Here is a 55,965-nt window from a genome sequence, read left to right on the forward strand (position 1 = left end):
CCTGGAGGTCATCGAGTTCTCGGTCGGCATCCCCCACCTGCTCAAGGGCGAGTACACCGAGGGCGCAGGCACCGGCATCGACGTGTACTCGATCCGCCAGCCACTGGGCGTGGTCGCGGGCATCACCCCGTTCAACTTCCCGGCAATGATCCCGCTGTGGAAGGCGGGCCCCGCGCTGGCGTGCGGAAATGCGTTCGTGCTCAAACCTTCCGAGCGTGACCCCTCGGTTCCGCTGCGGCTGGCCGAGCTGTTCATCGAGGCCGGTCTGCCCGCCGGCGTGTTCCAGGTGGTGCAGGGCGACAAGGAAGCCGTCGACGCGATCCTCGCGCACCCCGAGATCAAGGCCGTCGGCTTCGTCGGCAGCTCCGATATCGCGCAGTACATCTACTCGGGCGCAGCCGCGCACGGTAAGCGCGCGCAGTGCTTCGGCGGCGCCAAGAACCACATGATCGTGATGCCCGACGCCGACCTGGACCAGGCCGTCGACGCGTTGATCGGCGCCGGCTACGGCAGCGCGGGCGAGCGTTGCATGGCCATCAGCGTCGCGGTCCCGGTCGGTAAGGACACTGCGGATCGCCTCCGCAACCGGCTCGTCGAGCGGATCAATCAGCTGCGGGTCGGACACAGCCTCGATCCCAAGGCCGATTACGGGCCTCTGGTGACGGGCGCGGCCCTGGAGCGGGTGCGCGACTACATCGGGCAGGGCGTCGAGGCCGGAGCCGAACTCGTGGTCGACGGTCGCGAACGGGCAAGCAACGAGCTGACTTTCGGCGACGCGAGCCTCGAGAGCGGCTACTTCATCGGCCCCACCCTGTTCGACAACGTCACCACCGACATGTCGATCTACACCGACGAGATCTTCGGTCCGGTGCTGTGCATCGTCCGTGCCCACGACTACGAGGAGGCGTTGAAGCTTCCCTCGGAGCACGAGTACGGCAACGGCGTGGCGATCTTCACCCGCGACGGCGATGCCGCGCGCGACTTCGTCTCGCGCGTGCAAGTCGGCATGGTCGGCGTCAACGTGCCGATCCCGGTTCCGGTGGCCTACCACACCTTCGGCGGCTGGAAGCGTTCCGGTTTCGGCGATCTCAACCAGCACGGGCCGCATTCGATCCTGTTCTACACCAAGACCAAGACCGTCACCGAGCGCTGGCCGTCAGGCATCAAGGATGGCGCCGAGTTCGTCATCCCCACGATGAAGTAGCAACCGGTGAATCTGAACGACCCGTACAGCCTGAGCGAGGACGACCGTGTCATCACCGACACGGCGGCCGCGTTCGCCGAAAAGCGCATCGCGCCATACGCGTTGGAATGGGATGAGTCCCATCACTTCCCCACCGACGTGTTGCGTGAGGCGGCCGAACTCGGCATGGGCGCCATCTACTGCGGCGAGGACGCCGGTGGCAGCGGGCTGCGCCGCCTGGATGCGGTGCGCATCTTCGAGCAGCTCGCGGCCGCCGACCCCACCCTGGCGGCGTTCCTGTCCATCCACAACATGTGTGCGTGGATGGTGGACAGCTTCGGCACCGAGGAGCAGCGCAAGGCCTGGGTGCCCAGGCTGGCCTCGATGGACGCCATCGCCAGCTACTGCCTTACCGAACCGGGTGCCGGTTCGGACGCGGCGGCGCTGCGGACCAGAGCCGTTCGGGACGGTAGTGATTACGTGCTCGACGGGGTCAAGCAATTCATCTCCGGGGCGGGCAGCTCCGATGTGTATGTGGTGATGGCCCGGACCGGGTCCCAAGAAGGCGAGCCGGGCCACCGAGGAATTTCCGCGTTCGTCGTCGAAAAGGATGCACCTGGGCTGAGTTTCGGTGCGCAGGAGCAGAAGATGGGCTGGAACGCCCAGCCCACCGCCCAGGTGGTCTTCGAGGGGGTTCGGGTTCCGGCCGAGGCCCTGCTCGGTGGCACCGAGGGCACCGGGTTCGGGATCGCGATGAACGGTCTGAACGGCGGGCGGATCAATATCGCCGCCTGCTCGTTGGGTGGCGCGCAGGCCGCCTACGACAAGACGCTGAGCTACCTGGCCGACCGCAAAGCGTTCGGCGGCGCCCTGCTCGATGAGCCGACCATCCGGTTCACTCTCGCCGACATGGCCACGGGCCTGGAGACCTCCCGAAACATGTTGTGGCGGGCGGCGTCTGCGCTGGATGCCGACCACCCCGACAAGGTGATGTTGTGCGCGATGGCCAAGCGGTATATCACCGACACCTGCTACGAGGTGGCCGATCAGGCGCTGCAGTTGCACGGCGGCTACGGCTATCTGCGCGAGTACGGTCTGGAGAAAATCGTCCGGGATCTGCGGGTGCACCGCATCCTTGAGGGAACCAACGAAATCATGCGCGTGGTGATCGGACGTTCCGAATCGTCGCGCGCCCGCAACTCTGCATAGGAGACGTACGTGAGCACGATCGCGTTCTTGGGGCTGGGCCACATGGGCGGGCCGATGGCCGCCAACCTGGTCACGGCCGGGCACACCGTGCGTGGCTTCGACCCGGTGCCCGCTGCGCAGGAGGCGGCAAAGGCCAACGCCGTCAACGTGTTCGATACCGGCGCCGAGGCGGTCACCGGCGCGGACGTGGTGATCACCATGCTGCCCAACGGCGCGTTGGTGAAGAGCTGCTACGCCGAGGTGCTGCCCGCGGCCGCCGAGGGAGCCCTGTTCATCGACAGCTCGACGATCTCGGTCGACGACGCCCGTGAGGTGCACAAGGTCGCGCTCGGGCACGGCTTCGCCCAGCTCGACGCCCCGGTGTCGGGCGGGGTCAAGGGCGCGGTGGCCGGCACGTTGGCCTTCATGGTCGGCGGCGAGGATGACGCGGTCGAGCGTGGCCGTGCCGTGCTGGAACCCATGGCGGGCAAGATCATTCACTGCGGCGCCACCGGCGCCGGCCAGGCCGCCAAGGTGTGCAACAACATGGTGCTGGCCGTGCAACAGATCGCCGTCGGTGAGGCGTTCGTGCTGGCCGAGCATCTCGGCCTGGACAAGCAGGCACTGTTCGACGTGATCACCGGCGCGACCGGCAACTGCTGGGCCGTTCACACGAATTGCCCGGTGCCCGGGCCGGTTCCGACCTCCCCGGCCAACAACGATTTCAAGCCGGGATTCGCCACGGCGCTGATGAACAAGGACCTCGGCCTGGCGATGGCCGCGGTGGAGTCCACCGGGTCATCGGCCCCGCTGGGCAGCCATGCGGCCGAGATCTATGCCAAATTCGCTGCCGACCACGCCGACAAGGATTTCAGCGCGGTCATCGAGACGCTGCGCAGCTGATTCGTCCTCACGTTCGTAACGTGGTGGCGGGCAAAGTCGAGTTTCACCGCCACCCGGTTACAAACGTGAAGCCCACGCCTTGGCGAGCCTGCCGAGAACGTTGGCCTCCCCGTCGCGACAGGTGACCCGAATGATGGTCCAGCCCATTTCGATCATTTCGTCGATACGGGCGATGTCGTTTCGGAGGACATCGGGATCGGTGTGGTGCTGCCCTTCGTACTCCATCGCGATCTTCAGCTCAGGCCAGGCAATGTCGACGTGCCCGATCAACACGCCGTACTCGTTGGATACCGGGTGCTGTGTCTGTGGTGGCGGATAGCCCGCGCGGACAACCAGCAGTCGCAACCAGGTTTCCCGCGGCGACTCGGCTCCGGGATCGACCAGGGCGACGCTCGCCCGCGCCTGTTTCATGCCCTTGCGGCCAGCGTGCCGTTGCGCGGCAAGTTCGATGTCGGCGACTTTCAGGCGTGCGGCGCGGGCCAGTGCATCGATTGCCGCCACCGCGGTGTCCTCAGGCAGTCGGCGGGCCAGATCCACTGCGGTACGGGCCGGGGTGGTCAGCCGGACTTCGCCGATCTGACAGATTTCGTCGTCGTCGACCACGTCAGCCCACGTAACGATGCCCGGGGCCGGTCGCCGGTTGATGTTGAGGATGTTGGCGGGTAACGCCGGATCGATCCAGCGGGCCCCGTGCAGCGCCGCCGCGGAGTATCCGGCCAGCACGCCCCGCCGCCGTGACCGCAGCCAACAGGCTTTGGCGCGCAGCACGGCGGTGGGTCGGGTTCCACGCGGGACATAGATGTCCTTGTGTACCGCGACGAACCGGGCGCGCAGATCGTGGCGTGTCAACCTGCCGGCCGCAACGGCCTCACTGCCGATGAACGGCTCCACCATGCGGGAGAAGTGTGCCCGCGCCCACCGACACCCTCACGTTCGTAACGTGGTGGCGGAGAAATTCGAGTTTCGCCGCCACCTGGCTACAAACGCGGCCCGCCGCCTGGCTACAAACGCGGCCCGCCGCGGTGTCACAAACGCGGCATGACCACCTGACCTACGCGGCCGACGGGCTGCGCTGCGCCCACCACTGAGTGTGCAGGCGCTGGCATGCCGGCAGACGCAGTGCATCGGCGCCGGCGAAGTCGGGCCGCACCGCGACCGCACCGGGTGAAACCACACCGGCGTCGGGATCGATCAACACTCCGGCCATCCCGGCTGTGTTGGCGGCGCGCAGGCCCATTGCCGAGCCCACCATGGCCAATGCGTCGTGGCCTGCCACGCCCAGTTCGGCCAAGGCGTGCCGGTACAGCTCGGCGCCGGGTGCGCTCACGTCATCGGTGGTGACGACGGTCTCCACCAGGCCTTCCCCGACCAGTTGGCGCACCAGGGGTTCGGCCCAGCGCCGACGGCCGGCCGCGACCACCCCGACCGGCAACCCGGCCAGGAACGCGTCGTTCATGAGATCCTCCAGGCCCGGCCGCGGCGTCAGGCCGGCGTCGAGGATCATCTCGTCGAACATCATGTCCTTGGTCATGCAGATCTCATCGGCGAGCACTTCGGTGAGCACATCGCAGTCGGGCCCGACGCACCGCTTGCGCAGCTCCGCGGTGACCCGCTGATGCTCGTCGGGCAGCGCGAGCAGCTGCTGATAGCGCGCAACGCCCCATTCGATGGGCAGACCGTGCGCGGCGAAGGCGGCGTTGAAGACGACGCGATGCCCGTCGACATCGAGATCCGACAGCGCATCGAGGTCCAGGATCACCGCACGCAGCGGATGGGCGCTCGTTTCAGGCTGCGAACAGTCCCACCAGAACCGCCCGGCCCGCCATGACTTCTCTTGTGTTGACGACACCCCATGAGAGTGGCCCACGTCACAGATGTCGCGCGTCCCCCGTATGGGGGATTGGGCCGGTCAAGTTCATCTACCGACGCCGGTACCACCCTTAGGGTGATGCCATGGCGCCCTCCAATCCAGTGCGCCTTGTGCTGGTCGACGACCACGAGATGGTCATCGAGGGTCTCAAGGCCATGCTTGCTGCGTTCAACGACCGGGTCGAGGTGGTCGGCCAGGCCGTCGGCGCCGAGCGGGCGCTGAGCGTCATCGAGACATTGGACCCCGACATCGTGCTGTGCGACGTGCGCATGGAGGGCTCCAGCGGGCTGGATCTGTGCCGGGTGCTGCGCGAACGCGATCCGAACCGCAAGGTGGTCATGTTGTCGGTCTACGACGATGAGCAGTACCTGTTCCAGGCGCTGCGGGTGGGTGCGTCCGGGTATCTGCTCAAGAGCATCAGCAGCGACGAGCTGGTACGTCAGCTCGAATTCGCCCACAGCGGCCAGACGGCGATCGATCCCGGGATGGCGGCACGGGCGGCCGGTACCGCGGCCCGCCTGCAACGCGACGAGTTCTGGCCCGGTGTCCGGCAGGGCCTGACCCAACGCGAGAGCGAGATCTTGTCCTTCGTGGTCGCGGGTCTGTCCAACCGCGGGGTCGCCAACAAGCTGGTGATCGGCGAGGAAACCGTGAAGACCCACCTGCGTTCCATCTACCGCAAGCTCGGGGTCAGCGACCGGGCGGGCGCGGTGGCCACCGCACTGCGGGAAGGCATCTACCAGTGAGTGCCAAGCCAGAGAAGCCGGGACGCGACTTGACCTCCGAACCGGGCCCCATCGAGCTGACCGCCGAGGGGGAGCTGGCGCTGCTGCGCGAGCTCATCCGTGCCGCGTCGAGTGGCCCGGGAGTGGAGCCGTTGGCCGCTGCGGCGGCCCGGATGATCACGGCATCGACCGCCACCGACGTGTGCTTCGTGCACGTGCTCGACGATTCTGAGCGTGCCCTGACGCTGGCCGGGGCCACGCCACCTTTCGACGCCGAGATCGGCAAGATCCGGCTCCCGCTCGGGCAGGGCATCTCGGGTTGGGTGGCCAGCCACCGTCAGCCCGTGGTGATCAGCCACAACAAGGAATCCGATCCCCGCTACATGCCCTTCGAGTCTCTGCGCGGGCGTGACTTCACCTCGATGGTGTCGGTCCCGATGGAGACCGGGCCGGGCGGGCTGGTCGGGGTGCTCAACGTGCATACCGTCGACCGCCGTGAGTTCACACCGCGTGACGTGGAGTTGCTGTTGGTGATCGGCCGGCTCATCGCCGGGGCGTTGCACCAGGCCCGCCTGCACCGCCAGCTGGTGGCGCGCGAGCGGGCGCACGAGAATTTCGTCGAGCAGGTGATCCAGGCACAGGAGATCGAGCGGCGCCGGTTGGCCGGCGACATTCACGACGGCATCTCCCAGCGGTTGGTGACGCTGTCGTACCGGCTCGACGCCGCGGCCCGCGCGGTCGACCCGGAGGCGGTGGCCGAACAGCTGGTGGCCGCACGCGAACTGGTCGCGCTGACGCTGCAGGAGGCCAGGGCCGCGATCAGCGGGTTGCGCCCGCCGGTGCTCGACGATCTCGGCCTGTCGGGCGGGCTGGCCAGCCTGGCCCGCTCGATCCCACGGATCCCGATCGACGTCGACCTGGCCGAGACCCGGGTGCCCGACCATATCGAGCTGGCGCTGTACCGCATCGCGCAGGAATGCCTGCAGAACGTGGTCAAACACGCCGAGGCGGAGCGGGCCCGGCTCACCTTCTCGGTCGACGACGGTGTCGCCCGGCTCGAAATCGTCGATGACGGAAAGGGATTCGACACCTTCGAGCATCCGTTGGGCAGTGACGAGATGGGCGGCTACGGGTTGTTGTCGATGGCCGAACGGGCCGAGATCGTCGGCGGCCGGCTGCACATCCGGTCGAGGCCGGGCGCCGGCACCACGGTGACGGCATCCATCCCGCTGCCTTCCGCGATCACGTAGGAGATCGAGCCCTCACCCGTCCTGGAGATGTGCCCGAACCGCGGGCACCGCGCGGGCGATCAGCTCCTCGGTCGATTGCGATGCGATCGGCTCGATCCGCAGGATGTGGCGTAGATAGGCGATACCCAGCAGTTGCCCCATGGCCAGGTCCACCCGTAGTTCGGCGTCGGCACCGGGCAGGGCCGTGGCGATCTGCGGGTAGAGCCGTTGCTCGATGAACTGACGGACCAGGGCCGCCGATTCCTCGTGGGTGGCCGCGCCGCGCAGGATCGCCAACAGGGGCGCGCGGGTGTCGGGATGCTCCCAGAGCTCGAAGAAGGCCTCGGTCAGGCGTTCGGCCAGGCCGGCGGGTCCGTCGTCGAGGATCCGTCCGCTGAATTGTTCGGGGTCGAACGGCCAGCCGACGGTGGCCCGGAACAGGTCGGCCTTACTGCCGAAGTAGTGCCGGATCAGGGCCGGGTCCACCCGCGCTGCCGTCGCGATGTCGCGCAGTGAGGTCTTGTCGTAGCCACCTTCGGCGAACATCCGCCGGGCGGTGGCCACCAGCTCGTCGCGGGTCCCGGGGTGTCCCGGTCGTCGTCCACGTGGCGGCATAGTTCCGAAATTCTACAGTCGTTGACTTCTTACCAGGGCCAGGATTACGCTCGGAGTCATTAATTCCACAAATGAGGAGTTATCTGATGCCCGCACCGCGATGGGTCGCACACGCCAACAAGGTCGGCTTGAACAAGCTCACCCGGTTCATCGCCCCGTGGGCCCCGGGGTGGGCGGTCGTCATCCACCGTGGACGTAAGTCCGGCCGCACCTTCCGCACGCCGCTGTGGGCGTTCCGACGACAGCACGGCTACGTCATCGCCCTGACCTACGGTTCACAGGCCGACTGGGTGCGCAATGTCCTGGCCGCCGGCGGGTGCGAACTGGAGGCGCGGCGTCGTACGTACCGGCTGACCGCACCCGAGGTGTACCGCGACGACCACGCCACGGACATGCCCGCGTTCATCCGCTTCATGCTGCGCCGGGTGATCAAGGCCCCCGAGTTCCTCAGCCTGCAATTCGCGGACTAGCCGCCGAGCTTCCCGGCGAGTTCGGGGCACTCGTACTTGAGGGCCACATTCACGATCGTCACGAGCGCGTCGGGTGGGAGCTTGCTGCCCATCTGGACCAGCACGTTGACGACATCCTGCTTGGTCTTGTTGAAGCTGCCGCCGGCCATGATGCAGGCCATCATCAGCTGATCCCCGATGGCATTGTCGGAACCCTGGATGCCCGCGGCGCGGACCTCGGCGAACGCTTCCGGCGGCAATCCCGCCGAACCGCGCGGTGACCCGGTGGTCGGTTTGGGGCTCTTTGTGGGAGTTCGCTTGGGCGCCTTGGATGTCGCCGTGAACGGCGTGACGTCATCGGTGGCGGTGGCCACCCCGGTGGTCGTGGTACTGCACGCTGCCATCAACACGACAGCGACGGCGCCGAGCGCCGCACCCACCCGCTTGGCGTTCATCCGCACTCCCCTCAACTGCGTTCAACGGTAGTGGGGGTCGGGCGGGTGGACCAGAAACCGGCCTCAGAAATCACCGGAGTGTCGGCGCAGGGTCTCGATCGACGCGACCAGCGCGCGTGACTGCTCCTCCGACATCCCGACGTCGGCGAAAACCTGCTCGTTCAAGGTCACCGTGGCGTCCTCGACCGTGGACCGCCCGAGTTCGGTGATGCGTACCAGCGTGGTGCGCCCATCGGTGGGGTGCGGGACGCGTTCCACCAGGCCGTTGGCTTCCAGACGCCGGATCGCGTGCGTGACGCTGGTGACGTGTACCTGAAGGCGATCCGAAGCCTTGGTGATCGGCAGTGCACCGGCACGGCTGAAGGCCAGCAGGCGCAGCAGTTCGAACCGCGAGAAGCTCAGATCGTATGGCCGCAGCGCGGTCTCCACCCGGGCCAGCAGGATCTGGTGGGCCCGCATCACCGACGTCACCGCGACCATGCCGCCGGCCACCTCACCCCACCCTGCGGCCTCCCAGTTCGCCCGGGCCTGCGCAATCGGGTCACGCTTGTCTGGTGGCGAGGTCACGCCTCTTCTTACCGCATCGCCCCGCGGCGCCGGGCAGCGATGCGTGCACCGGGTTCAGCCGGCCGAGCCTCAACCGGCGGCGGTCACCGCGCTCAGCACGGCCCGGGTGGATTGCCGCGATCCGACGGTGATCCGCACTCCGCCGTCGTTGTAGTGACGCAATTGCAGTCCGGTGCCGTCGAACACCTCCGGCCACGGCGTGGGCCGGCCCGGCAGGAACAGGAAGTTGGCCTGCCCGTCGGTGCTGTAGACGCCGAGCGCGCGCAACCGCATCTGCAGATAGCGCCGTTCCGCGGCGATCATCCGGATACGCTGGCGCAGTTGGTTTTCCGCGGAATAGGAAGCCGCGACCGCCACCCGGGCGCTGAGCCCGATCCCGAACGGCAACTGCATCCGCCACAGCTCGCGAGCGAGATCGGGCGCGCAGAACCCGTAGCCGATCCGCAGCCCGGCCAGACCGTAGGCCTTCGAAAACGTGCGCACCACCACGACATTGCCGAACCGGGCGACCAGGCTCGGCCCGTCGATGCGTTGCTCGGCGGCCAGGAACTCCACGTACGCCTCGTCCAGCAGGACGACGGTGTCCGCAGGTAACCGGGTCAGGAATCGCTCGATCTCGGCGGCCGGTTCGATGGTGCCCGTCGGGTTGTGCGGCCGGCAGACCGCCACCACCCTGGCCTGGCTCGCGGCCTCGGCCATCGCGTCGAGGTTGTGCCGGCCGTGTTCGTCGAGCGGAACGGTGACCGTCCGCAACCGCGCCATCTGCGCAAAGATCGGATAGCCGTCGAAGGTGGGCGTCGCCATCACCATGGTGTCGCCGGGACTGGTCACCGCATGCAGCACCTGCATGATGACCCCGGTCGCACCGGCACCGACGATCACCTGTTGCTCGGCTATCCCGTCGTGATCGGCGATCAGCGAACGCAACCGCTGCGGCAGGAATTCCGGATACCGGTTGGCGGCCTCATCGCACGCCCGCAATGCCGAACGCACTGCGGGCAATGGTGGAAAAGGGCATTCATTGAGCGACAGTGCCAACGGGTTGACCGCCTGGGGCAGCGCGCCGACAGCGTCGCTCAGGGCCGTGCGGGGAGCCACCATCAGACGTTCCTCGAGTCGTCGCGGCCGCCCCACCGCACTGCGGCGGCCCCGGCGAAGTCACCGGCGTGGGCGAAGGCGGCCATCAGCACGGTGTCGCCGGCCTTCACCCGCCCGTCGGTGACGGCCCGGTCGAAGTTGACGGGTATGCCTGCGGCGAACAGGTTTCCACATTCTTCAAACGTGTCGACGTGGCGTTCGGGCGGCAACTCCAGGGCCTCGCGCCAGTTGCGCAGAAACACGCGGTTGGGCTGATTGGTCACGAACAGATCGATGTCCTTGGGCTGCACGCCGATTCGGTCGCAAACGGAATAGGACACCTCGGGAACCTGCCGGTTGCCCCGGGCCAGCACCTTGGTGATCTTGCTCTCGGTGAAGCCGATGCTGGCCTCCCCCGGGCCGGCCTGCCACCATTTGCGCGGCGGGTCCATGACGACTGTCATATCCCCGGCGTACTCCCCGTAGGTGCGGCATTCGATGTCGAGGATCGGTGACTGGTCGGACAGCGTCACCAGCCCGACCGCGGCCCCGTCGCCGGGAACCGCCGCCTGCGCCTTGCGCCGGATGGTCTTCTGATCGAACACCTGGCCTGCCGAGTTCTGGGCGATCGCGATCACCGCGGTCCGGCCCTCCCCCGAACTCAACAGAGTGCGGGCCACTTTGAGCGCCAGCACGAACGCGGCACAGCCGCCGTTGTGCAGGTCGATCACCCAGTTGGGCTTCATGCCCAGCCGGTGCGCCATGCCGCCACCGCCACCGTAGAACGGCATGTCGGGCATTTGGGTGTGGGTGATCAACACATCGGCACCGGTGATGACGTCGGCACCGTGCCGCTCGATCAACCCGGCGGCGGCCCGCTCGACCATGTCGATCGCCGTTTCGTCGGGCCCGACGTGATGACGGAACCGCGGCGCCCGGAACATCACATTCTCGGCCAGCTCGTCGGTTTCGGCGAACCCGGCGTAGTAGTCCGCACTGATCGGGTCACCGGGCAGGTACGTCGACACATCGATGAGGCTGATAGGTGTCTTCTCAGTCATGACCGGACCTCACTTCATCCAGGCCGGGGTGACCGGCAGGCCGTTGCGGTGCCGGTATTCGGCGATTGCCTTGAGGTTTCGCAATTCCAACAGGTGGCCGGGACCGAACATGTCCCAGAAGTCCCCCACCCAGACCGGTCGCGCCGGGGGCGCGGTCTCCGGGTAGGGGTTCTCGTCGTAGAACGGATGATGGCAATTCGTCCAAAGCACAACCGAACCCGGCTTGTCGAATACCACCTGTGCGTCGACGATGCGCATCAGATAGATCATCCACAGGTGCTTGCCCTGGTCCCACGCGCAGTGGTAGTCGACGGTCAGCGCGTCGCGGTTCGCCACGGTGCGGGTGTAGATCGCGCTTCCCGGCCCCGACGGCCCGGCACCCAGCCGGTCATGGGCCAGCCACAGCCCGGGCTCCTCCGTCGGGGTGAAACCACGCAGGCTGTAGGTCCACTCCTCCAGGCAACGGGTGTCCGACAGGTAGTCGAACAACTCGTCGGGTGGACACTCGATGTAGTCGTTGACCGTGCAGTACTGACCGAACACCTGGTCGTGCGGGTAGACCGACCGCATCATGTCCATGATGATCGGAGTGGCCTGCTCCTTGGGCGAGGTCTCGATCCGGATGAGGCCGTCCATCGGGGCACGGGTACCCCGATGGACCGTGATGTCTTCAAGCGCGGGTAGTGACATGAGACCTGTTCTCCTCTGTATTGGAAGTGGCACCATCGGTGGCGAGAAATGCTGCGAAGGGCGGGATTTCGTCGGCTGAACATTCGATGCTGAGGACCGAAGGCCCGTCGTTGTCCAGGGCCATGCCCAGCGCTTGGGGCAGTTGACGGACGTCGGCGACGTCGTAGGCGGGTAGGCCGGGGAACATCGCGGCCAGCCCGGCACCCAGCCGGCTCGGGCCGAACCTGTTGTATGAGTATCGATCCTCGTAGAACAGCTGCTCGCGGGTGACGCACATGGCGTGCGCGTGATTGTCGAAAAGTACGAAGGTGATCGGCAGCCGGTACTGCACCGCGGTATGAATCTCCATGCCGTGCATGAAGAATGAGCCGTCACCGGCGATCACCACGGTGCGCCGGGCGGCGCCGGCCGCGGCCCGGTGAAATGTCATCCCGATCCCGGCGCCGAAGCTGTAGCCCATGCCACCCATTCCGAGCGCCACCATGAAGCGCCCGTCACGCCGAGCGGGCAGGTAGTGGATCGCCGAGGCCCCCACGTTGCCGGCGTCGACGACGATGTCGGTGCCGTCGGTCATGACCGCGTCGAGCGCCGCCATCGCATCGCGATACCGGATACCCGGACCGTGATGTGCCGGCGGCCGCAGCTCAGTGCGCGGCAGGTGGTCCGGCACCCGAACCTGGGTCGGCCGGCCTGCCCCGGACAATGCGCGAGCCAGATGCGTCAACGATTCCCGTAGGTTCTCGGAGTGGATGTGGGTGCACGACGGATAGGGCACCTGGGCGCCGATCGAATAGGTCGCCACCTTGCCCAGCACCCCGTCGAGGCCGGCCCGGGCGGTCACCGTCATGCGGGTTCCGACCAGCAGGCACAACGCGCTCTGACTTGCGGCGGCAGACACCCCGGGATGCCCCATCACACCGGCCACCCCCAGTGCGGAGGATGAGCCTAATCCCGGGGTGCCGGCCACGTCTTTGGCATCGGGCACCGTGGCCACTCGCGCACGCAGCGTGGCCCGAAGTCTTTCCAGTTCAGCGCGGGCGTCGTCGCGGGCCACCTGCTCACCGGCGATGATCGTGATCGGGCCATCGGCGAGGCGCAACGCCTGCTCGAGCACCCGTGGATCGGAATAGCGCGTGCCCGCCCCGGTCCTGTCGACGGTCCCGTTGGCGCGCCCGTTGCCCCTGCCACCGGTCGCGGCGGGCTCCCCCACGTCGGCCTGCTGGATATCCTTGGGCAGCAACAGGACCGCTGGCCCGCCGCGGTGCGCGGCCGCCAGCGCTTCGGGCAGAGCGGTGAGGATGTCGGCGGGCGTGAGCACCCTGCGGCAGTACACCGCGACCGCCGAGAAAAGGGCATGTGCGTCCAGGCTCCCGTTGTCCCCGCTGGTGTCCTGGAAGGCGCCCCGGCCGTCGAGCGTTGTCGGTGCCTGCCCGATCAGGGCCAGCACCGGAACGCGACTGGCCAGCGATTCAGCCAGGCCGGGCACGGTGTTCAGGCAGCCGCCGCCGGAGGTCGCCGCCACCACGCCGATCCCGGCGCCACTGCGGCTGTACCCGTCCGCCATTGTCGCAGCGGAGAATTCGTGCTTGGCCAGCACCGCGGTGATGTCGTCACGAAAGTACGCCGCATCGTAGAGATCCTCGATGTTGGCGCCGTCCACACCGAAGATGTGCGAGACCCCGTTCGCGGCCAGATAACCGACGATGTGGTCCACCACCCTGTGTGCCTCGACCATGTGTCACCTACTTCCGTGCTCTGCCAAGTGACACGACCCGTGGGCGGCAGCGGTTCACCGTGGGAACGGATTGGTGCAACCTCACTGCCATACCGCAGGAAATGCCCAGGCACGATCAAGATCAACCCGAACTCGGCATAGTGGAGGAAGAGGTCGTTGTCACCAGTGACCTCAGGACTCTGTGATCGGAGGCATCAGATGACACAGCCGGGTATCGACTGGGACGACGCGTATCGGCAGGAAGCCCCGCCGCCGTGGAGCATCGGCGCCCCGCAGCCCGAGCTTGCCCGACTCATCGAGCAGGGCAAGGTGCACGGCGAGGTTCTCGACTCCGGGTGCGGGCATGCAGCACTCTCGCTGGCACTGGCGGAGCAGGGCTACACCGTTGTCGGGCTGGATGCCAGCCCGACGGCAGTCGCAGCGGCGGCCGCCAGCGCAGCCGAACGTGGTTTGACCACAGTCAGTTTCGCGCAGGCCGACATGACCGCCTTCACCGGTTACGACGGCAGGTTCAACACCGTGCTCGACAGCGGTCTGCTGCACGCGTTACCGATCGACGGCCGCCAGGCCTACATACAGGCCATCCACCGGGCCTCGGCCCCGGAGGCACGGCTGTACATCCTGGCCTTTGCGACCAGGCCATTCGGCAATGACGCGCCCGGCCCCAACGGCTTCACCGCCGAGGAGCTGCGTGACACCGTCGCCACCCATTGGACCGTGGACGAGGTGCGCCCGGCCAAGCTCTACGGCAACGACGGTCCCGCGGGCGGGCCGGCATCAGCGCCCGGTGTCGAGCGCGACGGTGCCGGCCACATCACGATGGCCGGCTTCCTGCTCAGCGCCCACAAGGGCGGCTGACGCGGCGGTGCTCAGAGCTGCTTCTCGAGCAGCACCTTGCCTTCGGGGGACGTAACCAGTTGCACCGCAGCGATATCCTCCTTCGGCATCTGGGTGTTGCCGCTGGGCAGCGCGGTGGCGCCGGACAACCCGAGCCACGTCGCGACCTCGTTGCGGCTGCCGTCGCGGCCGATCACCACCATGCCGAGGTTCTGCGGGGGCGCGTCCTGCTTGCCCCAGCTCCCGTAACTGCAGGCCATGTCGATGCGGGTACCCCAGGAGTAACCGGTCATCGCGATGCTGGCGTTGATGGGGGTATCGGAGACCTTGCTCATCGCCAGCATCTCCGCGGTCTGCTGCTCGGAGCCGCTGTGCAGGCCGAACACCTCGGGACGAACGCCGACCACCACACCCAGAGCCAGCAGGGCAGCGGCCACGCCCACGGCGGCCGTGGTCACCCAGCGCGAACGGCGCCGACCCCAGCTGACCTTGGCCAGCACGGACTGCAGCACCTCGGGCCGCAGCGGCGGATCGGGCTGTTCGGATTCGAGGGCAAGTACATCGTCGAGCTCCAGCATGGCGAGCAGAGCGGGCATGCCGGTCAGCTCGGACACCGCGGAACGGCACCGCACGCAGCCCTCCAGATGAGCCTCGTACTCGCGTCGCTCGCTGCTTTCCAGCGAGCCCAGCACATAGGCCGCATCCCAGGTCCGGTACTTGTCGAGCTCCACCGGATCAGGAATGTGGGGAACACCGAACTGTGTCATCGTGTCACCCCCATCTCCTGCAAATTCAATCTCAGCGCGCGTACCGCGTAGTGCAACCGCGACTTCACGGTGCCCTCGGGTATCTGCAGATCGTTGGCAATCTGCCCGGTGGTCCAGCCCTGGTAGTACGCCCGGCGGACCACTGCCCGGTGTTCGTCGGAAAGTTGGCTCAGTGCCGTGCTCAGCAGGATTCGGTCCAACGCGTTGTCCACTTGGTCGGGGGTGGCGGCGGCAGCCTTGGAATGATCTGCCACCTGTTCGGGGTCGGATACCCCGGTCTCGTTCCGAAAACGGGCACTCCGACGTTCATCAATGATCATGTTTCTCGCCACCGTAAACAACCACGCCCGCGCCGAACGGTCCGTGTCGGCGGTGACGTCAGGGTGACGCCATGCGCGCAGCAGCGTTTCCTGCACCACGTCCTCGGCCCGGGCACGGTCACCCGTGAGTCGCAGGGCATAGCGCCAGAGCGCGGCAGCATGCTCGTCGTAGAGCACCCGCATCATGGCGGCCTCCGGATCATCCACTTCCATACCTCCGTCTGTGATACGACGTTGGAGGCGATCCGGTTCAATTACTACCTTTGCGCGCGGGCTGGCACCAGCGATGGCGCGCGATTCGAGTAGTGATTGCTGGCGTTAATTACTGAGTGAGGATTCGGGGCCCGTCTTCGGTGACGGCGACGGTGTGTTCCCAATGCGCCGCGCGGGTCCCGTCGGCGGTGACGACGGTCCACTCGTCGTCGAGGATCACGGTCTCGGTGGTGCCCAGGGTCAGCATGGGTTCGATTGCCAGTACCGAGCCCGGCTCCAGGTACGGACCGCGCCCGGGCGAGCCCTCGTTGGGCAGGAACGGGTCCATGTGCATCTGGCGGCCGATGCCGTGGCCGCCGTAGCCGTCGACGATCCCGTACTTGCGGTCGTGGCGCGCCTCGGCGGCATGGGTCTCGACCTCGATCGCGTGCGAGACGTCGGTGAGGCGGTTTCCGGGCAGCATCGCTGCGATCCCGGCCTCCATGGCGGATTTGGTTGCCGCAGAAAGGGCTTCGTCGGCGGCGATGAGCGCGCCGACGCCGAAGGTGACGGCCGAGTCGCCGTGCCAGCCGTCGACGATCGCGCCGCAGTCGATGGACACCAGATCGCCGGCGGCCAACACTTCGTCTGCGGTCGGAATGCCGTGCACCACACGGTCATTGACCGACGCGCAGATGCTCGCCGGGAATCCGTGGTAGCCGAGGAACGACGGAGTACCGCCACCGTCACGGATGACGGATTCGGCGATCTGATCCAGTTCGAGCGTGGACACCCCCGGGGCGGCAGCTGCCCGTACGGCCCGCAGCGCCGAGGCAACGAGCGCCCCGGCCACGGCCATCGCGTCCAACTCTCCGGCGCTGCGCTGCGCAACGACCTTGCGCTTGCGCAACCCCGGCAACCTGATCACTTACCCAGTGCGTGCAATGCGCGGGCGAACACCTCGTCGAGGGCGCCCACCGCATCCACGGTCTTCAGGTCGTCGCGGTAGTACTCCAGCAGCGGCTCGGTCTCGTCGCGGTAGACCTTCATGCGATTGCGGATGACCTCGTCGGTGTCGTCGGCGCGGCCACGGCCCTTGAGCCGGGTCAGCAGCTCGTCCTCGGACACCTGGAACTCCACCACCGCGTCGAGCTTGTGGTTACGTGCGGCGAGCATGTCCTTGAGCGCACCGGCCTGCTCGACCGAGCGCGGATACCCGTCGAGGATAAATCCGTCGGCAGCGTCTGCCTGATCGATACGGTCCTCGACGAGGCGGTTCGTCAGCTCGGCCGGCACCAGATCGCCGGCGTCCAGGTAGCGCTTGGCCTCCAGCCCGAGCGGAGTGCCATCACCGATGTTCTTGCGGAAAAGGTCCCCGGTGGAGATTTGCGGGATGCCGAGCTTCTCGGACAGCTTCTCTGCCTGCGTGCCTTTGCCCGCGCCGGGCGGTCCGAGTAGAACGACTCTCACTTCAGGAACCCTTCGTAGTTGCGTTGCATGAGCTGGCTCTCGATCTGTTTGACGGTATCCAAACCGACACCGATCATGATCAGAACCGCGGTACCGCCGAACGGCAGATTCTGTACCGAGCCCGTGTTTCCGATCTGCAGGAACAAGTTGGGCAGAACGGCAATCACACCGAGGTAGATCGAGCCGGGCAGGGTGATCCGGCTGAGCACGTACCTCAGGTAGTCCGCGGTCGGCTTGCCTGGCCGGATGCCCGGGATGAATCCGCCGAACTTCTTCATCTCATCGGCGCGCTCGTCGGGGTTGAAGGTGATCGACACGTAGAAGTACGTGAAGAAGATGATCAGGCCGAAGTAGAGGGCGATGTACACCGGATCCGCCGGGTTGGTCAGATAGTCGGCGACGAACTTGTCCCACCATCCGGTGCCCGGGTTGGAGCTGCCGCTCTGGATCAGCTGCGTGATCAGGTGCGGGATGTAGATCAGCGATGACGCGAAGATCACCGGGATGACACCGGCCTGGTTGACCTTGAGCGGCAGATAGGTGGAGGTGCCGCCGTACATCTTGCGGCCCACCATGCGCTTGGCGTACTGGACCGGGATGCGGCGCTGGCCCTGCTCGACGAACACCACGCCCACGATGATGGCCAGGGTCGCGGCAACCACGGCGGTGAACACCAGGCCGCCGCGGCCCTCCAGGATGGTCTGGCCTTCGGACGGGATCCGGGCTGCGATGCCGGCGAAGATCAGCAGGGACATGCCGTTGCCGATGCCGCGTTCGGTGATCAGCTCGCCCATCCACATCACCAGCGCCGCGCCTGCCGTCAGCACGAGCACGATGACGATCAGACCGAAGATGGAGGTGTCCTGGATGATGTCGAGGCTGCAGCCCTGCAGCAGCCCGCCGTTGGCGGCGAGCGCCACGATGCTGGTGGCCTGCAGGATGGCCAGCGCGATCGACAGATAACGCGTGTACTGCGTCATCTTGGCCTGACCGGCCTGGCCCTCCTTCTGCAGCTGCTCGAATCGCGGGATCACCACGACCAACAGCTGCACGATGATGCTGGCGGTGATGTAGGGCATGACGCCCACTGCGAAGACCGTCAGCTGCAGCAGCGCGCCACCTGAGAACAGGTTGATCAACGAGTAGATCTGCGCCGAATCTCCGCCGCTGACCTGCTCGATGCACTTCTGGACGTTCGGGTAGTTAACCCCCGGAGACGGGATCGACGCGCCGGCCCGGTACAGGATCACCAGGCCCAACGTGAACAGGATCTTGCGTCTGAGGTCGGCCGTCCGCAGCGATGAGATGAAAGCCGAAAGCACTCTTCCTCCTGCGCAGCCGACCTTTAAGCGCGGCGTGCCAAATGGGGCTGGTGGAGCCAGCGTCAATGGTCAAGTCGTGTACGACCGCCCTGCAGGCGCGCAGCCTGCGGACTCAGTCGTCAAATCAGACTACGAGAGTAACAGTTGCGTCGGATAGGACCCCTGCGTGCACCCGCGCTCGCCCTCCCCGATCCGTCCGAGATACGGCCCAGCTGCGGAGCAGAGCTTCTCTTCAGAATCGGAGCGTACAGTCGGCCACAGCTCATTACATCACCTAACTAACACGTTGATTTTCACTGAACAAAGGGGAATTCATGGCTCGGACTGCTGACGACTCGTGGGATCTCGCATCCAGCGTGGGTGCCACGGCGACGATGGTCGCGGCAGCGCGCGCGATGGCCACCAACTCCGATGATCCGGTGATCGACGACCCCTTCGCTTCTCCCCTGGTTCGCGCCGTCGGGATGGACTTCTTCAGCAAGCTCGCCGACGAGAACTTCACCACCGAAGGCCTCGACGAAGAGGCGGCCACCGGCCTGATCCGATTCGCCAACGGCATGGCCGCCCGCACCCGCTTCTTCGACGACTTCTTCCTGAGCGCGTGCCGCACCGGTATCCGGCAGGCGGTCATCCTGGCGGCCGGCCTTGACTCGCGCGCCTACCGGCTGCCGTGGCCGGCCGGCACTGTCGTCTACGAGGTCGACCAGCCCGAGGTGATCGAGTTCAAGAGCGCCACCCTGGCCGGCCTTGGCGCCGAGCCGACGACCGACCGCCGCACCGTGGCGATCGACCTGCGTTTCGACTGGCCCTCGGCACTGGCCGAGGCCGGCTTCGACCCGTCGGTGCCGACGGCGTGGATCGCCGAGGGGTTGCTGGGTTACCTGCCCGGCGATGCCCAGGACCGTTTGCTCGACCAGGTGACAGCGCTGAGCGCGCCCGGCAGCCGCCTCGGTGTCGAGGGCGTGCCCGCCACCGAGTCCAACGACGAGGAGACGATCCGGGCCAAGATGCAGGAGTTCACCGACCGCTGGCGCGCACACGGCCTGGACATGGACCTCAACGAGCTGATCTTCCTCGGCGACCGCGCCGACGTGACAACGTATCTGGAAGGGCATGCCTGGAAGACGACCGGCATCTCGTCCAACGATCTGCTCATCCGTACGGGCCTGCCTCCGGTCGAGGATGAGGCCCACGCGGCATCGGTGCTCTACATCAGCGCTGAGAAGTGAGGTAGGCGAGCGATGGCACGATCTGACACCGACAGCTGGGATCTGGCCTCCAGCGTGGGCGCGACGGCGACGATGGTCGCCGCGGCCCGCGCGATCGCCAGCGCCGAACCCGAGCCGCTGATCAACGACCCGTATGCCGCGAATCTGGTGCGCGCGGTCGGGGTGGAGTTCTTCACCAAGCTCGTCGACGGCGAGATCGCCCTCGACGGTGAGTTGGCGGCCGGCGCCGAGTTGATGATCGGGATCATGGCGGTGCGGACGAAGTTCTTCGACGACTTCTTCACCTCGTCGGGTGACGCCGGCATCCGGCAGGCCGTGATCCTGGCCTCCGGCCTGGATTCCCGCGCGTACCGACTGCCCTGGCCCGAGGGCACCGTGGTCTACGAGATCGACCAGCCCGAGGTGATCGGCGCCAAGACGGCCACCATGACGCAGATCGGGGCCACGCCCACCGCCGAACGCCGCACCGTCGCCGTCGATCTGCGCGAAGACTGGCCTGCAGCGCTGCGGGCGGCCGGCTTCGATCCGACGGCGCCGAGCGCGTGGAGCGCCGAGGGACTGCTGGCCTATCTGCCGCCTGACGCCCAGGACCGGTTGTTCGACAACATCACCGCGCTCAGCGCCCCGGGCAGCAGATTGGCCACCGAGTTCCATCCCGACATCGCCGAAAACCTGCGCGAGCGCGGTGACGAGATGAGCGAACAGTGGCGTCAGCACGGCCTTGACCTCGACCTGGCCAACCTCTGGTACGACGGCGAGCGCAATTCGGTCGTCGACTACCTCACCGACAGCGGATGGTCGGTGACCGCCCGGCGGCGGCCCGAGTTGTTCGCCGAATACGGCCGCGCCTTCCCCGCCGGAGAAGCCGCTGCGCCGCAACGTAACTCGCAGGCTGTCATCGCGATACGAGACTAGGAGCACCCATGACACGCACCGACGGCGACAGCTGGGATCTGGCCAGCAGTGTCGGGGCGACCGCGACCGGAGTCGCGGCGTCGCGCGCCTTGGCCACCAAGCAGCCCGACCCACTCATCAACGACCCGTTCGCCGACGCACTGGTGCGCGCAGTCGGACTGGAGCACAGCATCCGGCTCGCCGACGGTGAGGTGTGCGTGGACGGTGACCCGATGCTCGACCGGCAACGGATGTGCGAACAGATCGCCGTGCGGACCCGGTTTTTCGACGACTTCTTCACCGACGCCGCGGCAGCCGGCATCCGGCAGGCGGTCATCCTGGCCTCCGGTCTGGACACCCGCGGCTACCGCCTGCCATGGCCCACGGGCAGCGTGGTGTTCGAAGTTGACCAACCCGCGGTGTTGGAGTTCAAAAGCCGCACCTTGACCGACCTCGGCGCCGAGCCGGCCGCCGAGCTTCACACGGTGCCCATCGATCTGCGTGACGACTGGCCGGCGGCCTTGCGCGCCAACGGCTTCGACCCGAAGACGCCCACTGCGTGGATCGCCGAGGGGCTGCTGATCTATCTCCCGCCGGAAGCCCAGGACCGGTTGTTCGACAACATCACCGCACTCAGTGCCCCGGGCAGCCGACTGGCCACCGAACACATGGACACCGCCGCGCTCTCGAAGGACTGGTCCGCGCGGGTCAGCGAATGGTCCAAGAAGGTCGGCTCCGATGTGGACCTGATGAGCCTCTTCTATTCGGGTGATCGCGCCTCGGCACGCGACTACCTCACCACGCAGGGGTGGGATGCGACGGTGCGGTCCACCCGGGCGGCTTATGAAGCGCACGGATTCGTCTTCCCCGAGGAGCTTGCCGACGTCGCAGGTGATTCTGGTTATCTGTCTGCGATCCTGAAGACATCGAACTAGACGACCAGGAAGGCCGCACGATGGCACGTACCGATGACGACAGTTGGGATCTGGCCTCCAGCGTCGGCGCCACCGCAACGCTGGTGGCGACCGGGCGGGCGATCGCCAGCCAGGATTCCCACGGCCTGATCGACGACCCGTTCGCTGCGCCGTTGGTCCGCGCGGTGGGTATCGACGGGTTCACCAAGATGGTCGACGGTGAACTGAGTCTGGATGTGCTGGCGCAGCTGGCGCCGGATGCGGCCGAGCGGGCTCGCTCCAATATCGACGAGATGGCCGTGCGCACACGGTTCTTCGACGACTTCTTTCTCGATGCAGGCAAGGCGGGAATCCGGCAGGCGGTGATCCTGGCCTCCGGTCTGGACTCGCGCGCCTACCGACTGCCCTGGCCCGAGGGCACCGTGGTCTACGAGATCGATCAGCCCGAGGTGATCGAGTTCAAGACTCGCACGCTGGCGGACCTGGGCGCTGAGCCGACGGCGGAACGACGCACCGTATCGATCGACCTGCGCAACGACTGGCCGGCCGCGCTGAAGGCGGCGGGATTCGATCCGTCCGCCCCGACCGCGTGGTGCGCCGAGGGTCTGCTGATCTATCTGCCGCCCGAAGCGCAGGACCGGCTGTTCGACAACATTGCCGCGCTCAGCGCGCCCGGCAGCATGGTGGCCACCGAGTTCGTGCCCGGGCTCAAGGATTTCGACCCGGAAAAGGCCCAGGCCGCCACCGCGGTGTTCAGCCAGATGGGTTTGAACATGGACATGCCGTCGCTGATCTATCACGGTGAAAGACATTCGGCTGCCGACTATCTGGGCCCCAAGGGCTGGAAGATGTCCGGAGCGGTTCGATCGGAGCTGTTCGTCCGCCACGGACTGCCCGTCCCCGAGCGTGACGAGAACGATCCGATGGGTGAAATCGTCTACATCAGCGGCACTTTGGGCTGAAACTCAGTCGGCCCTGGCAAAGCGCAACGTCTCACCTCTGGCTCCGCCCATCCACAAGTCCTGGCAGGCGGCGGCCATGTCGGCGAGTCCGTCCACGATCTCGCCGAACACGTTGCCGGGCACCCAACCCTGGTCTCCGTTGATCAGCAGATTGTTGCGACCGTAGAACAACGCCAGGTCGACGATCGCACCGGTGGTTCCGGTGCCTGTGCTGTTCTCGTATCCGTACGCGGGATTGCCCAGATCGTCGGAGTCGAAGGAGAACCAACACAGATCACCCGGTATCGGGGTGACCGTGGTGTTCTCTTTACCAGGGTCGGCACCGAACGCCGGGAGCAGAGTGTAGATCTCGTTACGGGCGTACTTGCCGTGAAACACCTGCGCCGCCAGCGGTAGGGCATCCCAGACGGCGGCACACGTTCGCGGTGCTGCCTCATCGAGCAACCGGGCAACGCAGCTGACTCCACGCTTGTCCAGCGACACGGTGATCAAGCGGCTCATGCAACCTCCTCGGTGAGCATCCCCGGCCCTCTGCGGTGCCAGTCCGTGGCGCCCTGGTAAGCATCCCCCACCCGCAGCACCAAGGCATCCGCATGCCGGGGACCGACGATCTGCAGTCCGATGGGCAGGCCGCCTGAGCTGAACCCGCACGGCACCGAAAGTGCGGGCTGCTGGGTCAGATTGAACGGATAGGTGTAGGGCGTCCAACTCGTCCAGTCCGGCGATGACGAGCCATCGGGCACGTCCCGGCCGACTTCGAAGGCGGCCAGCGGCAGGGTCGGGGTGACCAGGACGTCGTAAGTCTGGTGGAACCTGCCCATCAGTTCGCCGAGCTTCATCCGGACGGCGGTCGCGTCCAGATAGTCCGACGCGGAGAACGCCGCCCCGGTTTCGGCCGTGCGTCGCAGGCCGGGATCGACACGTCCGGCGTCCGAACCACTCAGCTTGCCTTCCAACACCTTTGCCTCGCCGGAGAACCACAGCACGTGGAAGGCGTGCACCGGGTCGGCGAAGCCCGGGTCGACCTCCTCGACGTGCGCCCCTGCCGCCGCGAGCACCTCCACCGCTGCCCGCACCGCGATGTCCACCTCAGGGTCATTGGCGCCGAAGCCGAGGTTCGGTGAGTAGGCGACCCGCAACCCCGCCACCGGTTGCCCCAGGGCAGCCCGGAAAGACGAACGCGGAGAAGGCATTGCCGACCAGTCACGCGCGTCGAACCCGGTGACCACGTCCAGCAGCGCGGCAACGTCGGCCACCGTCCGGGCCATCGGGCCGGCGTGCGAGAGCGTGCCGAACGGGCTCGGCGGATACAGCGGGATGCGACCGTAGGTCGGTTTGAGTGCGACGGTGCCGGTGAACGCCGCGGGGATGCGCACCGAACCACCGCCGTCGGTGCCGACCGACCACGCACCCATGCCGAGGGCCACTGCCGCGGCACTGCCACCGCTCGACCCGCCCGCCGTCAGAGCGGGGTCCCACGGGTTTCCCGTCACTCCGTAGCGCGGCGAATCCGTCACGCCTTTCCACGAGTACTCCGGGGTGGTGGTCTTGCCGAGGAGCACCGCGCCGGATTCCCGCAGCCGTGCCACGCTGGGCGCATCCTCGGTCCAGGGACCCGCCTCGTCGATGAGCCAGCTGCCACGCAGCGTCGGCCAACCCCGCGTCCACAGCGCATCCTTGATCGATGTCGGGATGCCATCGGCGGGGCCGAGCGGACATCCGTCATACCATCGCTTTTCGGACTCGCGTGCGGCGGCAACCGCCCCATCGGAGTCCACGAGCACGAACGCGTTGACCGCGTCGTTGTGACGGTCGATGGCCGACAGGGCCGCCTCGGTCGCCTCCACCGGGGAGAGCGTCTTGGCGCGGTAGGCCTCTTGGAGCTCCACCGCCTGCAGGATCGTCACCTCGGGTCCCCCGGTACGTAACCGAGCAACTTGTCGACCACGTTGAGTAGCGGCTCCCCGGCCAGCCAGCGTCGCGCGTTGTCGGCGAACTGAGCGGCCAGGGTGTCGCGGAACCCGACGACGTCGCCGGACATGTGCGCGGTGATGACGGCGCCCGGCGCGTCCCACAACGGGTGTTCGGCGGGCAACGGCTCGACGCTGAGCACGTCGAGGGTGGCTCCGCCGATGCGGCGTTCGGTCAGCGCGGCGAGCAGCGCGTCCTCGTCGACGATCGGTCCGCGCGCGATATTGACAAGGTGCGCATCGGGTTTCATCGCCTTGAGCACGGCCACGTCGACCAGCCCCCGAGTGGCGTCCGTGAGCGGCGCGGCAAGCACCAGGTGATCGCACCAGCCGACCTCCGCAGCCAGGTCGGTGGCGGCAACGATCGTCCCGAAATCCGGATCATCGTCGGCGGCCACGCGCCCGGCGCCGCGCACGGACAGCCCGGCCACGCGCAGCAGTCGCGCGATCTCGCGGCCGATGCCGCCCGTCCCGACCACGAGTGCGTGCGCGCCTGCGATGCTGCGGGTCTCGCGGTAGCGCCACTCATGCCGGCGCTGGAAGTCCAGGCTGGCCAGGCTCCCCTTGGCATGGGCCAGCACCGCACCGAGCACGTATTCGGCTATGGGACGGTCGAATACGCCGCGGGCGTTGGTGACCACGACGTCGGATTCCCGCAGCTCGTCGAACAGCAATGTGTCGACACCGGCGGCGGCGACGTGAATCCACTGCAGCGCATCCGCATGCGTCCAGACCTCACGGAGTGCGGTGGAGAAGTAGTCCCACAGCAGCAACGCCTGTGCACCCTCGACAGCCTGCCCCAGCCCGGCGGCGTCGCAGTAGCGGAACTCCGCGTCCACGCAGGCCAACCCCGGCACCCGGTCGGTTTCGCGCTCACACAGCACCGCGATCACCGGTCGGGCAGCTTTGGGCGGCACGGTTCCGAGGCTAGGAACGTTCTCGTAGGATTGTCAACAATCTGTTGCCGGTTGGCCCGCTCGGCCTCACACTATGGACATGACGCTCGAGGAAGTCGTTCCTCCCCCACCGTTGCAGCAGGTGGGGATAGGTGTCGTGACGCCGTACGACTTCGCGCTCGACCGCGAACTGTGGCGCTGGGTGCCCAATGACGTCAGCCTCTACGTCACCCGATTGCGGTACGCCCCGCTGCCGGTGACCGTCGATATGGCGGTGCATGTCTCCGAACCCGAGCAGGTCGAGGCGGGCGCCGCGAACGTGCTCGCAGTGTCGCCACTGGTCACGGCGTATGCGTGTACCGCGGGAAGCTTCGTCAAGGGAATGGCCGGTGAGGCCGCTCTGGTAGCGGCGATGCGTGCGGCCGGAGCCCCGGCTGCGGTGACCACCAGCGGCTCCATGCTCGCCGCACTCCGACACCTCGGGGTGCGGACGGTCGCCACCGTCACTCCCTACACCACCGACCTCACGAGCGGGCTGACCAGCTACCTCATGGAGGCCGGGATCGAGGTGGCCGCGACGGCGGGCCTGGGTATGACATCGCGGATCTGGGCGGTGCCCTACGAAACGACGGCCGAGTTGGTGTGTGCCACAGACTGCTCCGACGCGCAGGCCATCGTCATCAGTTGTACGAATCTGCCGACCTACGATCTGATCGCCCGCCTGGAGCGCGAACTCGACAAGCCCGTCGTCACCGCCAACCAGGTCACGATGTGGGCGGCCCTGGCCGTCGCGGGCCGCAAGGCCGTCGGCGCCGGTCAGCGGCTGCTGGAAACCTGAACGCGTGCCGGTGAACGGAGATTGCATGGCCACGGTGGGCATCCTCTACCCCGGCCACAGCGCCGAAGACGACTTCGGTGCGCTGGAGGCACGCCTGCGGGCGACGGTCAGACTGCCGGTCGCGATCACCTCGGTCGGCGAGGATGCGCACCGCGTCGATGCCCTCCTGGATCTCGGCCGGACCGAACGCCTTGCCGACGGTGTCGCACGCCTGGGCGCGGCACGTCCGGATTCGATGATGTGGGCGTGCACCTCCGGCAGTTTCGTCTTCGGCCGCGACGGTGCCCGACAGCAGGCCGACGACGTGGCCACCGCGTCCGGTGTCCCAGCGTCGTCCACGTCGATCGCCTTCGTAGATGCCTTGCAGCACTTGCATATACACCGGGTTGCGGTGGCCGCGTCCTATCCCGAGGACGTGGCGGCGCACTTCGTCGCATTCCTGGCGGGCGGCGGAGTGGACGTGGTGTCGATGGGCAGCCACGGCATCGTCACCGCGGCCGAGGTAGGCCGGTTGCAGCAGGCGCAGGTGCTCGCGATGGTCCGGGCAGCCGACCATCCCGACGCCGAGGCCGTGCTGGTGCCCGACACTGCCATGCACACAATGGCTTTCATCGACCAGCTGGAATCCGCCGTCGGCAAGCCGGTGCTCACCGCGAACCAGGTCACGGTCTGGAAGGGGTTGCAGCTGATCGGCTCGGTGCCGCCGCTACCCGGGCTGGGCCGCCTGTTCGGAGCGAGGCCGTGACCGACTTCATCGCCCCTGTCGAACAGGAGTCGACGCCCAGCATCGTCGCCGAAAAACTCCGGCAGGCAATCGCATACGGCGAACTCGTAGCCGGCACGCAGCTCGGCGAGGCCGAGTTGGCACGTAGATTCGGAGTCAGCCGCGGTCCCCTGCGGGAAGGCATGCAGCGCCTCACCCAGGAAGGTCTGCTCATCGCGATCCGCAACCGCGGCGTGTTCGTCAACACCATGGACTCCGGCGAGATCCGCGACATGTACCTGGCCCGCGAGGCGATCGAGCGGACCGCGAGCCGCCAGATCCTGCGGGGCGACTATGCGAGCGCCGGGGACGCGTTACTCGCCGTGGTCGACGAGATGGCAGCGGCCAAGGACCTGGACGAAGTCAGCGAAGCCGACATGCGTTTCCACGAGGTGCTCGTCGAACTCGCAGGCAGCCCACGGCTCTCACGTCTACACCAGACCTTCCTGGTCGAGACCAGGATGTGCGTGCATGCGCTGGCCGACACCTACGACAGCTCCACCGACCGGGTCAATGAGCATCAGGCGTTGGCCGGCGCCATCCGATCCGGCGACGTCGCACTCACCGACAAGCTGATGCTGGCTCACATGGAGGATGCCGTCGACCGGTTGATCGCTCGGCTACCGGCCGGCTGACGCTGACGACGTGCCAGCCTCGGCCTCGACCTCGGCCTCGTAGTCCAACTGCGCCGGCGCTTCCGGCGTTCCGGGTATCTCGGTGCCGTTGATCGGGCACCGGGCGGTCTCGGGCACCTTGATCAGCGCGATCATCCCGATCACGCAGGCAATCATCATGTAATAGGCAGGCACCAGCTGGTCCCCGGTCTTTGACACCACCCAGTCATTGACCGCCGGAGCCGTACCGCCGAACAGCGATGTCGACACGTTGTAGGCGATGGCGAAGCCGGCGTAACGCACCTGGGTGGGGAACATCGCCGGGAAAGTCGCGGAGATCGTCGACAGCTGGGGCACATAGAGCAGGCCCAGCACCGCGAACGCGATGATTGCACCGACCATGTTCGTCGACATCAGCAGGAACATCGGGATACCGGCGACGAAGAGGCCGGTCAGCGAGAACCACCACATCGGTTTGCGGCCCACCCGGTCGGAGATGTGGCCGGCGAACGGCAGGAACACCATCATCGACAGCATGCCGATGATGGGTACCACCAAGGCGTGGCTGCTCGACAAGCCGATCGTCTGTTCCAGGTACGTCGGCATGTAGGTGAGCAGCGTGTAGTTGACGACGTTGAGGGCGACGACCAAACCGCCCAATCGCAGTATGGGGCCCCAGTACTCGACCACCAGATCCTTGAGCTCAGACGCGGGCCCACCTTCCCGCTCCCCCTTCGTTTCGAGTTCGCGGAAGATCGGGGTGTCCTCCAGCTTCGAACGTAGGTAGACACCGACCAGGCCGAGCGGGGCGGCCACGAGGAATGGCAGCCGCCAACCCCATTGCCCCATCTGCTCATCGGAGAGCAGTGCCGAGAAGCCGAGCATCAACAGCGCACCCATCGAAAAGCCCGCGAGGGTACCGAATTCCAGGAAACTGCCGAGGAATCCGCGCCGACGCGATGGCGCATACTCGGCCATGAATGTCGCGGCTCCGCCGTACTCTCCTCCGGTGGAGAAGCCCTGGATCATGCGCAGCCCGACCATGAGCACCGGGGCCCATATCCCGATCGCGGCATAGGACGGAATCAGACCGGCGCAGAAGGTCGCGCCCGCCATCAGCACGATGGTGATCGCGAGCACGTGTTTGCGGCCGAGCCGGTCGCCGAGTGGCCCCCAGACGAATCCGCCGAGCGGGCGGACCAGGAACGACACTGCGAACGTCGCGAGGGCCAGCAGGGTCGCCTGTTGGGCGTCTCCAGGGAAGATGGCGGCGGATATGTAGCCCACGCCGTAGGCATAGATGCCGTAGTCGAACCATTCGGTGGCGTTACCGATCGCCGATGCGGCGATCGCCCGCTTCAATACGCCGGGGTCCGGCGGATTCTCGACGGGTTCGCGATAGTCAATCTCCGGTTTGTCTCCAAAGCCCCTCATCGGGCTTTTATGCGCGGGCACGAGTCCTCCATGTGTCTGACGACACCGTTCCCCGCCGCGCAATCTGTTACGGCTGCTCTGACTGGGTTGAACACCGCAGGGCCAGGCCGTCGTTTCGTCGACAATTCATTAGTTGCCAAGATCTGACGTTACAGCCCCGCTCCCGACAAAGCGCCGCCCGCTATCGCGTCGTAACTATCGACAGCGTCAAAACCGGTATCCGCCCAGCCACACCGCGCTGATCCCGGTCAGGGATCGCTCAGCCCCTTCGAGCGCGCCGATGACCGACTGACCCAGGAGCGCGCCCATGGCCTGCGGCAACGACGCGGCCGCCGGTTGCGAGGAAGGCTTGGGCCGCAACATGTCCAGCCAGGACGAACCGGGATAGTTCAGCACCCGCACTTTGGTGTCGGGATCCAACCCGGCCAGGACCTTCGCGCGGGTGATCGCGGTACGCAACCCTCCGAGTTCGTCGACGAGTCCACGCTCTTTGGCGTCGGCACCGGTCCAGATCCGTCCGCGCGCCACCTCGTCGACCTGCTCGACCGACAGCTTGCGCCCGTCGGCCACCCGCGAGATGAAATCGGTGTAGAGCAGGTCGGTCTCGGCTTCGATCTGGGTGTGCTGATCGTCGGTGAACGGCGCGTTCGATGACCAGGCATCGGCATTGGGGTTGGTACGCAAGGAATCTGATCCGACCCCGAGCTTGTCCTTGAGTTCGCGCGAGACCAGCTTGCCGGTGATCACACCGATGGATCCGGTGATGGTCCCGGCGTTGGCCACGATCTCGTCGGCCGACATCGATACGTAGTAGCCGCCCGACGCGGCGACCGCACCCATCGAGGCGACGACGGGCTTGCCGCGCTCACGGGCCCGGATCACCTCTCGCCAAATGGTTTCCGACCCGCTGACCGAGCCGCCCGGGCTGTCCACACGCAGCACGATCGCCGACACCTCGTCGTCGGCGGCGGCCTCGCGCAGGGCCGCGGCGATGGTGTCGCCGCCGGCACTCGAATTGCCCAGTGGCAGTACCTGAGGCCCGCCGCGGCCGCTGACGATCGGGCCGTGCAGGGTCACCACCGCAATCGCCGGCTTGGACTTACGGCCGGGTATCTGTGGTGCAGGGACCTTCGGGGACGTCCGCGCATAACGCGAAAGGTAAAGTCGCGGTAGGGCATCCGGATGGTTGTCGGCATCCGCACCAGCCTCGGTCGGACCGCCGGACAGTTCACCGATCCGCGAATAGGCCTCGTCACGGAACCCGATCCGGTCGACCAGACCGGCGGTGATCGCGTCATCGCGCAGCACCGGCGCCTTGTCGGCCAGCGCGTCGAGCGCGTCCGTTGTCAGTTGCCGCGATGCGGCGATGGCCTCCCACACCTGCGATTGCAGGCTCTCGATCATCCGGCCGTCGGCTTCGCGTTGCGCGTCGGTGTAGCGGTCCTCGGTGAAAACGTTTGCCGCGGACTTGTATTCGCCGCGCGCGACGAACTGTGCCTCGATGCCCACCTTGTCGAGTGCATCGCGCAGGAACATCGCGTTGGTGGCGAAACCGACCAGACCGACCGTGCCCGACGGCTGCATCCACACCTCGCGGAAGGCCGACGCCAGGTAGTACGACAGTGTGCCGGGGTAGGTCTCCGCCCAGGCCAGCGTGGGCTTGACGTCGCTGAATGCCGCGATGGCGTCACGCAGTTCTTGTACCGGGCCGGGCGCGGCCGCGGGCAGTTGCACGCGCGCGATCAGCCCGGCAACCCGATCGTCCTCGGCAGCACGGTGGATCGCTGCGACAGCCTGGCGCAACACCAGCGGCCGGCCGCCGCCCGCGATCACGGCCAGCGGGTCGAATCCGGTGGTCTCCGGCGGTAGCGCTGTCAGGTCCAACTCCAGCACACACCCGCTGGGCACTCCATTGTGCCGGGCGGTGTCAAAGCGCCGGGCCAACGTCTTGAGATCGTCCTGGCCGGGAATCCCTGGGAGAAAGGCGAACATGAACCGAGCCTACCGATCCGCGCATTCCGCGCGCGTCGACGAGAAGTCGCCGCCCGTCGGACCCACCGTCGTACCGTGAGACGGGTGACGTTCTCCATCTCGCTCCCGCAGCTAGACCATGACGGCTTCGACGACTCGGGCTTCAAGGCGTATCTGGCTCGCGCCGAGGAACTGGGATTCGAGGGCGGCTGGACGATCGAACAGACCGTGGGCCCGGCACCGACGATCGCCCCGCTGGAGCTGCTGTCGTACGCCGCGGCGGTCACCACGAGGCTGCGGCTGGGGGTGGCGGTCCTGGTCACCTCGCTGCACGACCCACTGCAGCTGGCTTCGGCGATCACCGCGGTGGACCGGCTCAGCCACGGCCGCCTCGACGTCGGGGTGGCACCCGGCGGGGGTTTCCGGCAGTTCCCGGCCTTCGGGGTGGACTCCTCGACGTTCATCTCCAGCTTCACCGAGGGTCTGGAGTTGATGAAAGCCGCCTGGTCCGACGAACCGCGGATCACCTTCCATGGCCGCTTCCGCGATGTCGATGACCTCGCGATCAGCCCCAAACCCGTTCAGCGTCCGCACCCGCCGATCTGGTTCGGGGCCAATGCGCCTGCGGCACTGGCGCGGGCGGTGTGTCATGGCGACGCGTTTCTCGGGGCCGGCTCCTCGACCACCGCGGCCTTCGCCGAGGCGGTGCGCACAGTTCGCCGGGAGCTCGACGAGCAGGGTAAGGACCCGGACATCTTCCGGATCGGCAAGCGGGTCTATCTGATCGTGGACGACGACAGCGCCCGTGCGCGGCAGCGGGTGGACGCGGGGTTGGCGCGGATCTACGGGGACCGCCCCGGGCTGGGAGACGTGGCCGTGGCCGGCACCGCGGACGAGGTGGTGCGGGGCCTGCGCGAAGTGCTCGATGCGGGCGCGCAGACCATCCTGCTCAACCCCACCGGCGCGACCGTCGCCGAGGACCGCGATCAGCTGGAGCGACTGGCCGCCGACGTGATCCCGCAGCTGACCTGACCGCCAACGCAAAAAGCCCCCGCCGAAGCGGGGGCTTTTGTGTCTGCTTGCGCAGAAAAATTACAGTTCGGTGGCCGAACCGCCGGCAGCGGTGATCGCCTCACGGGCGCTACCGCTGAACTTGTTGGCGGTGACGTCGACCTTGACGGCCAGCTTGCCGTCGCCGAGCACCTTCACCAGCTTGTTCTTGCGAACCAAGCCCTTGGCCACCAGCTCGTCGACACCGATGGTGCCGCCCTTCGGGAATACCTTGGTGATGTCGCCGACGTTGACGACCTCGTACTCGGTCCGGAAGCGGTTCTTGAAGCCCTTGAGCTTCGGCAGCCGCATGTGGATCGGCATCTGGCCACCCTCGAACGTCGCGGGGACGTTCTTGCGAGCCTTGGTGCCCTTGGTACCACGACCGGCGGTCTTACCCTTGGAGCCCTCACCACGACCAACGCGGGTCTTGGCCTTCTTCTCCCCGGGGGCGGGCTTCAGGTCGTGCAGTTTGATAACGCTCATTTGACTTCCTCCACCTCGATGAGGTGATGAACGGCCTTGATCAGACCGCGGGTCTGCGCGTTGTCCTCACGAACCACGGACTGACGAATCTTCTTCAGTCCCAGGGTCCGCAGGCTTTCACGCTGCTTCCAGCGTGCGCCGATGGTTCCGCGCACCTGGGTGATCTTCAGCTCTGCCATTGTTATGCCGATCCCTCACGCGCTGCTGCGGCAGCCAGCGCTTCGCTCTCGCGCCGGGCCTTCAGCATGCCGGCCGGCGCAACATCCTCGAGGGGCAGACCGCGACGGGCCGCAACCTCTTCGGGACGCTGGATCATCTTCAGCGCGGCAACGGTGGCGTGCACCACGTTGATCGCGTTGTCGCTGCCCAGCGACTTGGCCAGGATGTCGTGCACCCCGGCGCATTCCAGCACCGCGCGGCACGCACCACCGGCGATCACACCGGTACCGGGGCTCGCCGGACGCAGCATGACCACACCGGCGGCCGCCTCACCCTGGACCGGGTGGACGATGGTGCCACCGATCAGCGGGACGCGGAAGAAGTTCTTGCGAGCCTCCTCGACGCCCTTGGCGATAGCGGCCGGAACTTCCTTGGCCTTGCCGTAGCCGACGCCGACCATGCCCTTGCCGTCACCGACGATGACCAGCGCGGTGAAGCTGAAGCGCCGACCACCCTTGACCACCTTGGAGACGCGGTTGATCGTTACCACGCGCTCGATGTAGTTGCTCTTCTCGCCGCTGTCGCGGCCACCACGGCCACCGCGGTCGTCGCGGCGGCCACGGCCACCGCGGTTGTCGGAAGCGCCTGGGCCGCCGGCACCAGTTGCCTGCTCGGCCATCATGCAGTCCTCTCGTTGACAGTCATCAGAATTTCAGCCCGCCCTCGCGCGCGGCATCCGCCAGCGCGGCGATCCGGCCGCCATAGGTGTAGCCACCACGGTCGAACACCACGGTGTCGACGCCGGCAGCCTTGGCGCGCTCGGCGATCAGCTGACCGACCCGAACGCTGTGCGCCTTCTTGTCACCCTCGACGGCGCGGACGTCGGCCTCGATCGACGAGGCAGCCGCCAGAGTGACGCCTTCCAGGTCATCGATGAGCTGGACGTGGATGTGCCGAGCCGAGCGGTTGACCACCAGACGCGGGGTCTGCGCGGTGCCGGAGACCTTCTTGCGCAACCGGGCGTGCCGACGCAGCCGGGAGTTACGGCGGGTCTCAGAGATGTTCTGCCCCACCGGCTTGCGCACGGCGGCAGCTTCAGTCTTTGCAGCCATGATTACTTACCTGTCTTTCCGACCTTGCGGCGGATCTGCTCACCCTCGTAACGCACGCCCTTGCCCTTGTACGGGTCGGGGCGGCGCAGGCGGCGGATGACCGCGGAGATCTGACCGACCTTCTGCTTGTCGATGCCTGAGATGGAGAACTTCGTGGGCGTCTCGACGGCGAACGTGATGCCCTCGGGCGCCTCGATCACCACGGGGTGGCTGTAACCGAGTGCGAACTCCAGGTTGGAACCCTTGAGCTGGACGCGGTAGCCGACGCCGAAGATCTCCATCTTGCGGATGTAGCCCTCGGTGACGCCGGTGACCAGGTTGGCCACCAGGGTGCGGGAGAGCCCATGCAGGGAGCGGCTGCGCCGCTCGTCATCGGGACGGCTGACCACGATGGCGCCGTCTTCGTTGCGCTCGACGGTGATCGGCTCGGCGACGTCCAGGGTCAGGGTGCCCTTGGGGCCCTTGACCGAGACGTTGCGGCCGTCGATCGTCACATCGACCCCGGCGGGAACCAGGACCGGCTGCTTACCAATACGCGACATGTTCTACTTCCCCCTCACCACACGTAGGCGAGGACTTCGCCGCCCACGCCGGATCGTGCTGCCTGACGGTCGGTCAGCAGGCCCGAGGACGTGGAGATGATCGCCACACCCAGGCCGCCGAGCACGCGCGGCAGATTGGTGGATTTCGCGTAGACCCGCAGGCCGGGCTTGGACACCCGTCGCAGGCCGGCGATGCTGCGCTCACGGCTGGGGCCGTACTTGAGCGAAACAACCAGCGACTTGCCGACCCGAGCATCCTCGGTGCGGTAGTCGTTGATGTAGCCCTCTTTCTTGAGGATCTCGGCGATGTTCGCCTTGATCTTCGAGTGGGGCAGAGTCACTTCGTCGTGATACGCCGAATTGGCGTTGCGCAGACGTGTCAAGAAGTCTGCGATCGGGTCAGTCATCGTCATGACAACCGGCTCACCTTTCTCGCGGCGGTTCCCTGTTCAGGGCCTGCCGCAACCTGTTGGATTGGTCTGTGGTCTGCTGCGCGCGGTGCGCGGGTCGCGGCTGTTACCAGCTGGACTTCTGCACACCGGGCAGTTCACCCGCGTGCGCCATCTCGCGCAGGCAGATGCGGCACAGCCCGAACTTGCGGTAGACCGAGTGCGGGCGACCGCACTTGTTGCACCGCGTGTACGCGCGAACCGCGAACTTGGGCTTCTTGTTGGCCTTGTAGACCAGCGCCTTCTTTGCCATGTGCTCAGTTCTCCTTGAAGGGGAAGCCCAGCGCCTTCAGCAGCGCACGGCCTTCGTCGTCGTTGGTAGCCGAGGTGACCACGGTGATGTCCATACCGCGGGGACGGTCGATGGAATCCACGTCGATCTCGTGGAACATCGACTGCTCGTTGAGCCCGAAGGTGTAGTTGCCGGTGCCGTCGAACTGCTTGCCGTTGAGGCCGCGGAAGTCGCGGATACGGGGCAGGGCGATGGAGATCAGCCGGTCGAGGAACTCCCACATCCGGTCGCCGCGCAGGGTGACGCGCGCGCCGATGGGCATGCCCTCGCGCAGCTTGAACTGTGCGATGGACTTGCGGGCCTTGCGGATCTCCGGCTTCTGGCCGGTGATGAGGGCCAGGTCGGCGACCGCGCCGTTGATCAGCTTGGCGTCACGGGCGGCGTCGCCGACACCCATGTTGACGACAACCTTCACCACGCCCGGAATCTGCATGACGTTGTCGAACTCGAACTGCTTGTTCAGCGTCTCGCGGATCTCTTCGCGGTAGCGCTGCTTGAGGCGGGGCTGAACCTTTTCTGGTGCGGTCATCAGATGTCCTTGCCATTGGTCTTGGCGATGCGGACCTTCTTGCCGGTCTCTTCATCGACGCGGTAACCCACACGAGTCGGCTTGCCGTCGGAATCGACCACCATCACGTTGGACACGTGGATGGCGGCTTCCTGGGTGACGATGCCACCCGACGATGCGCCACGCTCGTTCTGCGACTGGGCAGTGTGCTTCTTGATCCGGTTGACGCCCTCGACGAGGACCTTGTCGCGGGTCGGGTAGGCCTCGATGACCTTGCCCTTCGCGCCCTTGTCCTTGCCCGAGACGACCAGAACGGTGTCGCCCTTGTGGACCTTCATTTACAAAACCTCCGGCGCCAGCGAGACGATCTTCATGAAGCGCTTCTCGCGCAGTTCCCGGCCGACGGGCCCGAAGATGCGGGTACCGCGCGGGTCGTTGTCGGCCTTGATGATGACGGCGGCGTTCTCGTCGAACTTGATGTAGCTGCCGTCGGCGCGGCGGCGCTCCTTGACGGTGCGCACCACGACGGCCTTGACGACATCGCCGCGCTTGACGTTGCCGCCCGGGATGGCGTCCTTGACGGTCGCGACGATGACATCACCGATGCCTGCGTAGCGTCGCGATGAGCCACCGAGCACACGGATGCACAAGATCTCCTTGGCGCCCGTGTTGTCGGCGACCTTCAACCGCGATTCCTGCTGAATCACTCGATCTCCTGACCTGGATTTGTATGCACGCCAGATACCGACCTGGACGTGCGCGGTCTTTGTCACCGAAGGGCACGCAGGGCTGACTCAGAACAGCAGTCAGCCGAGGTCTGCCCAAGGCAACCCCTACATACTAGGTGAGCACCGCGAATGCACCAAATCGCCGTCGATCTGCGACGCGACTTCGAGGTCAGATGCCCTCGACCAGCGCCGCGGCTGCCAGGACCAGGGCATCGGCGTGACGTCGCCCGACGATCTGCAGCCCGATCGGTGCACCGCCCACGGTACCGGCAGGCACGGATATCGCCGGCTGCCCCGTCAAGTTGAACGGGAAGGTGACGGCCAGCGCACCCCAGTGGTCCACCGACCGCCCGGCGATCTCGGTGGGCATCGGCCCGGCGGCGGGGAACGCCGGGACCTGAGTGGCCGGCGTGAGCAGCAGGTCGAAGTCCTCGAAGGCCTCGGCCGTGGCAGCAACCAGGCGGGCTCGTACCTCGTGGGCATCGGCCAGGGCGTCGGCATCCACCCGCGCGGCGGCATCGAGGTATCCGCGCAGGGTGGAGTGGACTGCGCGGCCCGGCGGGGCGTCACGCACCTGGGAATACACGTCGGACGACGACAGTGTCCGGTAGGCGGTACCGCAGGCTGGGTCCAGGTGCAGCCCGGCGGTCACCTGCATGACCCCGGCCGCGGCGATGAATCGCTGGGCCGCCTCGCTGGCGACCTCGGCCACCGTCGGGTCGCACGGTGCGTTGCCGAGGTCCGGGGCGAAGGCGACGCGCAGCCCACGAAGATCGGCGTTCAGGCCGTCTTCGAAGCGTCCGGGTGCCGGCAGCGAAGCCCGGTCATAGGGGTCAAGGCCGCAGACGCAGTCGAGGAAACGGGCGGTGTCGCGCACTGTGCGGGTCAGTGCGCCGTAGTGGTCGTTGTCGGCGGCGCCGCGGTGCCGGGGGCCGCGTGGTACCAGGCCATAGGTGGTCTTGAATCCCACCAGCGCGCAGTAGGAGGCCGGGATGCGCAGCGAGCCCGCCCCGTCGGTGCCGGTGGCGATCGGCACCATGCCCGCGGCCACGGCGGCGGCCGATCCTCCGCTGGAACCACCCGGGGTGAGCCGCGGGTTCCACGGGTTTCGGGTCACGCCGTGCAGTTCCGATGCGGTGTAGGAGGCGCGGCCGAATTCCGGGGATGCGGTCAAGCCGATCGGCACGGCCCCGGCCACCACGGCCCGGGCCACCAGTGTGCAGGTGTGGTCGGCGACCCGGTCGGCGTACAACGCGCTGCCCATGGCAAATGGCCAGCCGGTCACCGGGTGAAGTTCCTTGACGCCCAAGGGAACCCCGGCCAGTGGACCGGGGTCGACGCCGCGGGACACCAGCCGGTCCAGCTCCTCGGCCCGGGCCAGCGCGCCCTCGGCGTCGACGTGGACGAATGCGCCGATCGCGCCGTTGTGGGATTCGATCCGGCCCAGCGCAGCGCCGACCGTGTCGACGGCCGAGGTCTCCCCCGATCTGACCGCGGCAGCGATGTCGACGGCGGTGCGGCCCTGAACTGTCAGCGGGGCGCTCACAGCATGACCGCCGCCGCGATGGCGGTGGCCACCACCAAACCGGTCACCACCGGGATGAACAACCGCCGGGCCAGGTCGACCACCGAGACACCGGTCAGTCCGGCGACCACGATCAGCGAGGACCAGATCACCAGCGTGCCGCCGCCGGTCCAGCTCGCGCCGTTCTGCGCGATAGCCGCCAGCGTGGCCACATCGGTGGGGCCGTCGCCCAGCGCTCCGGCCATCGAACCGGTGAACGGCAAGCCCGGCCAGCCGTTTCCGTCCAGCCCGATCAGCATCCCGATCAGCAACATCGCGAAGGCCGCGAACACCGGAACCTGTGGGATGTGCGGCTGCACCAGTTCTACGGCGTCGAACAGGAAGGCCGGCGGATCGGCGCCTTCGGGCAGGCCCAGAATGCCCCCGGAGTAATCGGCCAGCCCGATGTAGACGAACCCGGCGACCGGAATCACCATCCCCATCGTGCGGAACGAGAAGGTGATGCCCTCGGTGAATTGCGCGCCGACCTCACCCAGCCAGTCTTTTCGCTTGGCGATCAACGCGATTGCCACCAGAGCGAGTGCCGCGGTACCGCCCACAAGGGGCGCACCCATTCCTTCGTCGATATCGGGGATCACCGAGGTGAACCGGCCGAGCAGCATGAAAACCAGCAGCGCGGCGAACAACACCGGGACGGCCACGGCGACGATCAGTGCCTTCGGCGACGGCCGGCCCGCTGCGACGATGGCCCCGGCCGTGGCCGCTGTCGGGGCGGCGGTCAGGGTCGCGCCGGCGCCGCCGTGAACGACCCCGCCGGTCCCGGCCGGTGCGATTTCAGTGTCCGCGCCGTTCGGGGCAGGCGTGGGGCGGCGGCCGGACCGGCCGATTTCGGCGGCCGCGGCCGGGTCGGAAATCTTGGTCCGTACGTCACGAAAGTAAGCCAAGGCCAACGCCACGACCCCGGCGACCAGGGCGATGGCGGTGGCCCGGTCAGCGATCATCCGGGCCGAGACATGCGCGCCCTCGGCGGACAGCGCCGGAGCCACCCCCATGATGTAGTCCGAGCTCAACGCCATGCCCTGTCCGGCGATGGCGATCGCCAGTGCTGCACCCAACGGTGACAGTCCGGCCCGGAGTGCGGCGGGCAGCAGGATCGCGGCGATGAGCGGCAGCACCGGAGTCGGCCAGAACGCCAGCGATAGTAGAAAGGTCACCACCGCGAGCAGAACATAGGAGACCTGGCCGTTACGGAAGAACCCGCTCAACGGGCGGATCATCAAGGTGTCCGCACCGATCGCGCGCATCGCCCCGAGCATCGCGGTGACCAGCGCGATGATGATGAAAACCGGTAGCAATTCCCGCGTTCCGGCGATGGCGGCGTTGAAGATCGACCCCAGACCCATGGTGAAGCTGCCCTGGTAGACCAGACCAGTGAGGAAGGTGGCGATGAGGGCGGGGGCGATCACGTTCTTCTTGGCCACCACGGTCGCTATCAGTACAGCGAGGCCGATCAAGTAGACCCAATGCGCCGCAGACAAGGGCGTCACCATCCAATCCGGGAGTTCTGCTCGGGCTGTCTTTCCGTAACACTCTGGTGTTCAGTCGGTTCGCAAACTTCCTTCGACTGACGCCGCCTCGACATCAGGAAACCGCTGCGGTCAAATCGATTTCGACCGGCGCCCCCGACGGCAGGGACTGCACGCCGATTGCGGCCCGTACCGGTAGCGCCTCGTCCCCTAGTTCGGCCCGGATCCGCATCGACGCTCCGTCGGCGACCGCTGACAGCTCGTGAAATGTTGGTGCGCAAGCAATGTAGACCGTCATCCGCAGACAGCGGATCCGGTCCGATGCGATGCCGGCCGGCAGCACCGAGCGCACCGCCGCCAGCGCGTTGCCCGCAGCGATCCCGGCTGCGGTGTGCGCCTGCTGGGCAGACATCGTCGCGCCGACCACACCGCGAACGCTCAGCTCACCGTCCACCCGGGGGGTCATGCCTGCGGTGAAGACGACGCCGTCGTGCAGCACCGCGGGCCGGTAGTCCCCCTGTGGGGCGGGCGTGCCCGCACGTTCAGTCGACACCGATCGCCACACCTTCCTGCCGCGGGTCGGCGGCACCGCGCAGTACCCCGCGTTCGTCACGGCAGATCACCTGGGCGCTACCGCCGGCACTGTAGGCCGACTGCACGACAACCCGATGCCCGTTCGCGCGCAACCGTTCCCGGGTCGTCTTCCCGATCCGGTCCTCGACACGCAGCTCGACGGGTTGATCGATCACCTCGGCGTCCGATCCGGGGAATACGGTGAACCGGGGCGCGGCCACCGCCGCAGCCGGCTCCAGCCCGTGGTCGAGCAGATGCGACAGCAGCTGCATGTTCCACTGCACCTGCCCGTCGCCGCCGGGAATGCCGCCCAGGGCCAGCAGCTCGTCGCGGGCTCCGGTGGCGATCCAGGCATTGAGGGTATTCAGCGGTTTGCGTCGCGGCGCGACCTCGTTGGGGTGACCCGGGATCAGGTAGGCCCCGCGACCCAGCCGGTTGTTGAGCACCACCCCGGTGCCGGGCACGGTGAGGGTCGCACCGAACGTGAACCCCAGTGAGTGGATGAAGGACACCGCGCGCCCGTCTGTGTCGACGGCGACGGTGCACGTGGTGTCACCGCCACGCACCGAGAACGTCAGCCGGTCCTCGGCCGCGCTCGACAGGTCCCGGCGCTGTTGGGCAATTCGCCTGGGGTCCAGCACATCACGCCATCCGGTGTTTTCGCTGCCGCACAACGCCAGGCGGTCGACGAAGGCCAGCCGGGCGGCGCGGGCCATCAGGTCGATCGCGACGGCATCCAACCACGGTTCGGCACCCAGGACGCCGTCGCACAGTGCGGCCTGGTGCAGCACCATCCATCCGGGGGTGGGCAGCGGGGTCTGGTGGATGGTGGCGCCGGCGTAGCGGCCGGTGATCGCGGCCTCGGGTTCGGCCAGCACGCCGGCCGCCCATTCGTCGCCGCTGAACGGTGCACCGGCCGCGGCCAGCATCGCGACGGCACGCTCGGCGAATTCGCCGGAATAGAAGTCGGCCGGGTCATGGGCCAGTCGGCGGATGGTGCGGGCCAGATCGGGTTGGGCTATCCGGTCGCCCACCCGCGGTGCATCCCCGTCGGGTGCATAGACGGCTGCCAGGCCGGGGTCGTTGCGGATCGCGGTGAGCGCCTCACCTACGTCGGCCGCGGTCTTGGCCGAGCAGGCCAAGCCGGTTTCGGCGATCCGGGCCGCGGGCTCCCACAGTTCGGGCAACCCCCTGCTGGCGCCGTGGGTATGCAGGGCGGCCAACGCCGCGGGCGCCCCGGGAACGGTGACACCCAGCGCACCGTACAGCGGGATGGTGGACAGGCCCTGGTCGCGGTAGAACGGTGTCGTTCCGCCGTCGGGGCCGAATCCTGACCCGCCGATGGTCCACACCCGGCCGTCGGGTTCACGTATGACCGCGAATGCGTCACCGCCGATTCCGCATTGGCCGGGCAGCACGAGCCAGGTGAGCGCGGCCATGGCCAGGGTGGCGTCGACGGCATTGCCGCCCCGGGCCAGCACCTGGGCACCGGCGAAGCTGGCGGCGGGATGGCTGGAACTGACCATGCCGCCCAGCGACAGCGCCGACGGGCGTTGGGCGGGATGTGTCTCAGGGCCCATCACGCACCCTTGCGCCGGCGCGGGCCGACCGGGATCTCCCCCGGTTCCACGCCGACGTAGATCTCCCCGTCGTGTTCCTGGACCGGGTAGGTCTTGATCGCGACAGTGGCGGGCGGGCAGATCGGTTCACCGGTCTCCAGGTCGAATGCGCTTCCGTGGCAGGAGCATCCGATGCCGTCGTCGACGAGCTTGCCGGAGGACAACATGCAGTCCAGGTGTGTGCAGTAGTTGGAGGTGGCGTAGGCCTTGCCGTTGAGACGAGCCACCGCGAACTCGTGCTCGCCGGCGAAGAAACGCCGCACAATGCCCTCTGGCACCTGCCCGGATCGGGCGACGCGGGTGAATTCCATTGCAGCTCCTGTTCAAACGGACGGGGTGAGGTAGACGGTCTTCTCCAGCGTGTAGAACTCCATGAGCGTCGCTCCGGCCTGTTCCTTGTAGGTCTGTGTGCTCGAGGCCTTGTAACCGCCGAACGGCGCGTTCATCGCCATACCGGTGGTCGGCTGGTTGACCTTGACCAGACCGGTCTTGGAGCGGTGCGCGAACCGGGTGGCGGTGGCCAGGTCACCGGTGACGATCGCCGCGCTGAGCCCGAACTCGGTGGCATTGGCCAGGTCCACCGCCTCGTCCAGCGAGCCAGCCCGCTGGAAGGCGATCAAGGGTCCGAACACCTCCTCGGTGACGATCCGCATGGTGGGCAGCGCATCGGCGAAAACCGTGGGGCGGACGAAGAATCCGTGATCACCGACGGTGGTGCCGCCGCAGCGCAGGCTGGCTCCCTCGGCGACTCCGGTCTGCACGTAATGAAGGAACTTGTCGAGTTGGGCCGCGCTGGCCAGTGGGCCCATGTTCACCCCGGGATGGTCCCCTGGACCGACCTCCAGCCTCTCGGTCTTGGCGACCACCCGCTCCAGCAGCTCATCGTGAACGGCATCCACCGCGATGACGCGGCTGGTGCCGGTGCAGGCCTGCCCGCTGAGCCCGAAAGCACCCTTGACGATCAGTGCCGCGGCACCGTCGATATCCGCGTCCTCGGCCACCACGACCGGGTTCTTTCCGCCCATCTCCAGCTGTACGCGACGCTGGGGACCGACCACGCGGTGAATCGACCGGCCGACCTGAGTGGACCCGGTGAATGTGATTGCCGGAACCCGGGATTCGGCGGCGACGGCGGCCCCGGCAGCTCCGTCGCCCTGCACCAGTGCGATGGCACCCGACGGAAGGCCGCCGTCCAGTAGCGCCTCGACGAGGCGCTGCCCCATCAACGGGGTGATCTCCGAGGGCTTGAACAGCACTGGGTTACCGGCGGCCAGCGCGGGGCCGATCTTGCGTGACGGGATGTTGAACGGGAAATTCCACGGGGTGATCGCGCCGACGATGCCGACCGGTTCACGCAGGGTGTAGACCAGGCCGTCGCCGGCAACGGGATAGGTGGTGCCGGTGGCCCGGGTGGCCTCCCCGGCATAGAAGCGCAGGTTGGCCGGTGTCCGGCTGACCTCCATGGTGGCTTCGGCAGCGGTCTTGCCCTCCTCCCGGATCAGCTCGGCGATCAGCTCCGGTGCCCGCGACTCCAACTGCGCGGCAGCCGATTCCAGGATCGCCGCCCGGCGTTCGGGCGCAGTGGCCGCCCATTCCGGGGCGAACTTCTCCAGTGCGTCGACCGCGGCACTCACATCGGCGGCCGCCGATGCGGGGAAGACACCGATCACATCGTCGCGGTCGGCCGGATTGCAGCGCTGGAAGGTGCTGCCGGACACCGCGGGCACCCATTGGCCGTCAACGAAATTGGATCCGATGATTGCCTGGTTCATCACGACATCGCCTCCTCGGTTTCCACCAGTTCCCATAGATCAGTGCCCTCGTCTTCGAGCACCGCGCGTTCGATACGACGTCCGAGCAGTTCCCGGCCCACCATCACGTCCTCTCCCCGATCCGCGGTGAACACGCCACGAAGCCGGTCGCCGTCGAGATAGAAGGCGGTGAAGTCGTTCGCGTCGGGATTGCCACGGAACACCAGATCGGTGGTGGCCTCGCCGAGCAGTTGGAGGTTGTGGTCGTACTGATCCGACCAGAACCACGGAGCGTCGTCATTGACCGCATCACGGCCAAGCATTGTGTTGGCCGCAGCGGCACCCTGCTTGTTGGCGTTGTCGAAGTGCTCGTATCGCACATGACGTCCGGCACGCGCCGAGAAGCGCCGCGCGACGTCGCCTGCGGCGTAGATGTGCGGAATCGAGGTCCGGCCCTGCGCATCGACCACGATGCCGTCCTCGACGTGCAGGCCAGAGGCCGCGGCCACCGCGGTGTTGGGCATGATGCCGATGCCGATCAGCACCGCATCGGCCTCCAGCCGCCCGGCATCTCCGCAGTCCAGGACGACGCCGTCGGCAGTGGTCCGCACGTTGTCGACCGCGACGCCGGTGCGCACGGCGACTCCGTGGTCGCGGTGGATCCGCACCAGTTCGGCACCCAGCCGGGACCCGACGATGTTGGCCAGCGGCACCGGCGCCGCCTCCAGAACGGTCACCTCGGAATCCAGACCGCGTGCGGTGGCAGCGATTTCCAGCCCGATGAAGCCGGCGCCGATGATCGCCAACCGGGAGCCGGGGGTGAGTGAGCATTGCAGCGCGATCGCGTCGTCGACGGTGCGCAGGTAGTGCACCAGGTCCGGGCGCGGGCCGGGCACCGGCATCCGGCGGGGCCGGCCGCCGGTGGCGAACAGCACCGCGTCGGCGTCGATCGGCGCACCCGCGGCCAGTTCCACCCGCCGGCCGGCCGGATCGACCCGGGTCACCTCGGCGCCGGTACGGATCTCCACATCGTTGTCGGCCAGCCACTTCTCGGGCAGGATCTGCAGCGAATCCAATGTGTCGGTGCCGGAAAGGAATTCCTTGGACAGCGGGGGTCGCTGATACGGCGTGTGCGGCTCTTCGCCCACCAGGACGATCCGTCCGTCGAAGCCGCGCCGGCGCAGGGTGCGCGCGGCCACCGCGGCCGCCTGCCCCGCCCCGACGGTCACGAAAGTCCGGCCGGTCATGCCTGTGCTTCCCTTCCCGCGGCCACGGCCCCCAGCGGGGCGGTGGGTTTGACGTAGATGGTTTCTCCCTCGACCCGGACCGGATAGGTGGGCTGGCAGAGGTCCTGACTCTCCTCGTACCCGGTCTCCAGGTCGAACTGCCATTGATGGCCCGGGCAGATCACCTTGCCGTGCAGCAGGGTGCCCTTGGCCAGGGATCGGTCTTGATGAATACAGCTGTCGGCGAACGCATATACCCGTCCCGCCGCCTCGAACAGTGCGATGGCCAGGCCGTCGAAGCCGTCGACCTCGATCCGGAGCTTGCGGCGGCGGGTGAGGTCCTTGGTGCTCGCCACCGCGATCCACTGCGTGGTCATGGCGTTACCTTTCTGCCGAGGCGGCGGATCGGGGATCAGGCGGAAACCGGTTCGAGATCGGGCGCGACGTAGTAGTCGTACAGGCCCTTGGTGTAGGAGAAGCGCATCTCGGCGCCCCACCGCACCAGCTGCAGGCAGCGCTGCTGCAACTGCGGGGTGTCGGCGTGGTCGAGCACGATCTGGTAGCCGCGCTCACCGTGCACCACGTCCGAGGTGATGTGCAGATCGAAGAATTCGATCTCGTCCTCGCTGAACCCATACACCTCGCGCAGCGGCACGATCTGCTTGGTGTAGATGCTGGGCACCTGAGATTCCAGGCCGACCACCAGGGCTGCGGTGGCCACCACGAAGTGCTCGCGCTGCGACACCGCGTAGCACCAGGCCTGCAGCCCGCGGGTGATGGCGTTCATGTTCGCCGGATCCTCGATGCGTTCCTTCGTGGTCCCGCACGCCTCACCGAACTTGATCAGCAGATCGGTGTGCCGGATATCGGCCAGCTCCTCCTCGTACATGTTCTGCAGCGTGAAATCCTTTGCGCCGGTGAACTGATCGGGGGTGTTGGAGTAGATGTTGGCCAGGTAGTCGGCGAACGGACCGACATAGTGGTAGTGGTTCTCGGCCCACCGGGCGAAGTGCTCCTTGCTGAGCTTGCCGTCGGCCCAGGCCTTGGAGAACGAGGCGTTCTTGGCTTCCCGGCCTTTGATCGCATTCTCGAGTTCGGCGCGGAACTCGTCACGTCCGAGGAGTTGGGTCATGATTGTCCTTTCTTGAATTAGCTTGGGTGCCAAGGAGATTAGCTAGGGCAATCGGCGCAGGCCATGGTCACAATCACCGGTGATCGCCACCCGGACGGGTCAGGGTGCACACCGGGTGAGACCGTCAGGCCCGGGCCACCGAGGAGGTCAGCGCCTCGAACTCGGCCAGGATCGCCGCACCCACGGCCTTGTCCTGTTCACCGTTGCCCCCGCTGATCCCCACGCCGCCGACGATCTGACCGTCGAAGAGCAGGGGGAATCCGCCGACGAAGATGGCGAACTTGCCGGGCAGCATGTGACTGATGCCGAAGGCCTCGTTGCCGGGCAGGGCGGGTCCGTTGGGCGGCTCGTTGAACAGGTGGGTGGCGCGTTCGTGGCCGGCCGCGGTGAACGCCTTGGCGATCGCGATGTCCACCCCGGTGAGTCGGGCGCCCGGCAGTCGGTGCAGCGCAAGGACGTTGCCGCCGTCGTCGCAAACACACAGCGTTTGCTTGACGCCGATCTCCTCGGCCTTGGCCCGGCCCGCGGCCAGCAGCGGCAACGCGTCGTCGAGGGTGATGCGGTGAATTCGGTGCATTGATAGCTCGCTCTCTTGCGGCAGTCGGTAACGGCTGACGCTGGAATGTCTATCAACGTGCGCACACAGGCGGGATGGTCAATATGACCTGAAAGTTCGGCAGCTACCGGTTAAGTTGCACATAACTGCTGGGCGGCCCGATCCGGTAATCGATACAGGAGCATCCACAGAGCACGGGGTTTCACATGACCGCACCACTCGCCGAGACCGGGCGGATGACCATCCAGGGGCTTCTCGACGAGGCCCTGATGTCCGGTGCCAGGATCGTGGCGGGCGCCGACCGCCTCGATCTGGAGCTGAGCTGGGTCCTGCCACTGAACGAAGTTCTCTCCCAGCATGATCCGCTGGACGCGGTCGCCGTCTACGCCCGCCCGGAGTCACTGGCCGGCAGCGCGCCCGCGCTCTCGGCCCTGGCCGCCCGGGGCGCCACCACGCTGTTGGTGGATGGTGTGCTGCCACCGGATCTGAGTCCGGTGCCGGATCGGCTGGTGATCATCGAACTGGGCATACCGGTCGGTTTCGCCGCCCTGAACCGCTTGCTGGCCGAGCGCGCACTCAGCCAGGAAGTGCACGTGATGCGGTATTCGACGCAGGTGCACGCCTCCCTGGCCGGGTTGTTCCACCGCGGCGCCGGCCTGCAGATCCTGGTCCGAGAGGTCTCCAATCTGGCGCGCAACCCGGCGGTCGCCATCGATGCCCGCGGGCACGTGGTGGCCCACAACGGCCTTGCCCCGGAAATGCTTGCCCCGCTGTCCGATTCGATCATCGAGATGGTGACCGCCGACGTCCCCGCCGCCGAACGTCGGCCCGACGGGCACGACACCCGGATTCAGCCGATCGCCGGGCCACACGAGAGCACCTGGACCTGTGTGGCCAGCGCCATCCGGTTGGGTAAGTCTTTCGAAGGTTGGGTGGCCGTCGTGATCCCCGACTCGGCGCCGGGAACCCATGATCTGGCCCGGTACCAGGTGCTGACCGATCAGGCCACTGCCATCGTCGGGTCCGAGATGCTGCGCCAACGCAGCGTCGACGAGGCCGAGGAACGGGCCCGCGGCGACTTCGTCCAGGCCCTGGTGCACGGCAGCTTCTCCAGTGAACACGATATGCGCGCCCGCGCCGAGCACCACGACATCGAGCTCGACGCCCGGTTCGCGGTGTTCGTCGCCCCGGGCGTGCTGCCGCGGCGGGCGGACAATCCCGCGGCGAACATGGTGCGGCTGGCCCGCTATGCGGCCGGTCTGGCCCCACACCCGTCGGTGCACGCGTACGTCACCGTGATCGGCGATGTCCTGGTGGTGGTGCGCACGCTGCGCGCCGAGGAACCGGCCGAGATGCGCCGGGAGATGGCCGAATACGCCAAGGCCGTGTCAGTCGAGCTGGAACGGCGCCGGGGCCTGCCCGCCCCGGTGGCCTACGGCCGGCCCGCGCGCGGCGCCGGCGAGGTCAGGGAGAGCTACCGGGAGGCCCGGGTCGCCCTCGGCATCGCCCGCCGGCTGCACCGCACCGGGGCGACCAGCTACCAGGAACTACGCGGTTTCACCGTGCTGGCGCAGGTCACCGAGACCGAACAGAGCCGCCAGCTGGTGCGAGAGGTGCTGGGGCCGTTGCGCTCCGGCACCGACCTGCTGGAGACCCTCGGCGCCTACCTGGCCGAGGGCGGCAATGTGAATGCCACCGCGCGGGTGCTCAACGTGCACCGCAACACCATGCTGGCCAAGCTGGACCGGATCTCGCGGTTGCTCGGGATGGACATCCGGGTTCCGGAGAACCAATTCACGGTGTGGCTGGCGATCCGGCTCGACCTGCTCGACGAGGTCCACTCGGCCATCGACCGGGAGGCCAGCTTCCGCTGATCACACCGGCTGCGGGTCGGGGCCGACGAACGATCCAGCCAGCCCCAGCGCCACGATCACCGCGCAGGCGGTGAAGACGGTCGGGTAGCCGGCCAGGCTTTGCACCGAGCTCAAGGCCACCGCGACCCAGGCGGCACCGCATGCCGACCCGCCGAAACGCAGCAGGTTGAACAACCCCAGCCCGGTCCCCTGTTCACCGGCCGGCGAGCGGGTGGCACCGGTGGCCGCCGGGGTCTGCACCAGGGCGATGCCCACCCCGCAGACCACCAACACGGCGATCAGCGCGCCCAGCACCAACCGGTCCTGGCCCACCGTGACGACCATGCCGGCCTGGGCGATCAGCAACAACACCAGACCGCTGCGCAGCACCCGCCGCGGCCCCAACCGGTCCTGCCAGCGTCCTACCAGCGGACCGAGCACTGCCATCGTCGCCGGCACCGCGAACAGCATCAGCCCGGCGGCCGAGATCGACACTGACTGGCCCACCAGGTACAGCGGTATCGCCAGCAGCGTGGCGCCCAGACAGAACATCTGGGCGAACGCCGCCAGGCAGCTACGGACGAACCGCGATTCGGTGACCAACCGGACATCGACGAACGGGGCCGCGGTCCTGGCACAGTGCCGGGCGAACCAGGCCAGCGCGATCACCGCGGCCACCACCGCGGCGGCCACCAGCCAGCCGGGCATATCGGGTTGGGGCACCAGGGCCAGCCCCAGCATCAGCAACGCCGAGCCGATCGTCAGCGCGGCCGCACCGGTGATGTCGAACGGCATCCGCACCCCCGGGAAGCGCGGAACGTATCGCAGCGTCCCGACGAAACCGGCGAGGGCTACCGGCACCAGCGGGACGAACACCCAGCGCCACCCCCAGCTGTCGGCGACCAGGCCGCCGAGGCTGGGACCGACGGCCTGCCCGATCCCGTTGACCGAGGCCCAGGCCCCCATCGCCCGGCCCCGCCGCGGCCCGGAGAACATCCAGGCGATCAACCCCATGACGGCCGGGGCGAATGCGGCAGCGGCCACCCCGCCCAGCGAGCGCCAAGCGATCAGCAGCGGTAGCGTCGGGGCAGTCGCGGCACCCACCGCACAGACCGCCGTCGCCAGCAGCGCCGCGCAGTAGACCCGCCTGCGACCAAACCGGTCACCTAACCAGCCGGCCAGCGGTATCGTCGCGGCGAAGCAGACCAGAAACCCGACTACGACGAACACTCCGTTGCCCAGTGGGGCGTCGAACTCGTCGATGATGTCGCCGAGTGGCACATTCACGACGTTGTTGCTGATGGTTCCCACCAACGTGCCCGCCAGCAGCGCCGCAAGCCCGAGCGGCGTGCCGGTGCCGTGGGCGTTTTCATTGCCGACCGACAGCACGGCAAGCTGCTGAGTGGTGCCACGAACGTCGGTCATGCTGCGCTCAACCATCCTTATCGTCAGGCGAATCCTGTTGCGGATTCAGCTGTTTGCTGAAACCTCTCGGCGACGCACTTGTTCGGGACACGATTCCGTCATGCACAAGCGAGCGCACGTTCCTCAAGCACTGTCTCACTGCCATGCTCGGAGTTGGCCGGTCACAACGGGTTACAGTGCACAGCACCCGAGCGCGACGAATGGGCAAGGTGCACAAAGCCACTGCTCACCGGCACAATGAGTTCGGCCTCACAGCAAAATGTTACGTCGCGGAAACCGTGGGCCATGCCGGCGACAAATCTCGAGCATATTGCACATGGAGAGGCCGTCGCTGCTGTGCACTGTTGTTGTTGACCCCGGTCGCGACCGCGCCGAACATTCCAGCATCAGACTGCACAGCCCCCAGCAGTTCAACGAGAGGTCCCACTTTGGACACCCCACTGACCGCGGCGCACTGGATCTATCTGGCCGGGATCGTCGTCATCTTGGTCACGATGGCGATCCGCAAGAACATCGTCGTCCCTGCGGTCACCGCAACGCTGCTGACCGCCTGGGCATTCTCCGGCAGCCTCATCACCGGGCTGTCGTCGATCTTCAACGCCAGCCTCACCGCAGCCAAGGAACTGTTCAACATCTTCCTGATCATCGCGATCGTGACGGCCATGCTGGGCGCGCTACGCCAGATGGGCGCCGATCGGATGATGGTCGCCCCGTTCCGCCGGGTGATGCGCTCCGGCAGCAGCAGCTTCATCGTGCTCGCGATCGTCACCTACGTGATCTCACTGTTCTTCTGGCCGACCCCGGCAGTCCCACTGGTGGGCGCGGTGCTCATCCCGGTCGCTATTCGGGCCGGCCTGGCTCCGCTGTCGGTCGGCATGGTGGTGGCGATCTGTGGACAGGGCATGGCCCTGTCCTCTGACTACATCATCAAAGTCGCCCCGGGCATCTCGGCGAAAGCCGCCGGAGTGGATGCCGATGCGGTCGCCGACAAGGCGATGGTGCTCTCGCTGATCGTCGGGCTCACAGCCCTGGCCATCGCCTACTTCACGCAGCGACACACGTGGCGGACTCCGTCCCCGGAACTGTTGCAGGAGTGGGAGAACGAGGCCGACCGCCGTCTCACCGACTCGGAGTCTCGCTCGGGGTCCAAGCCAAGCTCCGATTCGAGTTCGGGTGGGACCGCCCCCGGTGGCGTGACACCCAAGCCCCTTCCCGTACCCCCGGCCGACGGCGGCGGCTCCGCCACCGCGACCGTCGTGGCAACCACCACCGCGGTGCTGCCGGAACCGGTCGATGAATCCGCGCCGGAACGGAAGCTGTTCTCGGCCAAGCTTTTCGCGTTGTTGGTACCGCTGGTCTATCTGGGCTTCATCGTGTACCTGATGCTGGGCAAATTCACTGACATCGTGCCCCCGCTCAAGGGAGGGGATGCCGCGGCAATCGTCGGCGGTCTGGCTGCGCTCCTGCTGTTCGCCGCAGCGGCCACCAATGACAAGCGCAACTTCCTGGAAACCTCTTCGGAGCATGTCGTCGACGGACTGGTGTTCGCTTTCAAGGCGATGGGGATCGTCTTGCCGATCGCCGGGTTCTTCTTCATCGGCAACGGTGACTTCTCGGCCGCGATCCTGGGGCTGCCCGCCGACACCCAGGGACCGGCTTTTCTGTTCGACCTGATTACCGCCGCCCAGTCGCATCTGTCCCCGAACCCGGTGATTACCGCATTCTCGGTTCTGCTCGTCGGCCTCATCGCGGGTCTGGAAGGTTCGGGCTTCAGCGGGTTGCCGCTGACCGGATCGCTATCGGGCGCGCTGGCGCCGGTGGTCGACATGGATCCCTCGACGCTGGCTGCCATCGGACAGATGGGCAACATCTGGTCCGGCGGTGGAACGCTGGTCGCCTGGTCGTCACTGGTCGCGGTGGCGGGGTTCGCCCGGGTGCCGGTGTTGCGTCTGGCCCGCAAGTGCTTCCTACCCGTGATGGCCGGTTTGATCCTGGCCACCGCGGTCGCGGTCGTCATCTTCTGAGCTATGCGGCAACTGGACCGGGCCCGACTCGGGCTCCTCGCGACCATCACGCTGACCTTCGTCACCGGCATCGTCGACGCGGTTGGTTACCTCGGACTGGACCGGGTATTCACCGGCAACATGACCGGCAACATCGTGATCCTCGGCATGGGTGTGGCCGGCGCCGACGACCTGCCGGTACTCGGCCCGGCGATCGCGCTGGCCGGTTTCACCGCGGGCGCCTTCGCCGCGGGTCTGGCATTGCGGGGCCGGCCATCGGCGGGTTGGGATACCCGGATCACCGCCCTGCTCGGTACCGGAGCGCTGATCCTGCTGGTGCTGACCGGAACCGTCGTCATCACCGGCGACAATCCCGGTATCACCGGTCAGGTGGCCATCGCGACGGCGATCGCCGCGGTGATGGGACAGCAGGCAATGGTGGCCCGTGCCCTGGCCATCAAGGACATGACCACCGTGGTGGTGACCTCAACGCTGGCCAGCCTGGCCGGGGAGACCTGGCCGGGCGGTGGGCAGGGTGGCCGGCTCGCCGGCGTCGCCAACCGCCGCCTCGCCGCCATCCTGGTCATCTTCCTCGGCGCGGTGGCGGGCGCAGTGCTGTTGCGGCTGCACATCGCGGTTCCCCTTGGCCTGGCGGCCGTGCTCACCTGCGTTGTGGTGATCGCCGGTCACCTACGGCTGCACCGACATTCACCTGAGGTCGAGCACGCAGCGAAACCCGATGTGCGTGGTCGAGCTGTCCTGCGACTGCGGTGACCTCGCGGCCGGGCGGTAGCGGTGACAGTACTCCGGCGCGCACAGGTGCGAACCGCCCTTGAGCACCTGGTTCACCATCGGATCGGGGTCGGCGGGCGGCGGGCAGCACGCCGGCGCGTCGGCGCCCGACCGGTGCTGCCCGGAGAACCGCGTGGTGGTCCACTCCCACACGTTGCCGATCATGTCGGCCAGGCCGAACGCGTTGGCCGGGAAGCTTCCGACCGGCGAGGTACCGCGCCAGCCGAGTGCACCGTCGTTGCGGTACGGGAACCGGCCCTGCCAGGTGTTGGCCATGAGCGCTCCGCCCGGGGTGACCTCGTCGCCCCAGGCATAGGCGCCGTCGACTCCCCCGCGCCCGGCGTACTCCCACTCGGCTTCGGTGGGCAGCCGCCGTCCGGCCCAGGCCGCGTAGGCCGCCGCGTCCGGGTAGGCGACCTGCACGACTGGATGGTCGGGTGCGGCGGGGTCGCGGTCGGGTCCGAACGGGCGACGCCAGTTGGCGCCGGGTGCCCAGTCCCACCACTGACGCCAGTCCCGCAGGTCGACGGGGCCGTCGGTGGCGGCGAACACCAGGGCGCCGGGCACCAGGTCAGCTTCGTCGACGCCGGGATACAGCGCGGGGTCCATCGGCCGCTCGGCGATCGTGACGTACCCGGTGGCCTCGACGAATGCGCCGAACTGGGCGGTGGTGACCGGATGCTGCTCGATGGCGAACGCGCCGACGGTCACGGTGTGTACCGGGGCCTCTTCGGGGTAGAAGGCCGTCGATCCCATCCGGAAGGTCCCGCCGGGAAGCTCGATGAGTTCGGTGGCCACGGCACCGAGGCTAGTCGCGGCGGATCCTCGGGTCGGCTCAGCCCGGCATGGCGATTCCGAAGTCGGCGAGCATCGCCGAACTGGCCTGGTCGAATCCCGGAGTTCCGTTGGGCGCCTCGACGCGAACGGCGGCCAGGAAATCGCCGCTGTTGGTCCATATGTGGACGATCCGGTCGGCATATTGGGTGCCCTTGCCCGGCTGGTCGGCCAGGATGCCCATCAGCTTCTGCCCGCTGTAGCCGCACAGGTCACCGGGCAACACGCTGACGCTGTTGATCGAGAACTTCGCGACGCGGTCGTCGCTGTACCGATCGAACGCATCCTGGACGTCCCGGGTGGTCCGGCCGAGCGTGATCTCGGCGGTCATCCCGGCCGGTCCGGTCAGTCGCACCGCCTCCGTATGCGGCACCACCTCGGTGAACCCTTCGGGTATCCCGACGGTGAGCGTCGGTGAGCCCGGCGCCGGACTGTGCACCGTGACGGTCCGTCCGTCCGGAGGTGGGCAGGTGACCTCACCGGCGGCCAGTACCCGCGTGGTCGTCGGTTCGACGCCATAGGCGGGCAGGGCGAATTCGGGTGCGGGCCGGCTCGAAGAGGTGGTCGCCGCCGGAACCGTCGTGACCGGTGCCGCCACGGTGGTGGCGGGGGGCGCCGGGTGGCCGATGGGGCCACCACTGCCGCAGCCCGCCATCGCGGCGACGGCCAGCGCACCGACCCCCATCGCCATCGGGTTCACCGATCAGTCCTTGGCGAACGCGGCCGCGAGTCTGCGCTCGAGGTCCCGATACGGCTCCCCGGACAGGTCGACGGTGACGTGCCCGATGGTGCCGCCGGTGAAGGCGAACGGTGCCCGGTATTGCTGTGACACCGCCGATCCGGTGTTGCGGCCGATGCAGATGCCACCCCCGGCGAGCGCGAACATGCCGGGGTGGGTCTGCATCCCCGCCAGCTCGGCGACCGCGTCGCCGTCGACGTACAGGGTGGTGTCCCCCAGTGGGGTGTGGCTGCCCTCGACGGTGCCGGTCCGCTGGTACTGCACACCGAAGATGTGCCGTCCCAACGGGATCGGATCGGATGAGACCAGCGACTGCTCCTGCTCGCCGAGGAAGTTGTAGACGTAGTGCAGCCTCCCGTCGGCGATGAACAGCACGTGACCGCCGTGCGCGCCGCCCTGCTTGAACAACACGCCTTGCGTGTCGGCACCGTCCACGGCGACGTCGGCGAGCACCATGAACGACTGCCCGCGTAGTTCGGCGGCCGCGCCGAGACCGACCTCGGCGGTGTTGGGATAGTAGGTGTAGCTGGACCGCTCACCGGCCAGGTACGGCCGCCATCGGGTCATGGTCTCGAGGATGTTGAGATCGGCCAGGGGCAGCCCGTTGTACTTGTCGGCCTCGCTGAACCAGAGCGCAGTGAGTTCGGCGAGTTTTTCCGGCTGTTCGTCGGCCAGGTCGTGGCACTGACTGCGGTCGGCTTCGATGTGGAACAGCTCCCAGCGGTCGGCGTCGAAGTGGGACCAGCCAGACGGGGTGGCGGCGTGCACGGTGTTGGCGAACCAGCCTCGGTGCCAGATGCCGCGGGTACCGAGCATGGTGTAGAACTGGGTCTCCTTACCCGTTGGCGCGTCCGGGTTGTCCAGCGCCACTTTGAAACTCATGCCGTCAAGCGGCTTCTGCGGCACCCCGCGCACACTCGCCGGCGGCGTGATGTCAAGCAGGTCGTAGACGGTCGGGGTGATGTCACAGACGTTGATGTAGTTGTCTCGTACTGCCCCGTGGGCGCCAATGCCGTTGGGCCAGGAGATGATTGCGGTGTCGGCGATTCCACCCTCATGCGAGGCGTAGCGTTTGAACAGCTTGTATGGCGTGTTGAACGCCATCGCCCAGCCGATCGGGTAGTGGTTGTAGGTCTCGGGCGAGCCCAGCCGGTCGATGAACCTGAGCCCCTCCTCGGCGGTGTCGATGTAGCCGTTGAAGAACTTGGTCTCGTTGACCGAGCCGTTCGGGCCGCCCTCGCCGCTGGCCCCGTTGTCGGAGATCACCACGATGATCGTGTTGTCGAGTTGCCCCGTCTCCTCGAGGAAGTCCAGCACCCGGCCGATCTGGGCGTCGGTGTAGGACAGGAACCCGGCGAACACCTCGGCCATCCGGGCGAACAGCCGCTTCTCATCGTCGCTCAACGTGTCCCACGGCCGGACCGTGTCCTGCGCGGGCCACGGTTCGCCGTTGGGTCCCTTGACATCCGCATAGGGGTTGACCGGTGACAGCTCGGTGTCCGGCGGCACGATGCCCAGCCGTTTCTGGTTCACCAGCACGATGTCGCGGTAGGCCTCATACCCCATGTCGAATCGCCCGGCATACCGGTCGGCCCACTCTTTGAACACGTGGTGCGGGGCGTGGCCGGCCCCTGGGCACAGATAGGTGAACCAGGGTTTGTCCGGGGCGATCACCTTGGCGTCCCGGATGAACTCGATGGTCTTGTCGGCCAGGTCCTGCGACAGGTGGTAGCCCTCCTCGGGGGTGGCCGGCGGATCGACCGGATGGTTGTCGTACACCAGGTCCGGGTACCACTGATCGGTCTCGCCGCCCATGAATCCGTAGAACCGCTCGAACCCCCGCGAACACGGCCAATGCCGTTTGGTGGCAGCGAGGTTCGACTCCTCCAACGGCGTCAGATGCCACTTGCCGACGCAGTAGGTGTTGTACCCGTTCTCGGCGAGC

General features: G+C 67.3%; 61 protein-coding genes (2 of these 61 only partly in view). 18 read left to right on the forward strand and 43 right to left on the reverse strand.

Annotated elements, in window-relative coordinates; translation table 11 throughout:
- The 3 genes in view from AB0I14_RS12365 to mmsB are tightly spaced (at most 9 nt apart) and all read left to right on the forward strand, a layout consistent with a single transcriptional unit that may run on beyond the window.
- A protein-coding gene (locus AB0I14_RS12365; RefSeq protein ID WP_358020907.1) for a CoA-acylating methylmalonate-semialdehyde dehydrogenase crosses the window boundary here: on the forward strand, positions 1-1,204 show its 3' portion. It extends 317 nt beyond the left edge of the window; only the last 1,204 of its 1,521 coding nucleotides appear in the window; its start codon lies off the left edge, out of view; its stop codon occupies positions 1,202-1,204.
- A gap of 6 nt (positions 1,205-1,210) precedes the next feature.
- The gene (locus tag AB0I14_RS12370) at positions 1,211-2,392 is read left to right on the forward strand and encodes an acyl-CoA dehydrogenase family protein (RefSeq protein WP_358020909.1); all 1,182 of its coding nucleotides are present in this window, start codon (positions 1,211-1,213) and stop codon (positions 2,390-2,392) included.
- Positions 2,393-2,401: 9 nt separating this feature from the next.
- Complete coding sequence (gene mmsB / locus AB0I14_RS12375; RefSeq protein WP_358020912.1) at positions 2,402-3,274, forward strand: 3-hydroxyisobutyrate dehydrogenase; 873 nt, start codon at positions 2,402-2,404, stop codon at positions 3,272-3,274.
- A gap of 57 nt (positions 3,275-3,331) precedes the next feature.
- Here mmsB and AB0I14_RS12380 read toward each other — a convergent pair whose 3' ends face one another.
- Positions 3,332-4,168: a hypothetical protein gene (locus AB0I14_RS12380; protein ID WP_358020915.1), complete on the reverse strand. Its 837-nt coding sequence runs from the start codon at positions 4,166-4,168 to the stop codon at positions 3,332-3,334.
- 157 nt (positions 4,169-4,325) lie between these two features.
- On the reverse strand, positions 4,326-5,123 hold the full coding sequence (locus tag AB0I14_RS12385) for an HAD family hydrolase (RefSeq protein WP_358020918.1): 798 nt from the start codon (positions 5,121-5,123) through the stop codon (positions 4,326-4,328).
- A 104-nt stretch (positions 5,124-5,227) separates the two neighbouring features.
- On the opposite strand from AB0I14_RS12385, the gene AB0I14_RS12390 reads away from it, so the two are divergent.
- Both AB0I14_RS12390 and AB0I14_RS12395 read left to right on the forward strand, forming a co-directional pair.
- On the forward strand, positions 5,228-5,890 hold the full coding sequence (locus tag AB0I14_RS12390; RefSeq protein ID WP_358020921.1) for a response regulator transcription factor: 663 nt from the start codon (positions 5,228-5,230) through the stop codon (positions 5,888-5,890).
- Between the two features lie 50 nt (positions 5,891-5,940).
- On the forward strand, positions 5,941-7,119 hold the full coding sequence (locus AB0I14_RS12395; RefSeq protein ID WP_358021301.1) for a GAF domain-containing sensor histidine kinase: 1,179 nt from the start codon (positions 5,941-5,943) through the stop codon (positions 7,117-7,119).
- Positions 7,120-7,131: 12 nt separating this feature from the next.
- Here the strand turns inward: AB0I14_RS12395 and AB0I14_RS12400 are convergent, their stop codons facing one another.
- On the reverse strand, positions 7,132-7,713 hold the full coding sequence (locus AB0I14_RS12400) for a TetR family transcriptional regulator (RefSeq protein WP_358020924.1): 582 nt from the start codon (positions 7,711-7,713) through the stop codon (positions 7,132-7,134).
- 86 nt (positions 7,714-7,799) lie between these two features.
- Here AB0I14_RS12400 and AB0I14_RS12405 point away from each other — a divergent pair, with 86 nt between their 5' ends.
- A complete protein-coding gene (locus tag AB0I14_RS12405) occupies positions 7,800-8,183 on the forward strand; it encodes a nitroreductase family deazaflavin-dependent oxidoreductase (protein WP_358020927.1) in 384 nt (127 codons plus the stop codon).
- On the opposite strand, the gene AB0I14_RS12410 is transcribed toward AB0I14_RS12405, so the two are convergent.
- The 6 genes from AB0I14_RS12410 to AB0I14_RS12435 all read right to left on the reverse strand — a co-directional run bounded on the left by AB0I14_RS12410 (position 8,180) and on the right by AB0I14_RS12435 (position 13,747).
- Positions 8,180-8,617: a hypothetical protein gene (locus AB0I14_RS12410; protein ID WP_358020930.1), complete on the reverse strand. Its 438-nt coding sequence runs from the start codon at positions 8,615-8,617 to the stop codon at positions 8,180-8,182. The two genes, AB0I14_RS12405 and AB0I14_RS12410, sit on opposite strands and share 4 nt — an antisense overlap.
- A gap of 63 nt (positions 8,618-8,680) precedes the next feature.
- Positions 8,681-9,184 (reverse strand): MarR family transcriptional regulator, encoded by a 504-nt coding sequence (locus AB0I14_RS12415; protein ID WP_358020933.1) that lies wholly within the window; start codon positions 9,182-9,184, stop codon positions 8,681-8,683.
- 69 nt (positions 9,185-9,253) lie between these two features.
- Complete coding sequence (locus AB0I14_RS12420; RefSeq protein WP_358020936.1) at positions 9,254-10,285, reverse strand: aminotransferase class I/II-fold pyridoxal phosphate-dependent enzyme; 1,032 nt, start codon at positions 10,283-10,285, stop codon at positions 9,254-9,256.
- Positions 10,285-11,322, reverse strand: coding sequence for a 3-oxoacyl-ACP synthase III family protein (locus tag AB0I14_RS12425; RefSeq protein WP_358020939.1), 1,038 nt, complete (start codon positions 11,320-11,322; stop codon positions 10,285-10,287). The genes AB0I14_RS12420 and AB0I14_RS12425 overlap by 1 nt, the downstream gene beginning before the upstream one ends.
- A 9-nt stretch (positions 11,323-11,331) precedes the next feature.
- A complete protein-coding gene (locus tag AB0I14_RS12430) occupies positions 11,332-12,012 on the reverse strand; it encodes an SRPBCC family protein (RefSeq protein WP_358020942.1) in 681 nt (226 codons plus the stop codon).
- On the reverse strand, positions 11,993-13,747 hold the full coding sequence (locus tag AB0I14_RS12435; protein ID WP_358020945.1) for a thiamine pyrophosphate-dependent enzyme: 1,755 nt from the start codon (positions 13,745-13,747) through the stop codon (positions 11,993-11,995). The genes AB0I14_RS12430 and AB0I14_RS12435 overlap by 20 nt, the downstream gene beginning before the upstream one ends.
- Positions 13,748-13,945: 198 nt before the next feature.
- Here AB0I14_RS12435 and AB0I14_RS12440 point away from each other — a divergent pair, with 198 nt between their 5' ends.
- A complete protein-coding gene (locus tag AB0I14_RS12440) occupies positions 13,946-14,605 on the forward strand; it encodes a class I SAM-dependent methyltransferase (RefSeq protein ID WP_358020948.1) in 660 nt (219 codons plus the stop codon).
- A gap of 11 nt (positions 14,606-14,616) precedes the next feature.
- Here AB0I14_RS12440 and AB0I14_RS12445 read toward each other — a convergent pair whose 3' ends face one another.
- The 5 genes from AB0I14_RS12445 to secY form a co-directional block, all read right to left on the reverse strand.
- The gene (locus AB0I14_RS12445; RefSeq protein ID WP_358020951.1) at positions 14,617-15,351 is read right to left on the reverse strand and encodes a zf-HC2 domain-containing protein; all 735 of its coding nucleotides are present in this window, start codon (positions 15,349-15,351) and stop codon (positions 14,617-14,619) included.
- The gene (locus tag AB0I14_RS12450; protein ID WP_358020954.1) at positions 15,348-15,878 is read right to left on the reverse strand and encodes a sigma-70 family RNA polymerase sigma factor; all 531 of its coding nucleotides are present in this window, start codon (positions 15,876-15,878) and stop codon (positions 15,348-15,350) included. The genes AB0I14_RS12445 and AB0I14_RS12450 overlap by 4 nt, the downstream gene beginning before the upstream one ends.
- A gap of 115 nt (positions 15,879-15,993) precedes the next feature.
- Complete coding sequence (gene map, locus AB0I14_RS12455; protein ID WP_358020957.1) at positions 15,994-16,791, reverse strand: type I methionyl aminopeptidase; 798 nt, start codon at positions 16,789-16,791, stop codon at positions 15,994-15,996.
- Positions 16,788-17,333 carry an adenylate kinase gene (locus AB0I14_RS12460; RefSeq protein WP_358020960.1) on the reverse strand — a complete coding sequence of 182 codons (546 nt, stop codon included), beginning with the start codon at positions 17,331-17,333 and terminating at the stop codon, positions 16,788-16,790. The genes map and AB0I14_RS12460 overlap by 4 nt, the downstream gene beginning before the upstream one ends.
- Positions 17,330-18,655, reverse strand: coding sequence for a preprotein translocase subunit SecY (gene secY, locus AB0I14_RS12465; protein WP_358020963.1), 1,326 nt, complete (start codon positions 18,653-18,655; stop codon positions 17,330-17,332). The genes AB0I14_RS12460 and secY overlap by 4 nt, the downstream gene beginning before the upstream one ends.
- 314 nt (positions 18,656-18,969) lie before the next feature.
- Between secY and AB0I14_RS12470 the strand changes: the two genes are divergently transcribed.
- Genes AB0I14_RS12470 through AB0I14_RS12485 form a run of 4 tightly spaced genes read left to right on the forward strand, consistent with a single transcriptional unit; the run spans position 18,970 to position 22,654 of the window.
- On the forward strand, positions 18,970-19,884 hold the full coding sequence (locus AB0I14_RS12470) for a class I SAM-dependent methyltransferase (protein WP_358020966.1): 915 nt from the start codon (positions 18,970-18,972) through the stop codon (positions 19,882-19,884).
- Between the two features lie 12 nt (positions 19,885-19,896).
- Positions 19,897-20,799 (forward strand): class I SAM-dependent methyltransferase, encoded by a 903-nt coding sequence (locus AB0I14_RS12475; protein ID WP_358020969.1) that lies wholly within the window; start codon positions 19,897-19,899, stop codon positions 20,797-20,799.
- Positions 20,800-20,807: 8 nt separating this feature from the next.
- Complete coding sequence (locus AB0I14_RS12480; protein WP_358020972.1) at positions 20,808-21,713, forward strand: class I SAM-dependent methyltransferase; 906 nt, start codon at positions 20,808-20,810, stop codon at positions 21,711-21,713.
- 20 nt (positions 21,714-21,733) lie between these two features.
- Positions 21,734-22,654 (forward strand): class I SAM-dependent methyltransferase, encoded by a 921-nt coding sequence (locus AB0I14_RS12485; protein WP_358020975.1) that lies wholly within the window; start codon positions 21,734-21,736, stop codon positions 22,652-22,654.
- Positions 22,655-22,657: 3 nt separating this feature from the next.
- Here AB0I14_RS12485 and AB0I14_RS12490 read toward each other — a convergent pair whose 3' ends face one another.
- From AB0I14_RS12490 to AB0I14_RS12500, 3 genes are read right to left on the reverse strand one after another with little or no spacing between them, the layout of a single operon-like run.
- Entirely contained in the window at positions 22,658-23,155 is a 498-nt protein-coding gene (locus AB0I14_RS12490; protein ID WP_358020978.1) for a DUF3830 family protein, read from the reverse strand.
- Entirely contained in the window at positions 23,152-24,561 is a 1,410-nt protein-coding gene (locus AB0I14_RS12495) for an amidase (protein ID WP_358020981.1), read from the reverse strand. The genes AB0I14_RS12490 and AB0I14_RS12495 overlap by 4 nt, the downstream gene beginning before the upstream one ends.
- The gene (locus AB0I14_RS12500) at positions 24,558-25,541 is read right to left on the reverse strand and encodes a D-2-hydroxyacid dehydrogenase (protein WP_358020984.1); all 984 of its coding nucleotides are present in this window, start codon (positions 25,539-25,541) and stop codon (positions 24,558-24,560) included. The genes AB0I14_RS12495 and AB0I14_RS12500 overlap by 4 nt, the downstream gene beginning before the upstream one ends.
- Before the next feature lie 79 nt (positions 25,542-25,620).
- On the opposite strand from AB0I14_RS12500, the gene AB0I14_RS12505 reads away from it, so the two are divergent.
- The 3 genes from AB0I14_RS12505 to AB0I14_RS12515 are packed head-to-tail and all read left to right on the forward strand — an operon-like array spanning position 25,621 to position 27,756.
- Positions 25,621-26,358, forward strand: coding sequence for an Asp/Glu racemase (locus tag AB0I14_RS12505; RefSeq protein ID WP_358020987.1), 738 nt, complete (start codon positions 25,621-25,623; stop codon positions 26,356-26,358).
- A 25-nt stretch (positions 26,359-26,383) separates the two neighbouring features.
- Entirely contained in the window at positions 26,384-27,103 is a 720-nt protein-coding gene (locus AB0I14_RS12510; RefSeq protein WP_358020990.1) for a maleate cis-trans isomerase, read from the forward strand.
- Positions 27,100-27,756: a GntR family transcriptional regulator gene (locus tag AB0I14_RS12515; protein WP_358020993.1), complete on the forward strand. Its 657-nt coding sequence runs from the start codon at positions 27,100-27,102 to the stop codon at positions 27,754-27,756. Before AB0I14_RS12510 ends, AB0I14_RS12515 begins: the two co-directional genes overlap by 4 nt.
- Here AB0I14_RS12515 and AB0I14_RS12520 read toward each other — a convergent pair.
- On the reverse strand, positions 27,742-29,169 hold the full coding sequence (locus AB0I14_RS12520; RefSeq protein WP_358020996.1) for an MFS transporter: 1,428 nt from the start codon (positions 29,167-29,169) through the stop codon (positions 27,742-27,744). The genes AB0I14_RS12515 and AB0I14_RS12520 overlap by 15 nt on opposite strands.
- 207 nt (positions 29,170-29,376) lie before the next feature.
- Positions 29,377-31,161 (reverse strand): signal peptide peptidase SppA, encoded by a 1,785-nt coding sequence (gene sppA / locus AB0I14_RS12525; protein WP_358020999.1) that lies wholly within the window; start codon positions 31,159-31,161, stop codon positions 29,377-29,379.
- Between the two features lie 84 nt (positions 31,162-31,245).
- Between sppA and AB0I14_RS12530 the strand changes: the two genes are divergently transcribed.
- A complete protein-coding gene (locus AB0I14_RS12530; RefSeq protein ID WP_358021002.1) occupies positions 31,246-32,172 on the forward strand; it encodes an LLM class flavin-dependent oxidoreductase in 927 nt (308 codons plus the stop codon).
- A 60-nt stretch (positions 32,173-32,232) separates the two neighbouring features.
- Here the strand turns inward: AB0I14_RS12530 and rplO are convergent, their stop codons facing one another.
- The 20 genes from rplO to AB0I14_RS12630 form a co-directional block, all read right to left on the reverse strand.
- Positions 32,233-32,676, reverse strand: a complete 444-nt coding sequence (gene rplO, locus AB0I14_RS12535; RefSeq protein ID WP_358021005.1) for a 50S ribosomal protein L15 — start codon at positions 32,674-32,676, stop codon at positions 32,233-32,235.
- A complete protein-coding gene (rpmD, locus tag AB0I14_RS12540) occupies positions 32,673-32,855 on the reverse strand; it encodes a 50S ribosomal protein L30 (protein ID WP_044516182.1) in 183 nt (60 codons plus the stop codon). The genes rplO and rpmD overlap by 4 nt, the downstream gene beginning before the upstream one ends.
- Before the next feature lie 2 nt (positions 32,856-32,857).
- Positions 32,858-33,514 (reverse strand): 30S ribosomal protein S5, encoded by a 657-nt coding sequence (gene rpsE / locus AB0I14_RS12545; RefSeq protein ID WP_163664167.1) that lies wholly within the window; start codon positions 33,512-33,514, stop codon positions 32,858-32,860.
- A gap of 25 nt (positions 33,515-33,539) precedes the next feature.
- Positions 33,540-33,908 (reverse strand): 50S ribosomal protein L18, encoded by a 369-nt coding sequence (gene rplR, locus AB0I14_RS12550; protein ID WP_358021304.1) that lies wholly within the window; start codon positions 33,906-33,908, stop codon positions 33,540-33,542.
- A gap of 41 nt (positions 33,909-33,949) precedes the next feature.
- On the reverse strand, positions 33,950-34,489 hold the full coding sequence (rplF, locus tag AB0I14_RS12555; protein WP_358021009.1) for a 50S ribosomal protein L6: 540 nt from the start codon (positions 34,487-34,489) through the stop codon (positions 33,950-33,952).
- Positions 34,490-34,503: 14 nt separating this feature from the next.
- Positions 34,504-34,902 carry a 30S ribosomal protein S8 gene (gene rpsH / locus AB0I14_RS12560; RefSeq protein WP_358021012.1) on the reverse strand — a complete coding sequence of 133 codons (399 nt, stop codon included), beginning with the start codon at positions 34,900-34,902 and terminating at the stop codon, positions 34,504-34,506.
- Between the two features lie 103 nt (positions 34,903-35,005).
- Positions 35,006-35,191 (reverse strand): type Z 30S ribosomal protein S14, encoded by a 186-nt coding sequence (locus tag AB0I14_RS12565; RefSeq protein ID WP_163664174.1) that lies wholly within the window; start codon positions 35,189-35,191, stop codon positions 35,006-35,008.
- Between the two features lie 4 nt (positions 35,192-35,195).
- Positions 35,196-35,759 (reverse strand): 50S ribosomal protein L5, encoded by a 564-nt coding sequence (rplE, locus tag AB0I14_RS12570; RefSeq protein ID WP_358021016.1) that lies wholly within the window; start codon positions 35,757-35,759, stop codon positions 35,196-35,198.
- Positions 35,759-36,076 (reverse strand): 50S ribosomal protein L24, encoded by a 318-nt coding sequence (rplX, locus tag AB0I14_RS12575; protein ID WP_003883431.1) that lies wholly within the window; start codon positions 36,074-36,076, stop codon positions 35,759-35,761. Before rplX ends, rplE begins: the two co-directional genes overlap by 1 nt.
- Positions 36,077-36,445 (reverse strand): 50S ribosomal protein L14, encoded by a 369-nt coding sequence (rplN, locus tag AB0I14_RS12580; protein ID WP_003883432.1) that lies wholly within the window; start codon positions 36,443-36,445, stop codon positions 36,077-36,079.
- A gap of 190 nt (positions 36,446-36,635) precedes the next feature.
- Positions 36,636-38,012 carry an amidase family protein gene (locus AB0I14_RS12585; protein WP_358021022.1) on the reverse strand — a complete coding sequence of 459 codons (1,377 nt, stop codon included), beginning with the start codon at positions 38,010-38,012 and terminating at the stop codon, positions 36,636-36,638.
- Positions 38,009-39,529, reverse strand: a complete 1,521-nt coding sequence (locus tag AB0I14_RS12590; protein ID WP_358021025.1) for a permease — start codon at positions 39,527-39,529, stop codon at positions 38,009-38,011. Before AB0I14_RS12590 ends, AB0I14_RS12585 begins: the two co-directional genes overlap by 4 nt.
- 103 nt (positions 39,530-39,632) lie before the next feature.
- A complete protein-coding gene (locus tag AB0I14_RS12595) occupies positions 39,633-40,070 on the reverse strand; it encodes a RidA family protein (protein ID WP_358021028.1) in 438 nt (145 codons plus the stop codon).
- On the reverse strand, positions 40,060-41,670 hold the full coding sequence (locus AB0I14_RS12600; RefSeq protein WP_358021031.1) for a gamma-glutamyltransferase: 1,611 nt from the start codon (positions 41,668-41,670) through the stop codon (positions 40,060-40,062). Before AB0I14_RS12600 ends, AB0I14_RS12595 begins: the two co-directional genes overlap by 11 nt.
- Positions 41,670-42,020, reverse strand: a complete 351-nt coding sequence (locus tag AB0I14_RS12605; RefSeq protein WP_358021034.1) for a non-heme iron oxygenase ferredoxin subunit — start codon at positions 42,018-42,020, stop codon at positions 41,670-41,672. Before AB0I14_RS12605 ends, AB0I14_RS12600 begins: the two co-directional genes overlap by 1 nt.
- Positions 42,021-42,032: 12 nt before the next feature.
- Positions 42,033-43,481 (reverse strand): aldehyde dehydrogenase family protein, encoded by a 1,449-nt coding sequence (locus tag AB0I14_RS12610; RefSeq protein WP_358021307.1) that lies wholly within the window; start codon positions 43,479-43,481, stop codon positions 42,033-42,035.
- On the reverse strand, positions 43,481-44,707 hold the full coding sequence (locus AB0I14_RS12615; protein WP_358021037.1) for an FAD-dependent oxidoreductase: 1,227 nt from the start codon (positions 44,705-44,707) through the stop codon (positions 43,481-43,483). The genes AB0I14_RS12610 and AB0I14_RS12615 overlap by 1 nt, the downstream gene beginning before the upstream one ends.
- A complete protein-coding gene (locus AB0I14_RS12620) occupies positions 44,704-45,063 on the reverse strand; it encodes a Rieske (2Fe-2S) protein (protein ID WP_358021040.1) in 360 nt (119 codons plus the stop codon). The genes AB0I14_RS12615 and AB0I14_RS12620 overlap by 4 nt, the downstream gene beginning before the upstream one ends.
- A 35-nt stretch (positions 45,064-45,098) precedes the next feature.
- Positions 45,099-45,818: an iron-containing redox enzyme family protein gene (locus AB0I14_RS12625; protein WP_358021043.1), complete on the reverse strand. Its 720-nt coding sequence runs from the start codon at positions 45,816-45,818 to the stop codon at positions 45,099-45,101.
- Positions 45,819-45,942: 124 nt separating this feature from the next.
- Positions 45,943-46,395 (reverse strand): heme-binding protein, encoded by a 453-nt coding sequence (locus tag AB0I14_RS12630; RefSeq protein ID WP_358021046.1) that lies wholly within the window; start codon positions 46,393-46,395, stop codon positions 45,943-45,945.
- A gap of 185 nt (positions 46,396-46,580) precedes the next feature.
- Between AB0I14_RS12630 and AB0I14_RS12635 the strand changes: the two genes are divergently transcribed.
- The gene (locus AB0I14_RS12635) at positions 46,581-48,248 is read left to right on the forward strand and encodes a helix-turn-helix domain-containing protein (protein ID WP_358021049.1); all 1,668 of its coding nucleotides are present in this window, start codon (positions 46,581-46,583) and stop codon (positions 48,246-48,248) included.
- Here the strand turns inward: AB0I14_RS12635 and AB0I14_RS12640 are convergent, their stop codons facing one another.
- A complete protein-coding gene (locus tag AB0I14_RS12640; protein ID WP_358021052.1) occupies positions 48,249-49,652 on the reverse strand; it encodes an MFS transporter in 1,404 nt (467 codons plus the stop codon).
- 428 nt (positions 49,653-50,080) lie between these two features.
- Here AB0I14_RS12640 and AB0I14_RS12645 point away from each other — a divergent pair, with 428 nt between their 5' ends.
- Together AB0I14_RS12645 and AB0I14_RS12650 are read left to right on the forward strand one after the other, a co-directional pair.
- The gene (locus AB0I14_RS12645) at positions 50,081-51,676 is read left to right on the forward strand and encodes a hypothetical protein (RefSeq protein ID WP_358021055.1); all 1,596 of its coding nucleotides are present in this window, start codon (positions 50,081-50,083) and stop codon (positions 51,674-51,676) included.
- 3 nt (positions 51,677-51,679) lie between these two features.
- Complete coding sequence (locus AB0I14_RS12650; RefSeq protein ID WP_358021058.1) at positions 51,680-52,429, forward strand: YoaK family protein; 750 nt, start codon at positions 51,680-51,682, stop codon at positions 52,427-52,429.
- Here AB0I14_RS12650 and AB0I14_RS12655 read toward each other — a convergent pair.
- The 3 genes in view from AB0I14_RS12655 to AB0I14_RS12665 are tightly spaced (at most 37 nt apart) and all read right to left on the reverse strand, a layout consistent with a single transcriptional unit that may run on beyond the window.
- Positions 52,364-53,245, reverse strand: coding sequence for a formylglycine-generating enzyme family protein (locus AB0I14_RS12655; protein WP_358021061.1), 882 nt, complete (start codon positions 53,243-53,245; stop codon positions 52,364-52,366). The genes AB0I14_RS12650 and AB0I14_RS12655 overlap by 66 nt on opposite strands.
- Before the next feature lie 37 nt (positions 53,246-53,282).
- Positions 53,283-53,981: a hypothetical protein gene (locus tag AB0I14_RS12660; RefSeq protein WP_358021064.1), complete on the reverse strand. Its 699-nt coding sequence runs from the start codon at positions 53,979-53,981 to the stop codon at positions 53,283-53,285.
- A gap of 3 nt (positions 53,982-53,984) precedes the next feature.
- Positions 53,985-55,965 carry the 3' portion of an arylsulfatase gene (locus AB0I14_RS12665; RefSeq protein ID WP_358021067.1) on the reverse strand. The gene runs 371 nt beyond the window's last position, so 1,981 of the gene's 2,352 nt are visible here — the last part of the coding sequence; the start codon falls outside the window, past its right edge — the gene reads right to left on this strand; the stop codon is at positions 53,985-53,987.

Origin of the sequence: Mycobacterium sp. NPDC050441 (genome assembly GCF_040655355.1) — a bacterium.
In the GTDB taxonomy this organism is placed as follows: Bacteria; Actinomycetota; Actinomycetes; order Mycobacteriales; family Mycobacteriaceae; genus Mycobacterium.

Coding starts and splice junctions, on each gene's coding strand:
- AB0I14_RS12380 (WP_358020915.1), bottom strand. CDS start 4,168: ATGGTGGAGCCGTTCATCGGCAGTGAGGCCGTTGCGGCCGGCAGGTTG.
- AB0I14_RS12390 (WP_358020921.1), top strand. CDS start 5,228: ATGGCGCCCTCCAATCCAGTGCGCCTTGTGCTGGTCGACGACCACGAG.
- AB0I14_RS12400 (WP_358020924.1), bottom strand. CDS start 7,713: ATGCCGCCACGTGGACGACGACCGGGACACCCCGGGACCCGCGACGAG.
- AB0I14_RS12405 (WP_358020927.1), top strand. CDS start 7,800: ATGCCCGCACCGCGATGGGTCGCACACGCCAACAAGGTCGGCTTGAAC.
- AB0I14_RS12410 (WP_358020930.1), bottom strand. CDS start 8,617: ATGAACGCCAAGCGGGTGGGTGCGGCGCTCGGCGCCGTCGCTGTCGTG.
- AB0I14_RS12420 (WP_358020936.1), bottom strand. CDS start 10,285: ATGGTGGCTCCCCGCACGGCCCTGAGCGACGCTGTCGGCGCGCTGCCC.
- AB0I14_RS12425 (WP_358020939.1), bottom strand. CDS start 11,322: ATGACTGAGAAGACACCTATCAGCCTCATCGATGTGTCGACGTACCTG.
- AB0I14_RS12430 (WP_358020942.1), bottom strand. CDS start 12,012: ATGTCACTACCCGCGCTTGAAGACATCACGGTCCATCGGGGTACCCGT.
- AB0I14_RS12435 (WP_358020945.1), bottom strand. CDS start 13,747: ATGGTCGAGGCACACAGGGTGGTGGACCACATCGTCGGTTATCTGGCC.
- AB0I14_RS12440 (WP_358020948.1), top strand. CDS start 13,946: ATGACACAGCCGGGTATCGACTGGGACGACGCGTATCGGCAGGAAGCC.
- AB0I14_RS12445 (WP_358020951.1), bottom strand. CDS start 15,351: ATGACACAGTTCGGTGTTCCCCACATTCCTGATCCGGTGGAGCTCGAC.
- AB0I14_RS12470 (WP_358020966.1), top strand. CDS start 18,970: ATGGCTCGGACTGCTGACGACTCGTGGGATCTCGCATCCAGCGTGGGT.
- AB0I14_RS12475 (WP_358020969.1), top strand. CDS start 19,897: ATGGCACGATCTGACACCGACAGCTGGGATCTGGCCTCCAGCGTGGGC.
- AB0I14_RS12480 (WP_358020972.1), top strand. CDS start 20,808: ATGACACGCACCGACGGCGACAGCTGGGATCTGGCCAGCAGTGTCGGG.
- AB0I14_RS12485 (WP_358020975.1), top strand. CDS start 21,734: ATGGCACGTACCGATGACGACAGTTGGGATCTGGCCTCCAGCGTCGGC.
- AB0I14_RS12490 (WP_358020978.1), bottom strand. CDS start 23,155: ATGAGCCGCTTGATCACCGTGTCGCTGGACAAGCGTGGAGTCAGCTGC.
- AB0I14_RS12505 (WP_358020987.1), top strand. CDS start 25,621: ATGACGCTCGAGGAAGTCGTTCCTCCCCCACCGTTGCAGCAGGTGGGG.
- AB0I14_RS12510 (WP_358020990.1), top strand. CDS start 26,384: ATGGCCACGGTGGGCATCCTCTACCCCGGCCACAGCGCCGAAGACGAC.
- AB0I14_RS12520 (WP_358020996.1), bottom strand. CDS start 29,169: ATGAGGGGCTTTGGAGACAAACCGGAGATTGACTATCGCGAACCCGTC.
- sppA (WP_358020999.1), bottom strand. CDS start 31,161: ATGTTCGCCTTTCTCCCAGGGATTCCCGGCCAGGACGATCTCAAGACG.
- rplO (WP_358021005.1), bottom strand. CDS start 32,676: ATGAGCGTTATCAAACTGCACGACCTGAAGCCCGCCCCCGGGGAGAAG.
- rpmD (WP_044516182.1), bottom strand. CDS start 32,855: ATGGCAGAGCTGAAGATCACCCAGGTGCGCGGAACCATCGGCGCACGC.
- rpsE (WP_163664167.1), bottom strand. CDS start 33,514: ATGGCCGAGCAGGCAACTGGTGCCGGCGGCCCAGGCGCTTCCGACAAC.
- rplF (WP_358021009.1), bottom strand. CDS start 34,489: ATGTCGCGTATTGGTAAGCAGCCGGTCCTGGTTCCCGCCGGGGTCGAT.
- rpsH (WP_358021012.1), bottom strand. CDS start 34,902: ATGACGATGACTGACCCGATCGCAGACTTCTTGACACGTCTGCGCAAC.
- AB0I14_RS12565 (WP_163664174.1), bottom strand. CDS start 35,191: ATGGCAAAGAAGGCGCTGGTCTACAAGGCCAACAAGAAGCCCAAGTTC.
- rplE (WP_358021016.1), bottom strand. CDS start 35,759: ATGACCGCACCAGAAAAGGTTCAGCCCCGCCTCAAGCAGCGCTACCGC.
- rplX (WP_003883431.1), bottom strand. CDS start 36,076: ATGAAGGTCCACAAGGGCGACACCGTTCTGGTCGTCTCGGGCAAGGAC.
- AB0I14_RS12600 (WP_358021031.1), bottom strand. CDS start 41,670: ATGGGCCCTGAGACACATCCCGCCCAACGCCCGTCGGCGCTGTCGCTG.
- AB0I14_RS12605 (WP_358021034.1), bottom strand. CDS start 42,020: ATGGAATTCACCCGCGTCGCCCGATCCGGGCAGGTGCCAGAGGGCATT.
- AB0I14_RS12610 (WP_358021307.1), bottom strand. CDS start 43,481: ATGAACCAGGCAATCATCGGATCCAATTTCGTTGACGGCCAATGGGTG.
- AB0I14_RS12615 (WP_358021037.1), bottom strand. CDS start 44,707: ATGACCGGCCGGACTTTCGTGACCGTCGGGGCGGGGCAGGCGGCCGCG.
- AB0I14_RS12620 (WP_358021040.1), bottom strand. CDS start 45,063: ATGACCACGCAGTGGATCGCGGTGGCGAGCACCAAGGACCTCACCCGC.
- AB0I14_RS12625 (WP_358021043.1), bottom strand. CDS start 45,818: ATGACCCAACTCCTCGGACGTGACGAGTTCCGCGCCGAACTCGAGAAT.
- AB0I14_RS12630 (WP_358021046.1), bottom strand. CDS start 46,395: ATGCACCGAATTCACCGCATCACCCTCGACGACGCGTTGCCGCTGCTG.
- AB0I14_RS12635 (WP_358021049.1), top strand. CDS start 46,581: ATGACCGCACCACTCGCCGAGACCGGGCGGATGACCATCCAGGGGCTT.
- AB0I14_RS12640 (WP_358021052.1), bottom strand. CDS start 49,652: ATGACCGACGTTCGTGGCACCACTCAGCAGCTTGCCGTGCTGTCGGTC.
- AB0I14_RS12650 (WP_358021058.1), top strand. CDS start 51,680: ATGCGGCAACTGGACCGGGCCCGACTCGGGCTCCTCGCGACCATCACG.